The sequence below is a fragment of the Flavobacterium taihuense genome, assembly GCF_019351435.1.
In the GTDB taxonomy this organism is placed as follows: domain Bacteria; phylum Bacteroidota; class Bacteroidia; order Flavobacteriales; family Flavobacteriaceae; genus Flavobacterium; species Flavobacterium taihuense.
The window spans coordinates 1-57,671 of the sequence record NZ_JAHWYN010000010.1; the positions used below are offsets into that span (position 1 = coordinate 1).

59 protein-coding genes, 3 tRNA genes and 1 riboswitch (1 of these 63 running past the window's edge) are annotated in these 57,671 nt (G+C 33.7%); of the genes, 36 read left to right on the forward strand and 26 right to left on the reverse strand.

Features of this window, described 5'->3' with window-relative positions; translation table 11 throughout:
- Positions 1-815 (forward strand): T9SS type A sorting domain-containing protein (locus KZH69_RS12030; protein WP_219317725.1); only part of this gene is annotated, 815 nt, incomplete at its 5' end.
- A gap of 168 nt (positions 816-983) precedes the next feature.
- On the opposite strand, the gene dnaB is transcribed toward KZH69_RS12030, so the two are convergent.
- From dnaB to tgt, 5 genes are all read right to left on the reverse strand, one after another.
- Positions 984-2,528, reverse strand: coding sequence for a replicative DNA helicase (gene dnaB, locus KZH69_RS12035; RefSeq protein ID WP_219317726.1), 1,545 nt, complete (start codon positions 2,526-2,528; stop codon positions 984-986).
- A 140-nt stretch (positions 2,529-2,668) separates the two neighbouring features.
- Entirely contained in the window at positions 2,669-3,622 is a 954-nt protein-coding gene (locus KZH69_RS12040) for an acetyl-CoA carboxylase carboxyltransferase subunit alpha (RefSeq protein WP_219317727.1), read from the reverse strand.
- A 126-nt stretch (positions 3,623-3,748) separates the two neighbouring features.
- Positions 3,749-4,636 carry a DMT family transporter gene (locus KZH69_RS12045; RefSeq protein ID WP_219317728.1) on the reverse strand — a complete coding sequence of 296 codons (888 nt, stop codon included), beginning with the start codon at positions 4,634-4,636 and terminating at the stop codon, positions 3,749-3,751.
- Complete coding sequence (locus KZH69_RS12050; protein WP_219317729.1) at positions 4,623-5,711, reverse strand: LptF/LptG family permease; 1,089 nt, start codon at positions 5,709-5,711, stop codon at positions 4,623-4,625. Before KZH69_RS12050 ends, KZH69_RS12045 begins: the two co-directional genes overlap by 14 nt.
- A 121-nt stretch (positions 5,712-5,832) precedes the next feature.
- Positions 5,833-6,963, reverse strand: a complete 1,131-nt coding sequence (gene tgt / locus KZH69_RS12055; protein ID WP_219317730.1) for a tRNA guanosine(34) transglycosylase Tgt — start codon at positions 6,961-6,963, stop codon at positions 5,833-5,835.
- A gap of 764 nt (positions 6,964-7,727) precedes the next feature.
- Between tgt and KZH69_RS12060 the strand changes: the two genes are divergently transcribed.
- The 15 genes from KZH69_RS12060 to KZH69_RS12130 all read left to right on the forward strand — a co-directional run bounded on the left by KZH69_RS12060 (position 7,728) and on the right by KZH69_RS12130 (position 20,266).
- Entirely contained in the window at positions 7,728-8,468 is a 741-nt protein-coding gene (locus KZH69_RS12060) for an outer membrane lipoprotein-sorting protein (protein WP_219317731.1), read from the forward strand.
- Positions 8,465-9,679, forward strand: coding sequence for an ABC transporter permease (locus KZH69_RS12065; protein ID WP_219317732.1), 1,215 nt, complete (start codon positions 8,465-8,467; stop codon positions 9,677-9,679). The genes KZH69_RS12060 and KZH69_RS12065 overlap by 4 nt, the downstream gene beginning before the upstream one ends.
- Positions 9,680-9,692: 13 nt before the next feature.
- On the forward strand, positions 9,693-10,904 hold the full coding sequence (locus KZH69_RS12070) for an ABC transporter permease (protein WP_219317733.1): 1,212 nt from the start codon (positions 9,693-9,695) through the stop codon (positions 10,902-10,904).
- A gap of 5 nt (positions 10,905-10,909) precedes the next feature.
- The gene (locus KZH69_RS12075; RefSeq protein ID WP_219317734.1) at positions 10,910-11,629 is read left to right on the forward strand and encodes an ABC transporter ATP-binding protein; all 720 of its coding nucleotides are present in this window, start codon (positions 10,910-10,912) and stop codon (positions 11,627-11,629) included.
- An 11-nt stretch (positions 11,630-11,640) separates the two neighbouring features.
- Positions 11,641-12,810 carry a hypothetical protein gene (locus tag KZH69_RS12080; protein ID WP_219317735.1) on the forward strand — a complete coding sequence of 390 codons (1,170 nt, stop codon included), beginning with the start codon at positions 11,641-11,643 and terminating at the stop codon, positions 12,808-12,810.
- 251 nt (positions 12,811-13,061) lie between these two features.
- Positions 13,062-13,502, forward strand: a complete 441-nt coding sequence (locus KZH69_RS12085; protein ID WP_219317736.1) for an endo-arabinase — start codon at positions 13,062-13,064, stop codon at positions 13,500-13,502.
- A 356-nt stretch (positions 13,503-13,858) separates the two neighbouring features.
- A complete protein-coding gene (locus KZH69_RS12090) occupies positions 13,859-14,221 on the forward strand; it encodes a transcriptional regulator (RefSeq protein ID WP_219317737.1) in 363 nt (120 codons plus the stop codon).
- A gap of 181 nt (positions 14,222-14,402) precedes the next feature.
- Positions 14,403-14,672, forward strand: coding sequence for a hypothetical protein (locus KZH69_RS12095; protein WP_219317738.1), 270 nt, complete (start codon positions 14,403-14,405; stop codon positions 14,670-14,672).
- Positions 14,673-14,677: 5 nt separating this feature from the next.
- Positions 14,678-16,027 (forward strand): hypothetical protein, encoded by a 1,350-nt coding sequence (locus KZH69_RS12100; RefSeq protein WP_219317739.1) that lies wholly within the window; start codon positions 14,678-14,680, stop codon positions 16,025-16,027.
- A gap of 253 nt (positions 16,028-16,280) precedes the next feature.
- On the forward strand, positions 16,281-16,871 hold the full coding sequence (locus KZH69_RS12105; RefSeq protein ID WP_219317740.1) for a hypothetical protein: 591 nt from the start codon (positions 16,281-16,283) through the stop codon (positions 16,869-16,871).
- A gap of 334 nt (positions 16,872-17,205) precedes the next feature.
- On the forward strand, positions 17,206-17,484 hold the full coding sequence (locus tag KZH69_RS12110; protein ID WP_219317741.1) for a rhodanese-like domain-containing protein: 279 nt from the start codon (positions 17,206-17,208) through the stop codon (positions 17,482-17,484).
- Positions 17,485-17,497: 13 nt separating this feature from the next.
- Positions 17,498-17,812 carry a rhodanese-like domain-containing protein gene (locus KZH69_RS12115; RefSeq protein ID WP_219317742.1) on the forward strand — a complete coding sequence of 105 codons (315 nt, stop codon included), beginning with the start codon at positions 17,498-17,500 and terminating at the stop codon, positions 17,810-17,812.
- A gap of 4 nt (positions 17,813-17,816) precedes the next feature.
- Positions 17,817-18,248, forward strand: a complete 432-nt coding sequence (locus tag KZH69_RS12120; RefSeq protein WP_219317743.1) for an OsmC family protein — start codon at positions 17,817-17,819, stop codon at positions 18,246-18,248.
- Positions 18,249-18,393: 145 nt separating this feature from the next.
- Positions 18,394-19,248, forward strand: a complete 855-nt coding sequence (locus KZH69_RS12125; protein ID WP_219317744.1) for a transketolase — start codon at positions 18,394-18,396, stop codon at positions 19,246-19,248.
- Positions 19,249-19,312: 64 nt separating this feature from the next.
- Positions 19,313-20,266, forward strand: coding sequence for a transketolase family protein (locus KZH69_RS12130; protein ID WP_219317745.1), 954 nt, complete (start codon positions 19,313-19,315; stop codon positions 20,264-20,266).
- Positions 20,267-20,462: 196 nt separating this feature from the next.
- Here KZH69_RS12130 and bamM read toward each other — a convergent pair whose 3' ends face one another.
- Positions 20,463-21,470 carry a BamM family beta-barrel-assembly machinery protein gene (gene bamM / locus KZH69_RS12135; protein WP_219317746.1) on the reverse strand — a complete coding sequence of 336 codons (1,008 nt, stop codon included), beginning with the start codon at positions 21,468-21,470 and terminating at the stop codon, positions 20,463-20,465.
- 79 nt (positions 21,471-21,549) lie between these two features.
- Between bamM and KZH69_RS12140 the strand changes: the two genes are divergently transcribed.
- Positions 21,550-21,939, forward strand: coding sequence for an RNA-binding S4 domain-containing protein (locus KZH69_RS12140; protein WP_219317747.1), 390 nt, complete (start codon positions 21,550-21,552; stop codon positions 21,937-21,939).
- A gap of 88 nt (positions 21,940-22,027) precedes the next feature.
- Entirely contained in the window at positions 22,028-22,528 is a 501-nt protein-coding gene (locus tag KZH69_RS12145; RefSeq protein WP_219317748.1) for a phosphoribosyltransferase family protein, read from the forward strand.
- Here KZH69_RS12145 and KZH69_RS12150 read toward each other — a convergent pair.
- A complete protein-coding gene (locus KZH69_RS12150; RefSeq protein ID WP_219317749.1) occupies positions 22,520-23,038 on the reverse strand; it encodes a shikimate kinase in 519 nt (172 codons plus the stop codon). The two genes, KZH69_RS12145 and KZH69_RS12150, sit on opposite strands and share 9 nt — an antisense overlap.
- Before the next feature lie 127 nt (positions 23,039-23,165).
- On the opposite strand from KZH69_RS12150, the gene KZH69_RS12155 reads away from it, so the two are divergent.
- From KZH69_RS12155 to KZH69_RS12165, 3 genes are all read left to right on the forward strand, one after another.
- A tRNA-Lys gene (locus tag KZH69_RS12155) sits at positions 23,166-23,238 on the forward strand.
- A 38-nt stretch (positions 23,239-23,276) separates the two neighbouring features.
- A tRNA-Lys gene (locus KZH69_RS12160) sits at positions 23,277-23,349 on the forward strand.
- A gap of 42 nt (positions 23,350-23,391) precedes the next feature.
- Positions 23,392-23,474: transfer RNA gene (locus KZH69_RS12165), tRNA-Leu, on the forward strand.
- A 255-nt stretch (positions 23,475-23,729) separates the two neighbouring features.
- Here KZH69_RS12165 and KZH69_RS12170 read toward each other — a convergent pair.
- The gene (locus tag KZH69_RS12170; protein ID WP_219317750.1) at positions 23,730-25,700 is read right to left on the reverse strand and encodes a DUF6734 family protein; all 1,971 of its coding nucleotides are present in this window, start codon (positions 25,698-25,700) and stop codon (positions 23,730-23,732) included.
- 111 nt (positions 25,701-25,811) lie between these two features.
- Entirely contained in the window at positions 25,812-26,144 is a 333-nt protein-coding gene (locus KZH69_RS12175) for a helix-turn-helix domain-containing protein (RefSeq protein WP_219317751.1), read from the reverse strand.
- Positions 26,145-26,418: 274 nt separating this feature from the next.
- Here KZH69_RS12175 and KZH69_RS12180 point away from each other — a divergent pair, with 274 nt between their 5' ends.
- From KZH69_RS12180 to KZH69_RS12195, 4 genes are all read left to right on the forward strand, one after another.
- Positions 26,419-26,595 (forward strand): hypothetical protein, encoded by a 177-nt coding sequence (locus tag KZH69_RS12180; protein WP_219317752.1) that lies wholly within the window; start codon positions 26,419-26,421, stop codon positions 26,593-26,595.
- A 354-nt stretch (positions 26,596-26,949) separates the two neighbouring features.
- Positions 26,950-27,846, forward strand: coding sequence for a hypothetical protein (locus KZH69_RS12185; protein ID WP_219317753.1), 897 nt, complete (start codon positions 26,950-26,952; stop codon positions 27,844-27,846).
- A gap of 9 nt (positions 27,847-27,855) precedes the next feature.
- On the forward strand, positions 27,856-29,748 hold the full coding sequence (locus KZH69_RS12190; protein WP_219317754.1) for a prenyltransferase/squalene oxidase repeat-containing protein: 1,893 nt from the start codon (positions 27,856-27,858) through the stop codon (positions 29,746-29,748).
- Positions 29,714-30,895 (forward strand): zinc metalloprotease, encoded by a 1,182-nt coding sequence (locus KZH69_RS12195; protein ID WP_219317755.1) that lies wholly within the window; start codon positions 29,714-29,716, stop codon positions 30,893-30,895. The genes KZH69_RS12190 and KZH69_RS12195 overlap by 35 nt, the downstream gene beginning before the upstream one ends.
- Positions 30,896-31,269: 374 nt before the next feature.
- Here the strand turns inward: KZH69_RS12195 and KZH69_RS12200 are convergent, their stop codons facing one another.
- Entirely contained in the window at positions 31,270-31,776 is a 507-nt protein-coding gene (locus KZH69_RS12200; protein ID WP_219317756.1) for a hypothetical protein, read from the reverse strand.
- Between the two features lie 1,128 nt (positions 31,777-32,904).
- On the opposite strand from KZH69_RS12200, the gene KZH69_RS12205 reads away from it, so the two are divergent.
- The 4 genes from KZH69_RS12205 (at position 32,905) to KZH69_RS12220 (ending at position 37,058) form a co-directional block, all read left to right on the forward strand.
- Positions 32,905-33,363 carry a (2Fe-2S)-binding protein gene (locus KZH69_RS12205; protein ID WP_219317757.1) on the forward strand — a complete coding sequence of 153 codons (459 nt, stop codon included), beginning with the start codon at positions 32,905-32,907 and terminating at the stop codon, positions 33,361-33,363.
- 2 nt (positions 33,364-33,365) lie between these two features.
- The gene (locus KZH69_RS12210; protein WP_219317758.1) at positions 33,366-35,546 is read left to right on the forward strand and encodes a xanthine dehydrogenase family protein molybdopterin-binding subunit; all 2,181 of its coding nucleotides are present in this window, start codon (positions 33,366-33,368) and stop codon (positions 35,544-35,546) included.
- 134 nt (positions 35,547-35,680) lie between these two features.
- Positions 35,681-36,442, forward strand: a complete 762-nt coding sequence (gene xdhC, locus KZH69_RS12215) for a xanthine dehydrogenase accessory protein XdhC (protein ID WP_219317759.1) — start codon at positions 35,681-35,683, stop codon at positions 36,440-36,442.
- Complete coding sequence (locus KZH69_RS12220) at positions 36,432-37,058, forward strand: nucleotidyltransferase family protein (RefSeq protein ID WP_219317760.1); 627 nt, start codon at positions 36,432-36,434, stop codon at positions 37,056-37,058. The genes xdhC and KZH69_RS12220 overlap by 11 nt, the downstream gene beginning before the upstream one ends.
- A gap of 87 nt (positions 37,059-37,145) precedes the next feature.
- Here the strand turns inward: KZH69_RS12220 and KZH69_RS12225 are convergent, their stop codons facing one another.
- From KZH69_RS12225 to KZH69_RS12240, 4 genes are all read right to left on the reverse strand, one after another.
- Entirely contained in the window at positions 37,146-37,685 is a 540-nt protein-coding gene (locus KZH69_RS12225) for a GFO_1091 family lipoprotein (RefSeq protein ID WP_219317761.1), read from the reverse strand.
- A 1-nt stretch (position 37,686) separates the two neighbouring features.
- Complete coding sequence (locus tag KZH69_RS12230) at positions 37,687-38,214, reverse strand: GFO_1090 family protein (RefSeq protein ID WP_219317762.1); 528 nt, start codon at positions 38,212-38,214, stop codon at positions 37,687-37,689.
- A 192-nt stretch (positions 38,215-38,406) separates the two neighbouring features.
- On the reverse strand, positions 38,407-38,856 hold the full coding sequence (locus tag KZH69_RS12235; RefSeq protein WP_219317763.1) for a PG0215 family putative anti-sigma factor: 450 nt from the start codon (positions 38,854-38,856) through the stop codon (positions 38,407-38,409).
- Positions 38,843-39,352 (reverse strand): GFO_1088 family ECF-type sigma factor, encoded by a 510-nt coding sequence (locus KZH69_RS12240; protein ID WP_219317764.1) that lies wholly within the window; start codon positions 39,350-39,352, stop codon positions 38,843-38,845. The genes KZH69_RS12235 and KZH69_RS12240 overlap by 14 nt, the downstream gene beginning before the upstream one ends.
- Positions 39,353-39,479: 127 nt before the next feature.
- On the opposite strand from KZH69_RS12240, the gene KZH69_RS12245 reads away from it, so the two are divergent.
- Positions 39,480-40,982, forward strand: a complete 1,503-nt coding sequence (locus tag KZH69_RS12245; RefSeq protein WP_219317765.1) for a GFO_1087 family putative carboxy terminal peptidase — start codon at positions 39,480-39,482, stop codon at positions 40,980-40,982.
- 186 nt (positions 40,983-41,168) lie between these two features.
- On the opposite strand, the gene KZH69_RS12250 is transcribed toward KZH69_RS12245, so the two are convergent.
- The 8 genes from KZH69_RS12250 to KZH69_RS12285 all read right to left on the reverse strand — a co-directional run bounded on the left by KZH69_RS12250 (position 41,169) and on the right by KZH69_RS12285 (position 48,883).
- The gene (locus KZH69_RS12250) at positions 41,169-42,230 is read right to left on the reverse strand and encodes a YncE family protein (RefSeq protein ID WP_219317766.1); all 1,062 of its coding nucleotides are present in this window, start codon (positions 42,228-42,230) and stop codon (positions 41,169-41,171) included.
- 4 nt (positions 42,231-42,234) lie between these two features.
- Positions 42,235-44,088, reverse strand: coding sequence for a TonB-dependent receptor plug domain-containing protein (locus KZH69_RS12255; RefSeq protein WP_219317767.1), 1,854 nt, complete (start codon positions 44,086-44,088; stop codon positions 42,235-42,237).
- Positions 44,089-44,119: 31 nt separating this feature from the next.
- A riboswitch (cobalamin riboswitch) is annotated at positions 44,120-44,323 on the reverse strand.
- A gap of 104 nt (positions 44,324-44,427) precedes the next feature.
- Positions 44,428-44,964 carry an alpha-ribazole phosphatase gene (gene cobC, locus KZH69_RS12260; RefSeq protein ID WP_219317768.1) on the reverse strand — a complete coding sequence of 179 codons (537 nt, stop codon included), beginning with the start codon at positions 44,962-44,964 and terminating at the stop codon, positions 44,428-44,430.
- Positions 44,949-45,746, reverse strand: coding sequence for an adenosylcobinamide-GDP ribazoletransferase (locus tag KZH69_RS12265; RefSeq protein WP_219317769.1), 798 nt, complete (start codon positions 45,744-45,746; stop codon positions 44,949-44,951). The genes cobC and KZH69_RS12265 overlap by 16 nt, the downstream gene beginning before the upstream one ends.
- A 5-nt stretch (positions 45,747-45,751) precedes the next feature.
- Entirely contained in the window at positions 45,752-47,428 is a 1,677-nt protein-coding gene (gene cobT / locus KZH69_RS12270) for a nicotinate-nucleotide--dimethylbenzimidazole phosphoribosyltransferase (RefSeq protein WP_219317770.1), read from the reverse strand.
- A 136-nt stretch (positions 47,429-47,564) separates the two neighbouring features.
- Positions 47,565-48,074 carry a bifunctional adenosylcobinamide kinase/adenosylcobinamide-phosphate guanylyltransferase gene (cobU, locus tag KZH69_RS12275; RefSeq protein WP_219317771.1) on the reverse strand — a complete coding sequence of 170 codons (510 nt, stop codon included), beginning with the start codon at positions 48,072-48,074 and terminating at the stop codon, positions 47,565-47,567.
- A gap of 41 nt (positions 48,075-48,115) precedes the next feature.
- Positions 48,116-48,490 (reverse strand): four helix bundle protein, encoded by a 375-nt coding sequence (locus tag KZH69_RS12280; protein ID WP_219317863.1) that lies wholly within the window; start codon positions 48,488-48,490, stop codon positions 48,116-48,118.
- A gap of 30 nt (positions 48,491-48,520) precedes the next feature.
- Positions 48,521-48,883 carry a DUF5522 domain-containing protein gene (locus KZH69_RS12285; RefSeq protein WP_219317772.1) on the reverse strand — a complete coding sequence of 121 codons (363 nt, stop codon included), beginning with the start codon at positions 48,881-48,883 and terminating at the stop codon, positions 48,521-48,523.
- A gap of 96 nt (positions 48,884-48,979) precedes the next feature.
- Between KZH69_RS12285 and KZH69_RS12290 the strand changes: the two genes are divergently transcribed.
- The 4 genes from KZH69_RS12290 (at position 48,980) to KZH69_RS12305 (ending at position 53,097) form a co-directional block, all read left to right on the forward strand.
- Positions 48,980-50,122 (forward strand): ABC transporter substrate-binding protein, encoded by a 1,143-nt coding sequence (locus KZH69_RS12290; protein ID WP_219317773.1) that lies wholly within the window; start codon positions 48,980-48,982, stop codon positions 50,120-50,122.
- 62 nt (positions 50,123-50,184) lie between these two features.
- Positions 50,185-51,213, forward strand: coding sequence for an iron chelate uptake ABC transporter family permease subunit (locus tag KZH69_RS12295; protein ID WP_219317774.1), 1,029 nt, complete (start codon positions 50,185-50,187; stop codon positions 51,211-51,213).
- Positions 51,214-51,254: 41 nt separating this feature from the next.
- Entirely contained in the window at positions 51,255-52,034 is a 780-nt protein-coding gene (locus KZH69_RS12300) for an ABC transporter ATP-binding protein (RefSeq protein ID WP_219317775.1), read from the forward strand.
- 202 nt (positions 52,035-52,236) lie between these two features.
- Positions 52,237-53,097, forward strand: a complete 861-nt coding sequence (locus KZH69_RS12305; RefSeq protein ID WP_219317776.1) for a hypothetical protein — start codon at positions 52,237-52,239, stop codon at positions 53,095-53,097.
- A gap of 46 nt (positions 53,098-53,143) precedes the next feature.
- On the opposite strand, the gene KZH69_RS12310 is transcribed toward KZH69_RS12305, so the two are convergent.
- On the reverse strand, positions 53,144-54,751 hold the full coding sequence (locus tag KZH69_RS12310; protein ID WP_219317777.1) for a class I SAM-dependent methyltransferase: 1,608 nt from the start codon (positions 54,749-54,751) through the stop codon (positions 53,144-53,146).
- Positions 54,752-55,063: 312 nt separating this feature from the next.
- Here KZH69_RS12310 and KZH69_RS12315 point away from each other — a divergent pair, with 312 nt between their 5' ends.
- A complete protein-coding gene (locus KZH69_RS12315) occupies positions 55,064-55,561 on the forward strand; it encodes a hypothetical protein (RefSeq protein WP_219317778.1) in 498 nt (165 codons plus the stop codon).
- On the opposite strand, the gene KZH69_RS12320 is transcribed toward KZH69_RS12315, so the two are convergent.
- Both KZH69_RS12320 and KZH69_RS12325 read right to left on the reverse strand, forming a co-directional pair.
- Positions 55,548-56,000, reverse strand: a complete 453-nt coding sequence (locus KZH69_RS12320; protein WP_219317779.1) for a tRNA (cytidine(34)-2'-O)-methyltransferase — start codon at positions 55,998-56,000, stop codon at positions 55,548-55,550. The genes KZH69_RS12315 and KZH69_RS12320 overlap by 14 nt on opposite strands.
- Positions 56,001-56,012: 12 nt before the next feature.
- Positions 56,013-56,588: a pseudouridine synthase gene (locus KZH69_RS12325; protein WP_219317780.1), complete on the reverse strand. Its 576-nt coding sequence runs from the start codon at positions 56,586-56,588 to the stop codon at positions 56,013-56,015.
- 166 nt (positions 56,589-56,754) lie between these two features.
- Here KZH69_RS12325 and KZH69_RS12330 point away from each other — a divergent pair, with 166 nt between their 5' ends.
- Positions 56,755-57,123, forward strand: coding sequence for a hypothetical protein (locus tag KZH69_RS12330; protein ID WP_219317781.1), 369 nt, complete (start codon positions 56,755-56,757; stop codon positions 57,121-57,123).
- Between the two features lie 118 nt (positions 57,124-57,241).
- Here the strand turns inward: KZH69_RS12330 and KZH69_RS12335 are convergent, their stop codons facing one another.
- Positions 57,242-57,671: the 3' end of a hypothetical protein gene (locus KZH69_RS12335; RefSeq protein ID WP_219317782.1), read on the reverse strand. The gene runs 1,181 nt beyond the window's last position; the window shows 430 of its 1,611 coding nt (coding positions 1,182-1,611); its start codon lies off the right edge, out of view; the stop codon is at positions 57,242-57,244.

Consider the following 57,671-nt stretch of genomic DNA (forward strand, 5'->3'; position numbering starts at 1 on the left):
AAACTACAGCTGCTACTTATACCGTGTTGGCCACGAAAACAGCCGGTAGCTGTACCAATACCATGACCGGAAGCGCTGTGGTAAGCATTACCGCTTTGCCAATTGCCTACGCCGTAACGGGAACTGCTGCCTATTGCGCAGGAGGAACCGGTGTTGCCGTTGGTTTGGCAAATTCCGAATCGGGCGTTAACTATCAATTAAAAAATGGAGCCACCGATGTAGGAAGTCCAGTGTCCGGAACAGGCACAGCAATTTCTTTTGGCAACCAAACTACAGCTGCCACTTATACCGTGCTGGCTACGAAAACAGCCGGTAGCTGTACCAATACCATGACCGGAAGCGCTGTGGTAAGCATTACCGCTTTGCCAATTTCTAATGTAACACAAACATCCGGAGTCTTAACAGCAATTCAAACAGGTGCCTCATACCAATGGTATAATTGTTCTAACAATTCACCTGTAGGAATTGATAGCAACACTTTCATACCTACTCTTTCAGGTGATTACAAAGTAGATATTACTATTGGAGCTTGTAGTATAACATCTTCTTGTATTACGATTACTACACTAGGAACAATAGATTTTACAACAACAAAGAAAGCTATACTCTATCCAAATCCTAGCAAAGGTTATATCAATATAAATACTGACTATGAGGGTAATTTAAAAGTGGTGGATAATTTAGGCCGAATTGTAAAATCATTTAATGTTGTACCAAACATAATCAATACTGTCAATGTTGAAAACTTGGAAGACGGAATTTATTACATAAAAGGAACTACCTTTTCTCCTTTAAAATTAATTATAAGAAAATAATTCTGTCATCAATTTTAACCTTAAAGAGGGTGTGTTATGATACACCCTCTTATCGTTTCAAAGGGTTAAGAACGGGTTCTATAAAAAAAGAGATTATCCTATTTGGATAATCTCTTTTTTATCAATTAATATTTCAAAATTTAGCACAAACTAATTAGACATTATATGTCAAAAAGGAACATCTCCATCATCGTCATCATTATTAAAATTACTTCCAAAAGCTTCATTGGCAGATGGTAAATTTTTGGTAACAAATGAACTCTCATCGTGATTCATACTACTAGGTAAGTCATCATAACCACCACTGTAATCTTCTAAATTATCAAAACGTCCTAAGTGTCCAATAAACTTCAAACGAACATTTTCAATACCACCATTCCTGTGTTTTGCTATCATAATTTCCGCTTGTCCAGCAGTTGGAGACGCTTCATCATCATCCCATTCGTCAATTTTATAATATTCGGGACGGTATAAAAACGAAACGATATCTGCATCCTGCTCAATTGCTCCAGATTCACGAAGATCTGAAAGCAAAGGTCTTTTACTAGAACCACGAGTTTCAACGGCACGCGACAATTGAGAAAGTGCAATAACAGGAACATTTAATTCTTTAGCCAAAGCCTTTAAATTTCGTGAAATAGTAGATATTTCCTGCTCCCTATTTCCTCCTCCTTTACCATTTCCTCCGGCAGTCATTAGCTGCAAATAGTCGACAATAATAATTTTTATTCCGTGCTGCGAAACCAGACGTCTCGCTTTTGCTCTTAAATCAAAAATGGATAAGGAAGGTGTATCATCAATATAAAGTGGGGCTTTTTCTAAATTCTTTACTTTGGTGCTTAACTGCTCCCATTCGTGTTTTTCCAATTTTCCGGTACGTAATTTCTCTGAGGACAAACCAGTCTCTGACGAAATTAACCTTGTAATCAACTGTACCGATGCCATCTCTAGAGAAAACAAAGCTACTGGGTGTCCAAAATCTATAGCTATATTTCTGGCCATCGATAATACAAAAGCGGTTTTCCCCATCGCTGGTCTCGCCGCAATAATAATTAAATCACTCGGTTGCCAGCCTGAAGTCAATTTATCTAATTTATCAAAACCCGTTGCAACACCAGAAAGCCCCTCTTGACCTGCAATCTCTTCAATACGTTTTTTGGCTTGCAATACTAAACTTTGAGCCGTTTCGGAACTACGTTTAATATTTCCTTGGGTAACTTCATATAATTTTGATTCAGCTTTATCCAGCAAATCAAAAACATCTGCTGTTTCATCATAAGCATCTTCAATAATTTCGGAGGAGATTCGAATCAAACTTCGTTGAATAAACTTTTGAAGAATGATTCTAGAGTGAAATTCGATATGTGCGGATGAGGAAATCTTTTGTGTCAGCTGAATTAAGTAAAAATCACCTCCTGCGAGGTCTAATTTTGCGTTTTTTTTAAGTTGAGCGGAAACGGTCAATAAATCGATTGGCTGGGTATCTGTAAATAGCTGAACTATAGCTTCAAAAATATACTTATGCGCATCCTTATAAAACGCATCAGGTTGTAGGATATCAATTACCTCATCTACTCCTTTTTTATCAATCATCATAGCTCCAAGCACTGCCTCTTCTAAATCCAATGCTTGCGGCGGTAATTTCCCTTTCTCCAGGTTTATTATTGTTGATTTATCCACCTTAACGGCGCTCATATTCTTGAAATTTTCCATGTAGCGAAAGTAACTAAAATTCTAAAAAAATAACTATCGAGTTATTACTATTAATTGTTGATAAGTACTTGTTTTTTGTTTATAACCAAAAAAAAATCCGAAACGGTAAGGCTTCGGATCAAGATCTTAAAAATGGGTTTTTACTCTTTAAATTCTCCCATTTTACAGTATTTATCCATTCTCTGAGAGATTAATTCTTCTGTTGATAAATCTTTCAATTCATTGTATCCTTTTATAATATACTGTTCAACTGTAGTAAAAGTAGTCTCTCTGTCATAATGAGCTCCTCCTAGAGGTTCTGGAATAATATCGTCTACTAACTTTTGTTTTTTCATATCGGTTGAAGTCAACTTTAAGGCTTCGGCGGCTTGTTCTTTATAGTCCCAACTTTTCCATAAAATGGATGAACAAGATTCTGGTGAAATTACAGAATACCAAGTGTTTTCCAACATATAAACTCGATCTCCAACACCTATTCCCAATGCTCCTCCCGAAGCACCTTCACCAACAATGATTGTAATAATAGGCACTTTCAAACGCACCATTTCAAAAATATTTCGTGCAATGGCTTCACCTTGCCCGCGTTCTTCTGCTTCCAAACCTGGATAAGCACCTGGAGTATCAATTAAGGTGACAACAGGAATATTAAACTTCTCTGCCATTTTCATCAAACGCAATGCTTTTCTGTATCCTTCAGGATTGGCCATCCCAAAATTTCTATACTGACGAGTCTTCGTATTGAATCCTTTTTGTTGTCCGACAATCATGAAAGATTGTCCACCAATTTTTCCTAAACCACCAATCATGGCTTTATCATCTTTAAAACCTCTATCCCCATGAAGTTCAAGAAAAGTTTCTCCACAAAGCCCTTTGATATGATCCAAAGTATAAGGTCTACTTGGATGTCTTGATAACTGTACACGTTGCCAAGCTGTTAAGTTTTTATAAATCTGTTTTTTGGTTTCTTCTAGTTTTTTATTGATTTGTTTACAAGTATTTGTAACATCAACATCAGATTCTAAACCAATAACAACACATTTATCTAATTGTTCTTCAAGTTCTTTTATAGGAAGCTCAAAATCTAAATATTCCATAGGATTTGTGCGTATTTATTATTGTTTTTAATTTTCAATTTGGAACTGCAAATATAAAATTTAATATCGTTTTACACTTATTTTTTGTCCAAGAAGAAAAAAATAGGTTTAAAAAAAATAAAATTCTTACAATTCATCTTCTTTTCTATAGTGTTTTATGATCCCGTTCAAGAGTACCGTAATTACAATTACAATAGCACCAATATAAAACTCAGCACTCATTTTTTCTTTTCCGCCAATGATAAAAAAAGCCAAAACAATACCGTAAACTGGCTCCAGATTAGTGGTTAACATTACTGTATATGGCGATAATTGACGCATCACTTTTACCGAAGCCGTAAAGGCATAGGCAGTACATATAGAGGCTAGAATCACTATCAATATCCAATTTTTGGCTGATTGCAGAAAAAAATCTGCAGTGAAAGAACCCTTAAATAAAAAGTAGATTGAAATAAAAGTAAAACCGGATAAAAATTCATAAAATGAAATCACCGAAGGATCATGATTTACTATTAGCTTTCCGTTCATTAAAGTAAAGAGCACTCCCAATATTATGGAAACAAGCGCCAATAACATTCCGTTCCAATAATTAATCTCTACTTGCATGATTAACCCCAAACCTGCAATTATAATCAAGCCAAAAAACACTTCGTACCAAAGAACTTTTCGTCCATAAAACAATGGTTCCAATAATGATGCAAAAAAAGCACCTAACGAAAAAACCGATAAGGTTATGGAAACTGTTGAGACTTTAATAGCCTCAAAAAAGAAAATCCAGTGTAGGGCTATCAAAAGACCAACAACTACGAACTTTATTAATGACTTGGGAACAACTTTAAATGATTTTTTTGTGACTGCAAGAAAAACAGCAATAAAAATAGCTGCAAAAAACATTCTATACCAAACTAAAAATTCAGACTGAATCGTTATTAATGCCCCTAGAATAGCTGTAAAACCCCAAATAAAAACAATTAAATGTAGATTAAGGTAACTTCTTAAATTATCGTTTCGCATTTCGTAATAGATAAACAGCTAATATTCCAAAAACAATGTTCGGTATCCAAACCGCCAAAAAAGGTGAAAATGAAGATTTCTCTGCCAGCACACCAAATATTTTATCAAAAAAAACGAATGAAAATGCCACAGCAATTCCAATGGCCAGATTGGCTCCCATCCCTCCTCTTCGCTTCATGGAAGATACTGAAACAGCAATGATTGTCAATATAAATGCAGAAACGGGAACACTGTATTTTTTATATAAAACAACCAAATAAACATTGATATTGGACGATCCGCGCTTTCTTTCTTTATCAATAAACGAATTTAAATCCCCTAAACTTAAAGTCTCTGCAATATAAACCACAGGTGCCAAATCCTCGAGATCAAAACTAAATTTCATCTTCTTTTCGGGTGCCTTTTCAATCACGTCTCCTTCATTTCCAACGATTCTTTTGGTATAATCATATAAAGTATAATTCTTTTCCTTAGGATTCCATTTGATTCTGCTGGCAGTTATTTTGTATTCTAATTTCTCTTTTTTAAATCGCTCTAACGAAAAATTGAAAGCCATTTGGGACTCATTATTAAAACTATTTACATAGATAAACTCATTATCACTTATCTGTCTATATACATCTGTATTATCTCCCCGCATGAGTTCTTTACCACCTGTCCGCAGATAGGTGTACCTAAAATTATTGTACCCCTCACTAGAAACAGGAATAACCCAAAACCCCATAAGTAAAACGATAACAGATATAATGGAAGCCCCTATAATATATGGTCTCATGAATCGCGTAAACGAAATTCCAGAGCTCAGAATAGCAATAATCTCTGTGTCATTTGCTAATTTTGAGGTAAACCAAATAACCGATATAAACAAAAATATCGGAAAGAGGTTATTCATAAAGTAAATTGTAAAATGATAGTAATAAATGGCGATTTTTAAAACCGGCACTTTATTCTCAATCATTTTATTAATCTTCTCGGATATATCAATAATCATCCCAATTGGAGCAAATAACAAAAGCATAACCGAGAAAGTGGCTAAATATCTTTTTAAAATGTATTTGTCAATTATTGTTAACATAGTTATGGTTGAATCGGTTATTCGTTGAATCGGTTATTCGTTGAATCGGTTAACTGTGAATCGGTTATTCGTTGAATGTTTATTCTATTAAACAAATAAACGATTAACCGATTAAACACATCTACAATCTTTGGCTCATATTTTTCACCATCATTTCTTTCCATGGTCTAAAATCGCCCGCTAAGATATGTTTTCTTGCCTCACGAACCAACCACATATAGAAACCTAGATTGTGAATCGTAGCAATTTGTTTCCCCAAATATTCATTGGCCGCAAACAAGTGACGCAAATATGACTTAGAATATTCCGTATCAACAAAAGTATAGGCCATTTCATCTATTGGCGAAAAATCGGCTTCCCATTTTTTATTCTTGATATTGATAGTTCCATTAGCCGTAAACAACATTCCATTTCTGGCGTTACGTGTTGGCATCACACAATCAAACATATCAATTCCAAGTGCTATATTTTCCAAAATATTAATTGGCGTTCCCACACCCATCAAATAACGGGGTTTGTCTTCAGGTAGAATTTCACAAACCACTTCGGTCATGGCATACATTTCTTCAGCAGGCTCTCCTACTGAAAGTCCGCCTATTGCATTTCCTTGTTGATTAGAATTCGCAATGTATTCGGCTGATTGTCGTCGCAAATCCTTATAGGTACTCCCTTGTATAATCGGGAAAAAAGTTTGTTCGTAACCATATTTCACAGGCACTTTCTCTAAATGATTGATACAACGATCCAACCAACGGTGTGTCATGTGCATTGAGCGTTGTGCATACCGATAATCACATGGATAAGGCGTACATTCATCAAAAGCCATGATAATATCGGCTCCAATGGTACGTTGAATTTCCATTACATTCTCTGGAGTAAAAAAATGGTATGAACCATCAATATGTGATTTAAACTTTACTCCTTCTTCTTTAATTTTACGGTTTGCCGAAAGAGAATATACTTGATATCCTCCAGAATCCGTCAAAATATTACGATCCCAATTCATGAATTTATGCAACCCTCCCGCTTTTTCAAGAATTTCGGTTTGTGGACGCAAATACAAGTGATAGGTATTTCCAAGAATAATATCTGGGTTTATTTCTTCTTTCAATTCTCGCTGGTGTACTCCTTTTACAGAGGCAGCTGTTCCAACAGGCATAAAAATAGGCGTTTCAATAACACCATGATCTGTAGTAATACTTCCCGCACGAGCTTTTGATTGCGGGTCTGTTTTTAGTAAGTCAAACTTCATATAGTCTTTTTATCAGTGGGCAAAGATAGGTTAATTTAAAAATTAGATAATTACTTCACTTGAAAAATTAAAAATGTTTTATGAATTCCTGTTTAGTATGCTTTAGAGATTGCACTATTCGCTATTGCTTTACTTCCATTACAAGGCTTAAAAGAGTACTAAAACTAACTCTTCCAAATTAAAACTTCAAGCAGAAAAAAACTAAACATTACAAAAAAAACTAAAGCATTAAACACCAATAAACCAAAATAGACAAAGTCATTCTATTTTTAAATAAAATACTACTAACCAAATACTTAATTCAAAATAAATCCTTCATTTACACTTCCCATAAAAAGATATTTTGCTACCTTTGAGATACATCTATTCAGTCCCGTTTTGGTTCAATCATCACAAATCTCACGAATAAAAAACCAATAAACAGTTTACTGAATATAGAACATAAATCAGGATGCTTTTTTAACAATTAAGCTCTTTGTCTTTTCGCAAAACCTACTTTTTCATTAAACAAAACTCGTTGGGTGAAATTATTTTAAGCACATAGAAACATAATTTTTGTATGCTAAAAAGTAGGCTTTTCACTTATTTAAAGCACTCATAGCTCTCTATGTGTTAAATTATATTTTACGAATTATACCCAAAGGGTTAAACAAAGTAAAACCGATTTACGTTTAAAATTGACATATACAACCATCCTATTTCCAAAATCTGAAAATAGAAATGATGAATAACAATATCTTATTCGCCAAAAAATTACTTTTAACATGAAAAAGATACTACTCCTATTATTTTTTCATTTATCAATCATTGCTTTGTCGCAAGATGCAAAAGATATTGTAAAAAAAGCAGACGAAAAAGCCAAAGGTAAGACCTCTGTCGCCAATATTACCATTCAAACAATCCGACCAAGCTGGACACGAGAAATGACCGTAAAAGCCTGGACAAAAGGCAATGATTTGAGTTTTATATTGGTTTTGGCTCCTGCCAAAGAAAAAGGAGTCGTATTCCTGAAACGAAAAAAGGAAGTATGGAATTGGATTCCCTCTATAGAACGAAACATCAAAATGCCCCCTTCGATGATGAGTCAGAGTTGGATGGGAACCGATTTCACCAATGATGATTTGGTCAAAGAAGCTTCTATTCTGGAAGATTACAACCATTCTTTTTTAGAAGATGTCACCATAGACGGAAGAATATGTTATAAAATTCAACTCCTGCCCAAACCAAAATCGGCTGTAGTTTGGGGAAAAGTAATCATGGCTATTGACAAAAAAGACTTTATGATGCTCCATGTCGAATATTATGATGAAGACGGCGCTCTGATCAACACTATGCATTGCTCAGATATAAAACTATTAGGCGACCGATTATTGCCCGGAAAAATGGAAATGATTCCTGCTAACAAAAAAGGAAACAAAACCGTGTTGATTTACAATTCTTTGATTTTTGACACTCCTTTGGACGATTCCTTTTTTAACACCCAAAACATAACCAAGGCAAAATGATACTCAAATTAATTTGGAGGAACCTTTGGCGCAACAGCCGACGAACACTAATTACAATGGCATCTATTGCATTTGCGGTCTTGTTTGCGGTTTTAATGAAATCATTTCAAAATGGTGTTTTTAATAATTTAATAAAAAACGTGGTTGGTTATTACTCTGGGTATATTCAAATTCACCAAAAGGGTTATTGGGACGAACAGGTTTTGGACAACAGCTTTGAATTAAAAAATGCCTTAACCTTCCAACTCCAGCAAAATAATCAAATAAAGAAAATTGCTCCTCGCCTAGAAACTTTTGTTTTGGTTTCTAAAGGAAACAGTACCAAAGGATGCCTTCTTGTAGGAACCGATGCTGTGAAAGAAAACAGTCTAACCCAATTAAAAAAGAAAATAACCAAGGGTAGTTATTTCAAAAACGAGGAAGGCAACATACTCCTTGCAGAAGGTTTAGCCAAACGATTGGGCGCCAATATCAATGATACTGTTGTGCTTTTTGGCCAAGGATTTCATGGCGCAATGGCCGCTGGAAAATACAAAATAAAAGGCATCGTACATCTTGCATCACCGGCGATGAATGACTCTTTTGTGTATGCACCATTGACAGCCACCCAATATTTTTTGAGCGCCGAAAACAGACTTACTTCAATCTCATTCGGAATTGACAACCCTGAGAATACTGATGCTATTGTGCAAAATTTAAAAATTCAAATAGGAAATAAATACGAAATAATGCCTTGGCAGCAAATGATGCCAGAAATAGCCAATCACATTAAAGCTGACGGATTTTCATTTTACATTTTTTCGGGAATACTATACATCATCATCGGTTTCGGACTGTTTGGAACAGTTTTAATGATGACCGCCGAACGCAAATACGAGTTCGGTATGCTCATTGCCATTGGTATGAAAAAATCTGAATTAGAATTGATTTTATTCGGAGAAACCATCCTCATCACTTTGTTTGGAGTGCTTTTGGGCTTTGTGTTGAGTTTACCGTTAGTCATTTATTTAAAAGAAAAGCCTATCCGTTTTGGCGGGGAAATAGCCAAAGTCTATGAGCAATTTGGTTTTGAAGCCCTCTTCCCTACTGCTGTTGACAAAAACATCTTCATCAACCAATCCCTAATTGTTTTGGCAATGGCGGTGATTATTGGCTTGTATCCGCTATGGCACGTAAACAGTTTGAATCCAGTAGAAGCGATGAAAAAATAAAAAAAAAACCATTATGTTGACAAAAATCGCCAGCAGAAACATTTGGAGAAGCAAAAAAAGAAGCCTCATTATTATCACAGCAGTAAGCATTGGTTTATGGGCAGGTATTTTTATGATGGCTTTTTACAATGGCATGATTGAACAACGGGTAAATAGTGCCATCACAAGCGAATTATCACACATACAATTGCACAATCGCGAATTCAGAAAAGAGTACGAAATAAAATATCATTTGCCGAAGGGTAAAAAGATGCTTGAAGTTATACGCAAAGACAATAAAGTAAAAGCCGCTTCAGCCCGCATAATCATCAAAGGAATGATTGCTTCCCCTTCTGGCAGTAGTGGTATCACAATTAATGGTGTAATCCCGGAACTCGAACAACAACTTACGAATCTCAAGGGAAAAATCATTAAAGGAAGTTATTTTGATCCCAAAAAAAATAATGAAATTATAGTAAGTGAAAAGCTTCGAAAAAAACTCAACCTCAACCTCAACAAAAAAACCATTCTAACTTTTCAGGATAAAAATGGCAATTTGGCATCGGCTGCTTTTAGAATCAAAGCAATTTATAAAACCATCAACACACCGTATGATGACAGTAATGTTTTTGTCAAAATCAGTGACATTGACTCACTTGCAGGAATTCCCAATGAGGTGAATGAAATTGCCGTACTGCTTCAATCCAGTAAATCTCTAAATGAAACCCAAAACGAATGGAAACAAGAATTTCCCGGTACCGAAATTATGAGCTGGATGGAAATCGCGCCTGAACTAAGATTAACGGTTTCTGTGGGTGACCAAATGGTGTTCATCTTTATGGGAATTATACTGTTGGCATTGGCTTTTGGAATTGTCAACACCATGATGATGGCGGTATTGGAAAGAACTCGAGAAATTGGAATGCTACTTGCCTTAGGCATGAATAAATTCAAAATATTCATGATGATTCTTCTGGAAACTTTTTTCCTGATATTGGCTGGTTGCCCAATAGGAATGCTACTTGGTTTTCTCTCTATTGCCATAAGCCAGCGGACGGGAATCGATTTCAGTAATTTTTCGGAGGTGTATTCCAGTTTTGGGTACAGTTCCATCATTTATCCCAGCTTAACAGTAAGGCAGTTTGAAATCATTATGCTTTTGGTTGTGATAACAGCAATATTCTCGGCTTTATTACCCGCAAGAAGAGCATTACAATTGAATCCGGCGGAATCTTTAAAAAAATAATCGCTATGCAAAAAACAGTTATCGATGCGCACAACTTATCGAAGATATATGACGAAAAAACCATTCCGGTATATGCTTTAAACAAAGTGCATCTCCACATTTCGCGAGGAGAATTTACCGCTATAAAAGGACCTTCGGGTTCCGGAAAAACGACTTTACTGAACATGATTGGAGGATTGGACATTCCTTCGGAGGGTTTTGTTGAAATCAACGGAACCAATATCACAAAACTCAAAGGCAATGAATTAATTGACTTTCGATTGAACAATATTGGTTTTGTTTTTCAATCCTACAATTTAATTCCGGTGCTTACCACCAAAGAGAATATTGAATTTATTATGCTTTTGCAAAAGCGTTCCAAAAAAGAAACGGATCAACGTGTTTCAGAATTACTCAAACAAATAGGACTCGAAGATAAAATCAATAAAAGACCAAGAGAATTATCGGGCGGGCAACAACAGCGCGTTGCCGTGGCAAGGGCTTTGGCTCCAAAACCTCAATTTATTTTAGCCGATGAACCCACGGCAAATCTCGATTCTGTTTCGGCAGAAAATTTACTGGACATGATGCTCAAACTCAATCAGGAAGAAAACATGACTTTTGTATTCTCTACACATGACCAAAGAGTCATCAATAGAGCCCGAAGGGTCATCACTCTTGAGGACGGAAAAATTGTTGCAGATACTGCTCCCACAACCATACTACACGAACAACTGTTGGAATAAAATACGCTATTGTGAAATTTCACATCTACATCTTACTCGGCATTCTATATTTCCCCTATATGACAGTCACGGCTCAAACTGAGGGTACAAAAACACCGTTGATAGAACTCAAAGGGTATATAAAAGACATGCAAAGCACTTATTTTATCCAAAAAATCGATTCGAATGCATCGGCAAATTTAATTCACAATCGATTGAACTTTAAAGTCAACATGACTCCAAAATTTACCGGTCGATTGGAAATTCGGACTCGGATTTTTTATGGGGAATTAATCAAACAGACGCCTGAATTTGGCAAATCAATTGATCAGGAAAACGGTTTATTTGATCTTTCTTTTTTATGGATTGATGAAAAATCGATTGTGGCTCAATCCGTAATCGACAGAATGCTACTTGAGTATTCCAACGAAAAATGGGACGTCATAATTGGTCGACAACGCATTAATTGGGGCATCACAAATGTTTGGAATGCCAATGATATTTTCAATGCTTATAACTTCCTGGAGTTTGATTATGAAGAACGTCCCGGTAGTGATGCCGTAAGCATTCAACGCAACTTAAGCAACAATGCTTCTATCGAATTCGCCTATAAATTCGAAAAAAACAAAGACACTCCCACCACTGCTTTTTTATACAAATACAACAAATGGAATTATGATTTTCAATTCTTGGGAGGATTATACCAGACGGATTATGTTGTAGGTGGTGGTTGGGCTGGCAACATCAAAAAAGCGGGTTTCAAGGGAGAGATGAGTTATTTTCATCCCAAAAAAAATGCTGTAGACTCTGCAAACACTTTCAATTTATCGTTAATGTCTGACCTCACTTTTTCGAACAATTGGTATGTTTCTGTGGCGACCTTATACAATAGCAATCCTTCGAATGTTCTCTTGACCAATGGGTCGCTTTATAGCCCGAACATTTCGGCAAAATCCCTTTTCCCTTTTCGCTATAATTTTTATTTCACTATTGTAAAAACAATTTCCCCCATTAGCACTTTTAATTTTTCTTTTATTTATTCCCCCGAAAAGAATACGTTAGTACTTCTTCCTACCTATTCATGGAATGTCGCCAACAATTTTGATATCGATTTCATCTTGCAATCCTTTTTCCAAGATCAGTCCAATTCATACAGTAACTTAGTAAATGCTTTTTATATAAGAGGTCGCTGGAGTTTTTAAAAATGAAACCAGAGTAAAAATGGTTCGTGTAACAAAAGTACTGTACACCGCTTTTTTAAGAATACTATCTGGGTTTATTTCCTCTTTCAATTCTCACCGATGTATTCCTTTTAGAGAGACAGTTATTCCAACAGGCATTAGAATAGGTGTTTCAATAACACTGTTTATTTATTTTGTTTCATTTGTATTTAAAAAAATATTCCCAAAAAACGTATCTTTCAAATTCTTTTAAACCAAAAAACCATACTATCATGAAATTAAAATTAGCCCTGTTCTTTATTCCAAGCTTACTTTTATTGAGTTGCAATTCTAAAGTAAATGAATCGCAAGCCATAAAAAATCTTCTCGAAAAAGAATCTTCCAGTTGGAGATCGGGCGATAGTAAAGCACATGCTGCCTGCTGGCACATACAGCCTTACAGCAAAATTTTAATTTCAACTGTTGATGGTAAAACTTTTGAGGTACCTCCGGCAGCTATGATAAAACCAATTATGAATGCCAGTGGCGGTAGTTCTATGAACTCCAATTACAAAATGAGCATTCACGACGATAATGCCTGGGTTAGTCATGATGAAGTATCGATTGCCAAAGACGGTAAAAAAACCTTTTCGCATGAGATTCGGTTATTAGAAAAAGTAAATGGCGATTGGAAGCTTGTAGGACAGTCTATTCACGCTTATAAAACCGAGTAAAAAGTTTGTCAATGATAGACATTTAGCATCTTAGCAGGTAAAAGTCTATGTAACATAAGGTATTATCCAGCCATAATCTCCGATTATCTTTATAAATTAGGCATTAACACCAATAATACTGGCAATAAAAACCAACAATACTGGTACTTACAATCAATAATACAGGTAAAAAAAACCAATAATACTGGCTTTCAATACCAATAGTACTGGCACTTAAAACCAACAATACTGGTATTAAAAACCAATACTACTGGTACTTTAAACCAATAACAGAGGTAATTAAAACCAACATTATTAGTTATTAACACCATTTTATTGATAAAAATAATTATTTTTATAGAATAAAACATACAAAAATGATAAACAGCAGTAAGAAATACAAGAAAGATCTTGGCGAACGGTACCCTTTGATTGGTAATTTTATTCATTACCACATTGTTCATAACAAAATTAAGAAAGCAGACGTGGCGAGGGACTTGGGCATCATCCCCACGGGATTGAACGATTATTTTAAGAGAGATTCCCTGCAATTTGCTATTTTATGGAAACTTAGCATGGTATTGAAACACAATTTTATTGCCCAGTTGGGGGAATATTTACCCTACCGTTTTGAGACCATTAGAGAAAAGGCGCTACTGGAACAACTGGCCGAGAAAGAAGCGATCATACAAAAAATGGAAATCCAATTGGAGACAATGAAGGAAATGATCCGGAAGTAATAAACGGTATTGAAATTGATTTAAAGAAAAATAAACGCTACGTTTGTTAAGAATTTAACTACCTAGATTCGGGTGGGTATGTGATTTTATCAGGCATATAAATATAAGTTAACGGACAGCTAGTGTGAAAATGCAGAATTCAAGAATCTAACACAACTTTAATCAACACTAAATAAATTAAATGAAAAACACAATCCAAACAATAATTCAATCAGTAATTCCAAATGAATGTGTTTTTGATGCACATACAATTATTAATTATTTGATACAAAATCACAATAATATTTATTTATCGTCCAATAAAAACAATTGGACAACAGAATTTTATCATAGCGAGATTAGTAAAACAATAGCAACCTTTGAAGACAGTATTCTTAAACGATTAGGGGAAAGTTGGTCTATCAATATTAATAAACAATTTTCTCAAAACAAATGTCGGATAAAACTATAATTATTATGAAACGTCAAATAAATCTATCGATAGTATTATCTCAGAAAAAAATAAAGTTTGTTTTATTAATCGCTTTATCATTTGGATTTATAACCTTTTCACACTCACAAACTACTTCAGAAAAAAAAGGTAGTCTTAAAACAATTTCTTATGGAGAGTATGATGGAGATTATGGTAAAGAGTATGATTATGTTGCTATTGGATATGTTAATAATAACCAATTTGTAGAAAATCAAATTTTAACATTTCTAACAAATCGTAATAAAAAAGTAGCAGATACAATTGTAAGTGGGAGATGTTTCTATGCAGAAGATGGAAATTCATACATTGATGGAATTTGGAAAAAATATGAATATGAAGGTAGAAACACAATTAAAAAAATAATTAGACTTAAAGGTGTATTTAAGGTATCTAACAATAAAAATATTATAGGAATTACTACAAATAAGAAAATTGGTGAAGAACCAATTATTAAAACGATGACTAATACTAATTACAACCTTGAAATTATATATAAAGAGTTGAAATTAGAAACATCTATCAATGATTTAGTTGAACAGGAAATAAATTCTAGCATTTTTAATGACTATATAAAAAAATCCAAAAAAGTGAAATTGACTTTTAATAACGGAGATTCATTTACTGGAACAGTTAAAGAACCTATGTCTTCTGTTGATTATTCTGCTGATTTAATTCCTGATGATGGAGAATATAAATATTCCAAAGGTGAGATTGCAAATGGCGAAATTTATTATAGCCCTTTTTATCATAAATTTCTACTTGATAAAGGCACAATAGTATTTCAAGATGGTTCTGTTGAAGATGAAAATGATGTTGAAGAAAATTCTTGGTTAAAACAGTACAAACTATCTAATGATGAAATTGAAGTAATGTATAGAGATAGCGAATCTCTAACTGATATGCGAAATAAAGCCAAAAGTATTGGTGAAGAAAGAGGAAAAGAAACAAAAGAAAAGAAAATTTTACAAGACCAATTAATAGAGAAAATACGTCAAAATAAGCAAAGACTCAAAGACAAACTCGTAGTTAAATATGGAGAAAACATTGGAAATAAAATCTTACAAGGGAAATTAGAAGCGGGAATGAGTAAATCAATGGTAAGTGATGTGTGGAAAGAAGAATATTTTACCGTAAGTAACATCGTTCGTAATAGTCAAAACTTTGAAGTTTGGGAATTTGATAGTGGAAAAATGGCGACAGATTTGATTAAAGAATATGGTAAAGACGCGTATAATGCATTCTTGGGAATTTCTCTAGCGGAACAATTTGGAAAAATAACTATTCCCAAAACGCTGATTTTTAAAAACGACAAATTAACGGATATTTATAGATAGTTGATTTTACCTAAAGGAATAAACACCAGTACCTAACAGTCATTTTGCAAGATTTGGGACAATTCAAGAGCCTAACATAACATCGACATAAAACTATAATACTAACGATAACCTATTTAAGATGAGTAAATATAAATTCATATTAACATTAGCATTTTTTATTTCACTTTTATTTCATAGTTGCAAATATAACTCGGTAGAACAAGGTAATGACAAAAAGAAAGAAGTCCAAACACATGTTGATCAAAGTAACATGGATGAAATTGACGTGGACGATATTATTAATAAATACGCAAAACAATTAAGTAATTCGGATATTAAGATTGTCGATTCTATCACGTGTGCTCAAATGGAAATTAATCGCGAGAATTTTGATAATGGAATTAGTACTTATGGTTACTATTCGATTAAATCAAACTTATTAAATGGAAAAATAGAAGGTGATTTAAATGGTGATAAGCAGACAGATTATATTGCAAATTATTCTTGTGAAAATTGTTACGGAGGCAATGGATCTGGAAACTATTTGTCGAATTGTTTCTTCTTGACTTCTAAAGACAATGAACTTATTGTAAATGAAGAAATGACTAATGATTTTAAGAAAAAATTAATTGATACAATTAAAAAAGATTTTGGTGACATATATGTAGTAAAACCAGAAAAAGAAATAATGGTTAATGGAATTGAATTTACGGAAATTAAAAATCAAATTGCGTATGGAACGTTCAATATAAATACAGATGCTTGCCAAGGCTCACCATTTCCTTGCGTTGAGGGAACATTTGAATATGACGCAAATAACAGAACTCTTAAAATGTTAGGAAAAATTACTGTTGAACAATAAAACTGGATTAACGGGATAACAGTATTAAAAAAGGAAAATTCTATTTCAAATATAACCGATCCCCCGCTGCTCAAAGTCTCACGACTTTGAGCTTTCTTTTTAATAAAAGCAATAAACATGACAAAAGTCTCCCGCCTTTTTCCGAGAATGTCTCAAGAAGTTCAATACGTTTGTTTTGTTAATTCGGCTTTATCTTCACTTACCATTGATTACAACTTTAACAGTGGTACACACTCAAAATCTTAGCAAAAAAAAGCTATGTAACAAAAGTTACTGTACGGGCTTAATTCCTGTTGTACTTTTGCTTTATCAAAAATCATTAGCATTATAAACTATGACACTAGAAAATATAATTAAAGAAAAAAAAGGCACTATCGTAGATGTACGAACTCATGAAGAATTTATGGGAGGTCATGTTGCGGATTCCATCAACATTCCTTTGGGTGAAATCCAAAACCGATTTGAAGAAATTCAAAACTTAAAAGCGCCTCTTGTACTTTGTTGCGCTTCTGGAAACCGAAGCGGACAAGCACAACATTATCTATCCCAAAAAGGAATCGATTGCTACAATGGCGGTTCATGGTTAGACGTAAACTATTATCAATCCAAATAAAATAAAGCGCAAAATGATTAAGACACTTCAAAAATTATTCGGTTTCGGAACAACTGTAGACTATGCGGATCTTGTTAAAAAAGGGGCCATTATCCTTGACGTAAGAAGCAAAGGCGAATATGCTGGCGGACACATCAAAGGTTCCATAAACATTCCTGTAGATGTTTTAAAAAACAGTTTGACTCAATTGAAAGACAAAAATAAAACCATCATTACCTGCTGCGCATCAGGTATGCGAAGCGCATCGGCCAAAAGCATCCTGAAAACGCATGGATATACTGATGTCCATAATGGTGGAGGATGGAGCAGCCTTAAAAATAAAATCTAAAAAAATGGACGCACACTATTATAAAGTAGACTTAAATTGGACTTCAGACAGAAAAGGTGAAATTTCTTCACCCGAACTCACACAAACTATCGAAGTGGCTACGCCTCCACAGTTTCCAAAAGGAATAGAAGGAATTTGGTCACCCGAACATTTATTGACTGCAGCCGTAAACAGTTGCTTTATGACTACTTTTTTGGCAATTGCCGAAAACTCAAAACTAGAATTCACCCGTTTTGATTGTTCAGCAAAAGGTAAACTAGAGCAAATAGATGGTAAATTTTTAATGACCGAAGTTATCCTTGAACCAACATTAGTAATTACCAAAGAATCAGACAAAGATCGAGCCGAACGAGTTTTACAAAAATCGGAAGGTGCTTGTTTGGTTTCCAATTCCATAAAATCAAAAATCACTTTGATTCCAACCATACAATTTTAAATATCACTTGAAATCAGATTTACCGTAAAGCCTCTATTGAGGCTTTACTCATTTCTGTCTTTTTCTTTGTCAAGTAATCCAAAAATCATTTGACTTACAGCAAAATAAAAATTACTTTTGCAGCAGTTTAACTTTTACACACAAAATGAAGCCTAACACACAACAATTAAACGATTTAACTATCCAAGTAAGAAGAGATATTCTTCGAATGGTTCATGCTGTCAATTCAGGTCACCCAGGAGGTTCTCTAGGATGTGCAGAATTTCTTGTAACGCTATACCAAAACCTTATGGATCGCAAAGAAGGATTTGACATGGACGGAATGGGAGAAGATTTATTTTTTCTTTCAAACGGACACATTTCGCCGGTCTTTTACAGCGTTTTGGCAAGAAGCGGCTATTTTCCAGTTTCTGAATTAGCCACTTTCCGTTTAATCAACACTAGATTGCAAGGACATCCAACTACTCATGACAGTTTACCTGGAGTACGTATTGCTTCTGGATCATTGGGACAAGGATTATCAGTAGGAATTGGAGCTGCACAGGCCAAAAAGCTAAACGGTGACAACCATATCATTTACACACTTCACGGTGATGGTGAACTACAAGAAGGTCAAAACTGGGAAGCTATCATGTATGCTTCTGCTAAAAAAGTAGACAACATTATTGCTACTATTGACCTTAACGGAAAACAAATTGACGGTACTACTGACGAAGTTTTAAACATGGGAAGTATCCGTGCTAAATTTGAAGCTTTTGACTGGGATGTTCTTGAAATAAAAGAAGGAAACAACATTGAGGCTATCATTGCCGGAATGACAGATGCTAAATCAAGAACCGGAAAAGGAAAACCAGTTTGTGTATTATTGCACACTGAAATGGGTAATGGAGTAGATTTCATGATGTACAGTCATGCTTGGCATGGTAAAGCACCTAATGATGCTCAGCTAGAAAATGCTTTAGCTCAAAACTATAACAGAGGTGGCGAACTAGACTATTAATTAGTTTGCAGTATTCAGATTTCAGTATTCAGTAATGAATGCATTCAACTTTTTAAATTAAGAAATGAAAAAATATACAAATACAGGAAGTAAAGATACTCGTTCGGGTTTTGGAGCGGGAATGACTGAATTGGGTCAAAAGAATGAAAACGTTGTGGCACTTTGCGCGGATTTAATTGGATCATTAAAATTTGATGATTTCAAAAAAAATCATCCAGAGCGTTTTTTCCAAATTGGAATTGCCGAAGCCAACATGATCGGAATTGCAGCAGGATTAACTATTGGAGGAAAAATTCCTTTCACAGGAACTTTTGCTAACTTTTCTACTGGGAGAGTTTACGATCAGATTCGTCAATCGGTTGCTTACTCAGATAAAAATGTAAAAATTTGTGCTTCTCACGCGGGATTGACTCTTGGAGAAGATGGAGCAACACACCAAATCCTTGAAGATATTGGATTAATGAAAATGTTACCTGGAATGACTGTAATCAATACTTGTGATTACAATCAAACAAAAGCAGCTACATTAGCACTTGCTGATCATCATGGTCCAGCGTATTTGCGTTTTGGCCGTCCGGTTGTACCTAACTTTATGCCAGCTGACGAACCATTCGTAATTGGAAAAGCAATTCTTTTAAACGAAGGAACTGATGTAACTATTGTTGCTACAGGACATTTAGTTTGGGAAGCTCTTATTGCTGCTGAAGCTTTGGAAGCAAAAGGAATTTCTGCCGAAGTAATCAACATTCACACCATTAAACCACTAGACGAAGAAGCGATTCTAAAATCATTGGCCAAAACTAAATGTGTCGTTACTGCCGAAGAGCATAACGTACTTGGTGGTCTTGGAGAAAGTGTTTCTAGAGTATTAGCGTTAAACAATCCAGCTCCACAAGAATTTGTAGCGGTTAATGATAGCTTTGGAGAATCTGGAACACCAGAGCAATTAATGGAGAAATACAAATTGAACAATCAAGCGATTGTTGAAGCTGTAGAAAGAGTGATCAAAAGAAAGTAATCTTTCATTTCACGATATAAAAAATCCCATTCGCCTTGACGAATGGGATTTTTTTATGCATGTTATTTTTAACATGATTCCTTTATTCCTAAAATAATTATCAAAACAAAATCATAACTTCTTTTTCACTTCCGCTGAGTAAATATTTCAAACTATATCAAAAAAAACCCATTCGTTATGGAATGGGATTAATGCATTATTGATTCATTTTGATACAATTTTTATCCAAATGTCTTTTTAATCTAGCTGGATTAGTCTGATCACCTGAACAATCTGGGATTTTGTCAAATGCATAGTAATTGCCATCTTTATCTTTGATTTCTCCTCTTGTGGCGTAATTATCCCCATCATCATCAAAATCCAAAAAATTTGGAGTTCCATCTCCATCTGTATCATCGGTTAAAACTCCATTTACTGTAGTATTCACATACATGTCCCCACCTAAATCTTCTTGAAAAGAAGGAATACCATCACCATCGTGATCATATCTTTTTAAAGCATACAATTTTATACCATATACCAAAGGAGAATAAGCAGGTATATCATCTGTACCTTGATTATAATACCCCAATCCAGAAGGAATAAACAACACACCCGCACCAAAACCATTATTCTTTATCGTCCCATCAGAATCGGAAGAAAGCCAACCTGTTTTAAATTGCGGGAACCCTTCTGACCATCCTCTTACATAAACTGCTCCGCCTCCGTCATGCGCTGTACCGTCCAAATTAAACAATATTTGAGTATTATTAGAAGTCTGTACCGTAGTTCCGTCTAATAAAGATAATTTGTAACCTGCAAAAACACCATCTACATTACAAGGATACTCACCCCCCGAGGAGATAGTCCCCCCTTTTACACCTTCTCTAACTACTAAATAATACAACTTATAAGTAATACCGTGCAGACTAACATCTCTGCTGGTTAACCTTGGTAGTGTTGGACTATCTAAATAAGAATATATGGAAGCCTGCCCCGCATCAATTTTTGATATTGTTACATCCTGATCATCAGGAAAACCAGGATTATTTAATACTGTAAAATAATTTGTTTTTAAATAATCTTCTATTGCTGCAATATCTTTCGGATATTGTTCCGCAAAAGGTATAGGGGGAGTCACTTCTACATTATTATCATCTTTATTACAAGAACTTACTGTAATAGCTGCAATCAATAAAATAAAATAAAACTTAATTTTGCTCATTATTCGGTATTGTTTAAGTCGCAAATATACATTAATGATTTACTTTTGTAAAGTATTTAACTTCGATTTTAGAAAATTCATGAGAATAGATAAGTATTTATGGTGTATTCGGTATTACAAAACCAGAAACATGGTAACCGAAGCGTGCAAAAAAAATCACATTACCGTAAATGGTATGGTCGCCAAACCCTCGAAGGAAGTTTTTCCTACCGATAAAATCACTTTCAGAAAAGACCAAATCACACAAATCATTACCGTGCTTGACATTCCCGAAAATCGCGTGGGTGCCAAACTCGTTGATATCTATCGAAAAAACGAAACTCCAGCAGAAGCCTATGCGCACTTAGAATTATTAAAACTATCCAAAGAGCATTATCGAAAAAACGGAACCGGAAGACCCACCAAAAAAGATCGAAGAGATATTGATGAATTTGGAAACGAAATAAAAGAGGAAGATGAAATAGAGTAAGCCATTTATTTCAGATTTGGAACTCGATTTAATAATACAAAATTCGTCTAACTTTTTTATCTTTGAAAAAATAAAACAATAATACACCATGACCAAAAATATCATCCTTACCAATCAACAAATCGAACACACCACCAAAAGAATAGCTTACCAAATCTATGAAACTTTTGTGGAGGAAGAGGAAATTGTGATTGCAGGAATTACTACAAATGGTTTTATTTTTGCCCAAAAGATTGCTCAAGTATTGTCTACTATCTCACCAACCAAAATTTCACTTTGTGAGGTTAACATCAACAAGCAAAATCCAGAACTACCTATAACTACTTCCTTAACCAAAGAACAATACAGTAATAAAGGCCTAATTCTAGTTGATGACGTTTTGAGTTCTGGAACTACATTAATATATGCAGTAAGACATTTTCTTGATGTTCCTTTAAAAAAGTTTAAAACCGTTGTTCTTGTTGACAGAAATCACAAAAAATTCCCCATTAAAGCCGATTTTAAAGGAATATCACTTTCTACTTCTTTATTAGAGCATGTAGATGTTGTTTTTGACAACAATGGCGATAGTTATGCTAGTTTAAGCTAATAGATTTAAAATATCATTTACAGTTTCCTCGATTGATTTATCATCAACACTTACTTTGTATTTTGCATGATTATAATAAAAGCTTCTATCAAAAAGATGCTTGGCTATAAATTCTCTCATTTCCTCTTCGCTTTTATCTGCTATAAGCGGTCTTTTGCTCTTATTAGACACTAATCTATTAAATAAAGTATCAATGGATGCTTTTAAATAAATAGACGTCACACTATCTCCTTTTAACAATTCATGATTATTGGCATAACAAGGTGTTCCTCCACCCAAACCAATAATTATCTGTTCAGGAAGATTCAACAATTCGACAAAAAAGGTATGTTCTAATTTTCGAAAATAAATCTCCCCATGATTCTCAAAAATTTGATTTATGGTCAAATTTGTTTTTTTTTCGATGTATTCATCCAAATCAATATACGGAATTTGAATCATTCCCGAAAGCTTATTGGCAATTGTAGACTTCCCACAACCCATATATCCTAATAATATAATTTTTTTCATTTGAATAAGCCCTTACAAATTAAGGCGTTAAGATTATTTGTTTAAAAAAGACAAATTTATAATAAAATAGCTTGGAAACTTCAAAAAAAAGTCCTTATATTTGCACCCGCATTCAAGGAAAGAATATGACTCGATAGCTCAGTTGGTAGAGCACATCACTTTTAATGATGGGGTCCTGGGTTCGAGCCCCAGTCGGGTCACAATTTTAGTGATCAACACATAATTTCCTTGAATCAATGACTCGATAGCTCAGTTGGTAGAGCACATCACTTTTAATGATGGGGTCCTGGGTTCGAGCCCCAGTCGGGTCACAAAAGGTCGAGTAATTTATTACTTGACCTTTATTTTTTTAAGGCCACGTGGAGAAACGGTAGACTTGCCAGCTTGAGGGGCTGGTGCTCGCAAGGGCGTGTGGGTTCAAATCCCACCGTGGTCACAAAACAAGCCTATTTATAAGGCTTTACAATGTTTTTAGTCGACAATTAGACGACTATATTCCAATTTATTGATTTAAACCAAATTTTAGTGATTTAAAAGTGTTAATTTTATTTTTTCCCAAAACACAAATAAAATTATAAAAATCATTACAAAGGCATACAAATTCCTTTGCAATGATTTTTTCAACACCTTCTACAATTTTTTGGAAACCAAAAATTCACAAAACGACTACTTTAGACATATCAGTATTAAACTAAGCTAAAACTTCTTTTGGAGATAGTAAAATTAAAATGCCATCCCAAATATCTGAAAAATGATTTTTATGATACTCTTCTAACTCCTTTAATTCGGTATTGTAAATTGTAACATGTGTTTCTGTAATTTCAGTAATGATTACATGTAAATTAAGATAACCTCTTAGTTTTACTATGGCAATTGCTGGAACAGTTACGTTGTTCAAATTATCTAAATTACCACGAACTCCAAGAGCCTCGAAATTGTGACTTTTTAAAACTGTTATAATTTCTTGCAGAGTAATAGCCTTATTTGGTTTTTCAAATTGAAAAATAATTTCAGGGTCTTTTTTTTGTGTCTTATAACAATCAAAAATATATTCAAAACAACTAGAAATTTGTGTGTTTATATTAAATTGATTTTCTATGTATGCCTTTGAAGGTTCTTGAGTAATAAAGTCTGATTTGGAAAGATAAATAATGCCATAAGCATGCCATTGTTTTAAAATTAATAAAACGTTCTCTTGACTATTATTCTGTAGATTGTCAAGTTGTAAAAGTTCTTTGATTTTAGTCGGTTTAGATTTTATTTTTTCTAATAAATGTACTAGAGAATCATCTAGCCAGACATAATTGTTTGAAAAATAATGCATATCTAAATAGAACAGAACGCTAGTTTTATAAGGACTGATATTCTCAATTTCTTCTTTTTTTGTGGCGATTAGATTTTTACTCCAATTAAATTTCGTAGTTGCAATTTCATGGTATGGGCTTACGAAAATATAATTATCTTCAAAACCTTCTTGATCAAAAAGATTAATTCCTTTATTGTATGAATTAAATGGAGTCACTTCTATCTCGCTTTTTAAAAACGATTTCATATTAAAATTAGCTAATTGTCTTTCTAAATTCGCAATATCTTGCAATTTACAATTAGCTAAAAATTCATCGCTGTCCATTTCTATGTTATATAATTTACAAAGGAATTTCGTATACTTATACTCATCAGCCGTGTTTACTATTTGAGGCAAAACTGTCTTTTGAGATTTTTTTTGCATTTGTATTTGGCGCTTCATGTAATCACTCAGAATCCCTTTTTCTTTATAAATTGAAATGATCTTTTCCCAGTACTCAGGATATTCCTTTTTTAGAATAAAACCAACAAAATCATTGTGTTGTTTACTTCTTTTGTAATTTCCTAAAACATGCATATATTTTTTTTCATTAGGAATTTTTTCAATTTCAACAAATTGACTAAATGAACCAATTTCAGAGTCTACTTTCTTTTCATCTTGTAACATAACTTGAATATTCATCTTATTACTCAACTTATAAAATAAATATTGCTCTGGAATTATATGAATGTGCTTGTTAGTTTCTAAATTAGTTTCTATTAATGAAGCTAATTGTTTTTTGTTTCTTTCATAGAACTCAAATGCTAAACTAGTATATTTTTTAAAGAAAGAAATGTCATTACCGCCAATAATACCTGCATTATATGCTCTAATTTGTAAGTCATCAAACTCTAACCAATTTGGCATAAAGGGCAGTTTTTTTTTAATAATTTTTAAACAATGTTTATATACACTTAAGTTTTCCTCTATGTTCTGAGCAATTAATGGCGATTGCACCAATTTATCATTAAATGGTTCCCAGATAAAAATATCCCCGTCTACATGTAAGAAAGGTTCTTTTTGTATACTGTAAGTGTGAATTTTGCTATAAGCCCACATTGAAGGCAAAAGGTTATCAATAAATTCGGTTTCTAAAGAAAGATGCACTTTGGTGTAGGGAAGACCTAATAAATCGATTAAAATTTCTTTTCCAGCTTGGTTGGTATGTAATTCTACTTCTGGATAGAATTTACAAAGCTGTAAGCATGAAAAAGCCCAACTCATAAGGTTAATTTCTGGACAAACAAATCCCCCTGTATTTAGTAATGAATTATCTAGTTTGTTTGGTAACCAAAAAGTTTGTATTATTTTTTCCATTATTTTTTTATTAGAATATTGTGTTTTTATATATTGTTTAAAGAAGTTGCTAAAAATAAAACCGTCATAGCATAATTTTTTTTCAATAAATTTTAGATATATTATTTGTGCTTATAAGCACGACTTTTTTTTTTGTTTTTTTAATTTTTGAATATCCTCCTCTAATTTAGAAGTGTATTTAAGCATAATGTTGAATAAATTTAAGGGCAAGGTTATCTGTGGTTCATTATGTGTGGTTTGAAAAGTATTTACTTCATTAAGTACAGTAGTGAGTTTAATATCATCTTTTATTTTTTCAATACTTGTATTTAAGGCTTTGGCAAATCTCTCCCACTCTTCATTTGTAATTGGTGAGATTCCTCTCTCTTTCCTTGAATAAGTAGTTTGTTCCATTGCAATTTTAGCAGACATTTCACTTTGTGTGAAATTTCTATACTTTCTCATTTCTATTAATTTTTGCATTTTCATAAGTAAAAATCTTATATTAAAAAATAAATATAGTAAATAATCTTGTGTGTTTGTATTTAAGCAACCATAAATCTAAGATAAATCCTAAAATTAGCCTAAAAACATTATCGATTAATAAATTCTTTATATAGTTTTGTTAATGAATTATTTTGCATAATTGTTTTTATAACTAGCGTACGAGGAAGTATGAAAACTTAATTGTAATTTTTTTTCAAAAATTAATTAAATAAAACTTAAAAATTAAATTATTATGAAGTTAACTGAAGGATTTCAATTATTGGAGGAAGACCAATTATTACAAGAGTTTCATGTAGAAGAATTAGAAAAAAGGTATGAATTTGGATGGGGGACTGTTTCAGGGGGTGCCACTTATAACTCACAAACTGGCGCTACTACAATATCTATAGGATATTCTATCTCTTTTTAACAGAAGTTTTTGTCGGAGCTATAATTATTTTATAATAGTAGCTCCGATTTTTTGCAGTGTTGTTTCTAATAAATAAATATTATGTATACTATTTCGCTAACTATTTTATTTAGTCTTGTTTTTAGTTTTGCTAGTAGTTCTCAGTCTTTAAAAGTAGCTAAAATAATTGTTGACAAATCAAACAAGCAACCTTTGGAGTACGTAAATATCTACAATGAAAAAGATAATTCAGTGTCGAATACTGACGGCTTGTTTATATTCGTTTCAGACAAAAAAGAAATCAATTTCAATTTACTAGGGTACATTCCTATAGAAACCACTTTTGAAAGAATCGAAAAGCAGGACACTATTTTTATGCAACCAAAAATTTTTGAGTTAAAAGATGTTGTTGTGACTAATGTAGACCCCTTTATAAAAAAAGCACTTGATAAATGGGCTGGTAATTTAATTTCAAATTATACATCAAATTTCTTTTTAAGAAATGTGCTCAGAAGCGATAGTACTATTGTTAAGTTACAGGATATTTATGGTAAAAAAAATAAAAATTACGCTCAAAAAGAGAATACGAAAATCGAAATTTTAAACATGAGAAAAATCAGTCTTTTTGAAAAAAAGAATCGTGTTGATTTCTCCTTCCCAGATTTTAACGAGTTTTTTAGTCCCCCATTTTTTATCATTGATAAATGCACTTTTAAGGATGAAGATTATAAAGATGCAGATTATAGAAAAATTTTATTTGAGTCTAAAGAGAAAGATAGTTGGGGACAAATTGTTAAAGGTTACTTTATTATTAATCGCAATGATTATGCAATAATTGAATACTACATTACGATGTGTGATAATCCAGAGGCCGTACCTTATAAAAAAATATTGCTTTCAGGAACATTACACAGAACAATAAAATATAATAGACTTATCCATTTTACAAAAAGTGTCGCTTTAAACAAGTATTATTTGAGTAATTCGAAACTTGATCTTGAAGTGGAAGTGCTGGCCGATAAAAGAATAGAAAAGACATTTTATTACAACCTTGCGATGTATTATTTTGTTACAAACGAACCAACAAACGAAATTATAAAGTCAAATTTCGCTGTTGACAAAGATATATTTAAAGTCAAATTTCCCTTCTCAGAAAAATTTTGGAACAATCAAAATCAACTACCTCTAACCAATGAATTGCAAGATTTTTTGAAGAAAGTTTCTGAAAATAGGGACAAGAAAAAAGAATATGAAATAATTGGAAATTTCTAAAAAAATGAAATGAAACAAAAAATTATTGATTATATCCAGAATCTACCAATTCCTGATAATTTTAAATTAGATATTTTAGACGAATATTTTTCGAACAACAACCCTATTTATTACCAAAATTATCCCTGTCTTTTTGCAAGTGTTTATTTTACCGAATCAAAAACACTTGAACTATTAAATATTGCAGGTTATCTGTATTATCATGCTACCTTAATTATGGATGCCATGATAGATGAAAAAGACACTTCTAAATTTCCAATTTTAGCCATTTGTCAGGAAGAAAGCGTCAAGATATTAACAAGTGTTTTTGGTTTAGAAAGTGATTTTTGGCTACTTTGGAATTCTCGTAGAAACGAATATTTGGAAGCTATATATTTAGAAAAAAACTTATTTAAAAAAGACTTTGTTTCTATTGAAGAATATGAAACATTAGCAGATAAGAAGGCTGCTTTTGGTAAGGTAGCAATAGATTGCTTGTATAGTTTGGACAGTAAAGACAAGAATTTATATAAACAGTTGTTACTCTCCCATAAGTATTTTTCCGTTGCTTTTCAACTAAATGATGATATACAGGATTTCAAAGAAGATTTAAAGAGTAGACAATTTAATTGGGCTGTTTATTTACTAGAGAGACAAGATATAAAAACTGGGGAACCAGAAATTTTAGAAAAATATCTATATATAAAAGGCGTTTCCAAAGAAATTTATTTGTTAGGAATATCTTATTGTGATAAAGCTTTACATGTTGTTGGTACTATAAATACTGCTGACTGGAAAAAAGTTATCCAAGACACAAAAAAAAGATTTATCATTGCAATTAGTGAATTAGATAATTATTTAGAAGTTTTAATAACTGAGATTAGTTTGTCAAAACTAAAAGAGACAAATAATAATATTCAAAGTAGTATTTCTAAAGCAATACTATTTTTAAAAAATACGCAAAATGAAGATGGAAGCTGGCGTGAGTACATTAATCAAGGAGGAATAAGTAGTACTTGGGCAACGGCATTTATAACGTCTAAAATTTCTGAAAATGATTTACTAAAGAATTTGTTAGAAAATGAAATCGCAAAAGCAATAGATTTTTTAGAAACCAATCCGATTACTAATATCTGGAGTTATAACACCACTTGGATTGAAGATGCAGATTCTACAAATTTTGTAATGCTTTCTTTCTGCTTAAACCAGAAATTAATAAACTCGCAAGTTGTTAAAGAGTGGTTAAAATTTCAAGGGTTTCAAAAAGGGTTTTCTACCTATAACAATGGAGATAAACTACTAAAAGCATTAGACGATAAAAACATTAATGATGTTAGTGGATGGTTAGGCACTCATCATTGTGTAAGTGCTGTAAGTTTTTATTTTTTAGTGACATATTATAAAAATGAGGCTGATTATATAAAGATTAAAGATTATTTCGAAACTGATTTTGGAAATAAATTAAATTCATATTGGTGGACAAGTGAGATTTACACGTTATATTATTTAGCCAAAACATATAATGCACTTGCAGATGAAAAAAAGATGAATTTTCTAATCAATCAAATTAAAGAAAAACAAAATAAAAATGGGAGTTTTAGTGATAAATATGGAGAAAATCTTTTTTATACTGGACTGGCATTAGAAATTTTACTTTTGAAAGCCGAATTGTTTACTTTAGAAATAGAAAACTCAGTTGAATACATATTGAAAAATCAATATGAAGATGGTTCGTGGGATAACTCCCATGCTTTGCAGGTTCCTAACTCCAGTATTTTAGAACCTGAAGGGAGTCATTATGAAGTTGCATCTTTTGGAATGGATGTGCGAGCAAAAGAATTTAGCAGATTATTCACTACATCTACAATTTTACAAGCATTGTCAAGTTATGAGCACAAATATAGTACCCCAACTTTCGGATAAAATTAGTTTCCATTCAATCAATAAGGAAGAATATTTTATTCATCAAATTGAATTTGATCATCGAGTAAAAATTTCAAAAAAATTACATGATTTTTTGCAGTTAATAGACGGCAAAAAAAAACTCGACACTCTTGTAGGAATTTACAATGATAAACACAACGAGCAATTAACAATTTCTTTTGCCAATGATTTTTTATATAATAAATTGGCTAAATATGGCATTGTTCAATGTGTTGATGTCCAGATAAGACCAAACGAAAAACCAAATTATTTGAAATTTAGCTTTGTTGTTATTAATGAAAAGATAGTATCTAAATTTACGAAATATTTGAAATTTCTATTTTTACCTAAAGTAATGAAAAGTATTTTGGTAATAGCAATAGTCATTTTAACGATTTGTTTTTATATATTTTACAGTCAGATTTTTTATGCTAATATCGCAAAAACACAATGGTTATTGTTCTTTTTTTTGGGCTTTATTGGTGTAACTTTTCATGAATTTGGACACGCTTCAGCAGCACATTACTTTGGAGCAAAACACGGAGGAATTGGTGGAGGCTTTTACCTCTTTAGACCTGTTTATTATGCAGATGTAACAGATATATGGAAACTTCGAAAAGGAGAAAGAATAATTGTAAACCTGGCAGGAATGTATTTTGAATTGGTTTATACCATATTCCTTGTTTCTATAGGAATATTGTTTAATTGTCAGTTGTTAATTGTTTTGCCGTGTATTTATTCTATTGGGATTTTATTTAATTTGAATCCATTAGTAAGAAGTGATGGCTATTGGGTTTTATCAGATGCATTGGAAAAACCTAACCTAATGGATCATGGAGCTAAGCGAATAAAACAAATTTTTAAATCAAAAAAGAATTGGAAAATAATTGACTATTTTCTTTTGCTTTATGGTTCCGTTAGTTATGTTTTTATGATTTTATTTATATATTATATAGTTATCAAAAATCCTGATTCGGTTATCTACTTTCCTCAAAATGTTCTTCATTTTGTTGAAAATATTTTCATTAATAATTCTAATTATTCACTAGCTGAATTCGGCAAGTTATTAATGCCTTTTTTCTTTTATTATATGGTATTTGGATGGCTAAAAGCTCTTGTGAAGAAAACTTTATTCCCAAAAAAATAATTTGTTTTTTGCAAAGCCTTTGCAAAGCCTTTGCGAAATCATCCCCATCATTCAATATTATTTACTTTCAATCTATAAATTATCATTTAATAGTTTCAGTAAGAACCGTTGCAACTGCATTGCAATAATCATTGCAATGCAGTTGCAAAAGTTTTGCAAAACGCCTGTAATTGTCTCGTCCTGAAAAAAGTTTACACTTGTTAATACTAATCCTGTAATGAGTTTACAGGTCTTTTACTTCTCGCAATTTCCGTTGCAACGGTGTTGCAACGGCGTTGCAACGAAACCCTAAATTTGTACTTTTTCTGTGTCAAACATATTTAAAACCATGTTTCGCATCGTTGCAACGGTGGTGCTTGACATCATTTAAACTTTCAGGTATCAAAATCAAACTCGGGTAGGTTTAAAAATTGTTTTGGTTTTTTAGATAAAATCAACTCTTTTTTAGTTTCATTAACATTGTGAAATCTTAGATATTCATCAAAAAACACGTTTCCTTTATTGTGCGCTTGCTCAATGGATATTTGATTGAAAATACTATTGCTCAAATCCGTGTCGAAAACATCTGTATTTCCGAGGTAATTCAATTCTATTTTTTTGACTTGTGTAATAAATCGGGAATCAAATTCGGTTGCTCCCTCTTGGTAATGCGAAACATTCTTTTTTTCTATCATTGCCAATAACTCGATTTTTAATTTGTTTTGAATTTCAATGTTTGTATCTATACCTAAATCGTGATTTTGTCCCGCTACATTGCAAAGAATCAAAAATAATTGTTGTGCAATTGGTCGGTTGTTTATAAGTTGGTTGTATGCTTTTAATTCCCGTTCGTATTTTATAATTGTACGTTGTATAACTGCATTTTGAATTTTAATATCCAACGTAAACAAGTTAAGAGTGAACCTCTTTATAATAGTAGTATAAAGAGGTTCACTCTTAACTTGTTTACGTGGTTTTCGTTCTAATCCTGTACACAACAAATTAAATGTTCTTACTATCGCAAATACCAATAAATTATTTCGTTTATGTCCTCTTGTTGGTCACAAAAACTAAAAAAGAGTATTAGATAAGTAAGGTTAGCACCTTTTTTTCTAATGCTCTTTTTTATTTTAGAAGCAAAAAAATATCAAATTCGTAATATCATTGCTGTTTTTTTTACTATCTTTCTTACTCTAAGACAATATTTTACGAATACAATCGATAACATACTTAATTTAAGTGTTTTAACAATCCATTTCTACCATAAATAACATAGCCTATGAAAAAAACTTTAAACTCTTTAAAGAATAATTTGCCTCTGTTTTTTAGTCTTGCATTCATATTTTCATCTATAATAAATACCTATTCTCAAACTGTTCAATATGACTCCATAAACAAGCAAAAATTCGTACTCATTGACGTCCACAAGACCTACGAACGTATTGCCAACAAAGGCTATGAATCGCTTGAAATTTATGAATTTCTAGGAAATTATTATTACGAAAATAATAATCTTAAGAAGTCAAAACTATATTTTGACAAGCTATTTGGAAAATATAGTATATCTCAAATTTCATCTAAAAGCATAGAGCGTTATAAATTGATTAGAAAGTAGCATCTATTGTAAGCACTAGATGCATTAGACCCAAACAAGATATGACAACTATATTCAAACTATACAGTTAGCCTGCTTGGTGAAATTCGGTGTAAATGTTTTTAACCACATAAAAACATAGATTTTACAAACATTAAAAAGACGTTTGCCTATGTTCGATAAAACCACAGCTATATAAACCCGAAAAAATGGGCTAAATAGTTGTTTTTTCCTATTGTTTCTATGTGGTTATTTTTTTGTTTTGTTAAACTTAAATTACAATTAATTGTACTCAACGGGTTATAGTTACGATTCTTATTTACCTTAGTAAAATACAAAAATAAACACTTCCTCGAATTTCTTTCAAAAAAAATTAAATGTAAATTTTAAAAAAAGTCATAACTTTCAACTTCTTAATTTCAAAATTGAAATACAAATGACGACACTACTCATAAACAAGAAGAAATACAGCATCGATGTTGATCCAGAAATGCCTCTGCTTTGGGCTATCAGGGACAGTATTGGCCTTACGGGCACCAAATTTGGATGTGGTATAGGGGCGTGTGGTGCATGCAAAGTTTTGGTTGACAATGTCGCTACTTATTCGTGTTTGACTCCTGTCTCGACGGTTATTGGCAAAAACATTACAACTATTGAAGGAACTTCAGAAAATTTACAATTATTGCAAAAATCATGGGAAGAATTCAATGTTCCTCAATGTGGTTATTGTCAGCCAGGCCAATTAATAACGGCTACTTCCCTACTCAATTCCAATAAAAATCCTTCAGACACCGATATTGACGATGCCATGAGTGGAAATATTTGCCGTTGTGGCACGTACCAACGCATCAAAAGCGCCATTCAACATACTGTAGAACTTAAAAAACATCGCTAATCATGAGTGAGATTCAAAACATAAGCCGCAGGTCTTTCATCAAGAACATAGGATTAGCGTCTGGCGGATTGATCCTAGCCTGTAATTACACTTTATTTTCCAAAGATATCGCCTCGGGAATTGCAACCGAATTCAATCCCAACCTGTTTGTACAATTAAATCCCGATGGAAGTCTTATTATAATTTGTTCCCGATCTGAAATGGGTAACGGGGTAAGAACATCCCTAACCTCTATCGTTGCCGATGAAATGGAAGCCAACTGGAATAGAGTCTCAGTTAAACAAGCCACAGGAGATGCCAAATACGGAGATCAAAACACCGACGGCTCCAGAAGTGTAACCGATTTTTATGAAACCATGCGAACAATGGGTGCCATGGCTCGAATGATGTTGATCACCGCTGCCGCAAAAAAATGGCAAGTTCCTGAAAATGAATGTACCGCTCAAAACCACTTTATCATTCATTCCAGTGGCAAAAAAATAGGCTATGGAGAATTAGTTGATGTTGTAACAACACTGCCTGTTCCAACAAATATCACTTATAAAAACCCAAAAGATTTCAAATACATAGGTAAATATCTAAAAAGCATCGACGTAAAAGATTTCGCAAACGGAAGTGCCGTTTTTGGAATTGACAAACGCTTACCCAACATGAAAGTTGTTGCTATTGCCCGATGTCCGGTTACTTTTGGCACTGTTAAATCGTTCGACAAAACGGCAGCTCTGAAAATTAAAGGTGTTGAAGATGTAATTGAAATTCCAAGAATCGAAAAACCATTTGGCCCTTTAGGAGGTGTTGCCGTGATTGCTTCCAATACTTGGGCAGCTTTTAAAGGAAGAGAAGCTCTGGAAATCAAATGGAATTGTGGCAAAAATGAAGGCTATGATTCGGAAAAATACATGATCGAATTAACAGAAAGAGTTCATAAAGCAGGGAAAGTTGAAAAAGAAACTGGCGATGTCAATAAAGCTTTTGGCGAAGCTGCAAAAGTTATCGAAAGCACCTTTCAATTACCGCATTTAGCACATGCTCCAATGGAAGTTCCTAATGCTGTTGCTTGGGTTCAAGGTGACCGCTGTGAAGTCTGGGCTCCAACACAATCACCGCAAAGTGCACAAGAAGAAGTTGTCGCCTACCTAGGCACTACCCCTGATAAAGTTACTATAAATGTTACTTTTTTAGGAGGAGGTTTTGGCCGAAAATCAAAACCCGATTATATTGTAGAGGCTGCGATGGTTTCAAAAGCCATTAAAGCTCCTGTGCAGGTAGTCTGGTCACGCGAAGATGATATCAAACATGGCTATTATCATACTGTTAGCGCACAATACATGAAAGCATCTCTGGATGCTCAAGGTAATGTTACGGGCTGGCTTCACCGCTCTGCTTTTCCTTCTATCATGTCGACTTTTAAACCCGGAACCGATTACCCGGCTGGATGGGAAGCCTCTAGCGCCGCTGTACCTTTTGATATAAAAAATTTCAAAATCGAATCCGGACAGGCTCCTGCCATGGTACGAATTGGCTGGATGCGGTCAGTAATTAATATTCTTCACGGTTTTTCTACGAATGTATTTGCCGATGAATTGGCTCATGCTGCTAAACAAGATCCATTGGAATTCCGACTCAAATTAATCGGAAGTGACCGCATAGAAGACACCAAAGATCCCATAAAATACAACACTGCGCGTCTAAAAAACGTTTTAAAACTGGCAGCAAAAAACGCAAATTATAATAAGCCATTGCCAAAAGGACACGCTTACGGTCTGGCTGTTCATTATAGCTTTTATTCCTACGTAGCTTCAGTTGTTGAAGTATCGATGATTGATGACAAAGTAAAAGTTCACAATGTATATACCGTTATTGATTGCGGTACGGCTGTCAATAAAAACACGATAACAGCACAGCTGGAAGGCGCTGCAGTCTTTGGAATGTCATTAGCTTATTATGGAAAAATAACCGCTAAGGATGGCGCCATTGAACAAAACAGTTATAGTGACTATCGAATGATCCGCATGAATGAAACTCCAAAGGTACACGTAGAAATTGTTGAAAGCACTGAAAAACCAACAGGCGTTGGAGAACCCGGCGTTCCTGTAATTGCTCCTGCCATCATCAATGCGGTATTTAAACTGACAGGAAAACGATATTACAATTTACCTCTAAGCGATTATGATCTTGTATAAATCATTTTTTGGGCGTTACCACAAGGGTCGGGCTTTTCGTTACAATCTTTTTTGAGGCAAAAAAAGCCTCAAAAAAGGATTTTCTCTTCAATCCCTAACGCAAAAAACAAAAAATTAAAACGAATATTATTTTAATGAACAACTGGATTGAACTATTACAGGAATTTAAAAGTAAAAAAAAGCCTGTAGCACTAGTTACCATTACTAAAATTCTAGGCTCTGCTCCATGCAAAGTAGGATCTAAAATGATTGTTACGCCGCAAAAAGAAATATTTGGAACTATTGGCGGAGGCAAATTAGAATTTCAGGTAATCGATGAAGCCGTTCGGTCAATTCAGGAAAATAAAATTTTAGAATGCACTTATACTTTAGGTCCCGAATTTGAACAATGCTGTGGCGGAAAAGTAGAATTAATTATTGAATCCATGAATCAATCCCCTGAATTATACATCTTTGGAGCTGGGCATATCGGCGTTGCTATTTGTCAAGTTCTGAAAGATACCCCTTTTGCAATTACGCTTTTAGATACCAGAGAAAACTGGAAAGAAGCTATTGAAATTGACCCAATAGTTAATTACAGTTCCGTTCCGTTTGATCTTTATAAACAGACTGTAAACTGGGGAGCAAATTGTTATGTTGTTATTTTGACTCACGATCACAAACTCGATTTTGAAATTACAGCTCTAGCATTGCATCAGCAGACTAAATATATTGGACTGATAGGCAGTAAAACCAAAAAGAACAAATTCAACAACTTACTGATAAACGAATTAGACTTTAAAGCGGGAATCTCGCCAGTGCATTGCCCGATGGGACTGGATTTAGGCGGTAATTCGCCCAAAGAAATTGCCATAAGCATCGCCTCTGAATTACTGAAAGCTTATTATGAAAAATGATACTGTATTTGTGTTATTGGCTGGAGGTAAATCCGAAAGAATGGGAATTGCAAAAGGTTTATTAGAATATCAAAACACCTATTGGATTTTGGAACAAATAAATCGCATCTCAACTACAACTGTAACCGAAGTTTATATTGGATTAGGGCATCATTTTCAAGAATACTTAAACAAAATACCTTTGTTAAAGCAAGCAGAATCAGAGTTTGTCATTTACAAAAAAATCATGATTCGAGTAATTATCAATAAAAATCCGGAACTTGGATCCTTCACAACACTTCAAACCGTTTTACAGCAAATCCAAAAAAACAAATCAGTATTGATAACCCCCATTGACATTCCGATATTAAATACTACCGAATTACAAACTATTATAGAAACTAAAAACCAAGTTGTACTTCCGAATTTTGAAGGTAAAAATGGTCATCCAATAAAACTGCATGCTGACTTTTGGAATCCATTACTTTTGCTAAGTCCAGCAGACGAAAACAGCAGATTGGATTTAGAAATCAAAAAAATGAATCCTTCAAAAATCACTCAAATTGCAGTAACTGATTCTGCTATCGTAAAAAACTTAAATACCCCAAACGATTGGATTGAGTTTTCAAAATCATAAAAAAAAAGCGTCTCGAAAAAACTTTCGAAACGCTTTTATAACTTAAATTCGTTTATGATTGATGATGATTGCAAATAAGCAAAAAACTTATTTCTTGATTAATTCCTGAAGTGGTTTCAATTGTTCTAAATCAATTTTTGACTCTTTTAAAACAGAAATCATATTCATAATATGGGTAGGATTCATGTCTTTCCCCAAGACTCTTACTACGGCAAAACCAGCATCATTTTTATTGGCAAAAAAAACAAATTCATTGATATGATCATCGGTACCTACGTAGGTTACAGAAGCGCCTTGCTTACCTGAATTAAACTTCATCAGCTGCTGATACTTTGGATCTTTTAGGATCAAATTCACTTTAGCTCTTTCTGCCTCAAACTGCGACTTGTTCTTATCATTCAATTTGAAAGCCAAAACATTTATTTTCTCAAAAGACTGTAAAGCTTCTTTCTGAACTACGGTTAATTTGGTTTTATCAACATCTAAAATGTTTGATGAAATATCCAACGCAATAAAGTCTTTGTTTTCGGTATTTTCAACAAAATATTTTTGCAGAGTAGGCTCTGAACTACAGCTTCCAAAAACTAGGCTGAAAAGCAGTGTGATTATAAATAGAATGATTTTCATCTTACTTTTTACCTTTAGTTGCTTTTTTCAAATCATCTCCTCCTGGTATTCTCATTTTATCTGTCAAAACCGAAATTTCATTCAGATCAAAATCGCCTGTCAATGACATCAAAACGGTATCTTCTCCTTTGCTTCCTTCAACAAACATCAGCAGTTCTCTTATCTGAGTATCTTTTACTCCAGATTTCACCATGATTTTTACATTTCTGCCTTTATCATTTATACGCATCAATTCTTCCAAACCGGCAGTTTTAATATATTTATCGGCCGCTGCTTTCATTTCCCCTTCTACCTTTGAGTTTTGAGTGGTAAACACCTTTAAATTGTCTAGTTTCTTGATCAGGTTCATGTATTGCTGCGCTTCTTTATCAGAAATATCAACTTTTACTTTACTCATCAATTCGAACATCTTTTTGTTTACGACTATTGATGTTACCTCTTCCTGACCGTCGAATTTATCGAATGCCGACTGGGCAAAAAACGGACTTGATACCAAAACTGCTACTAATGTGATTATTAACTTCTTCATTTTATTTTGATTTAATGATTATTTTTAAAATTTAAACTTGCAATTGGGCTTGAATGCTCTAGAATCACTCTCGCTTTATTTTTAATACTTTTATTTTTTAATCTACATTTCTAAAAATCTTTTGGGTTTGTCCCACAGATTGCTTCGTCGTTCCTCCTCGCAACTCTGGGTCGGGCTGTACATTCCCGCTTTTTATTCAACAAATACCTTATTCTTAGTTACTTCATACACTTGAATGTACTGCATCCCCTCGACACCGGCATTTACATTACTGGACAGCATAGCCAATGCTTTTTGCGTCGCTTCCAACGCTTCTTTGGGGTTTTCATAAGTACCCAATTCATTATTTTCTTTTACTTCATTAGCATTAAAATAAACATAAGTTCCTGCACCTATCAAAACTGCTATTGATGCCGCTATCGACAGCCATGCAGTTTTTTTCTTTTTAGAAATCAACGGTGCATCTTTGCCAAAACTTTCTTTTTTTGCTTCAGCAAAATACCCGAATAAAGGTTTGTATTGTTCTAAATGCGGTGCAACATCTGGCGAGGAAAAATAGTTTTTTAACTCATTTTCTTCTACAATACTCGTCTCTCCTTCAAAGTATTTTTCTAAAAGTGCTTCCATTTTATTGAACTCCATAACTGTGTGTTTTTAACATATATTCTCTAATTGTTTTCCTTGCTCTTGAAAGTGCTACTCGTACAGCAGTTTCATTCATCTCTGTAATTTTGGCGATTTCCGAAAACTCGCATTGTTCGATATCCCTTAATTGAATAATTAACCGCTGCTGTTCTGGCAATTGGTCGATAATTTTTTCAACCCATCTTAAACTGTCACAATCTTCTATTTTTTTATATAAGCTGGGTTCTTTATCTGTAAAATTACTGTGCTCTATTTTCAGATTACTCGCTCTTTTTGATTTCAGCTGATCCAGACAATAATTTTTAGTCATTGTCATCGCCATTGCTTCAACACTATTATACGCATCTAAATTTTCATTTTTACTCCACAATTTTACCAAAATTTCCTGAGTCGCATCTTCTGCTTCCTCTGTGCTTACGAGCAATCGCTTAGCCAATCGAAAGAGCTTGTCTTTGAATGGATTAATTAAAAGCACAAATTCATTTTGGTTCATAAATGCGGTTTTATTTGGTTGGTTATATAATCAAGACGAGTCACTATAATAATTGTTACAAAAAATAAAATTAAATCAAACTAAAGTTAGTATTTTTGCGTTCTAGTCTTACAAATAAATTAATAATATGAAGACATCTTTCAAAATTACACTTTTACTATTCATAGCTCTTTTTACTTTTCAGAGCTGCGAAGATAATGATGATGTCGCTCCGCCGGCAAATATTGAAGTTAATGACTTTATATGGAAAGGGCTTAATTTGTATTATTTATGGCAGGCCGATGTCCCTAATTTATCTGATAATCGTTTTGCAAATCAGGCTGATTTAAACACTTTTCTACACCAATATGAAAAGCCTGAAGAATTATTTGATGCTCTGAGAGTAAACGAATCGACCGATCGATTTAGCTGGATAGTCAGTGATTATCTTGAGTTAGAAGGTTCGCTTCAAGGAACTACAAAAAATGACGGTGTGGACTTTGGCCTTTATTATAAATCTTCTACCTCAAATGAAATATTTGGTTATGTTCGCTATATTATAAACAATTCTGATGCTTCTTCCAAAGATATCAAGCGTGGCGATATTTTTTATGGAGTAAATGGAACACAACTCACCGATAAAAATTACCAAGATTTATTAATAAACTCTGAAAATTACACGCTCAATTTAGCCAATTACAACAATGGTGCTATTACTCCAAACGGAAAATCAGTAAACCTGACAAAAACTGTTCTTAATGAAAATCCAATTTTAATCAATAAAGTTATTGAAAGTGGCGGACATAAAATAGGTTACTTAATGTACAATGGTTTTTATTCTACCTATGATACACAGCTAAATGATGCTTTTGCCACGTTAAAATCTGAAGGTGTTACTGATCTAGTTTTAGATTTAAGATACAACTCAGGTGGTTCTGTTCTGTCTTCTGCCCGTTTGGCCAGTATGATTACAGGACAGTTCACAGACAAAGTATTTGCTAAACAAAGATGGAATGACAAAATCAATTCCTATTTTGAATCCGAAAATCCAGAATCCCTGAAAAATTTATTCACAAATACAGTAGGAACTGCACCCTTGAATAGTTTAAACCTTACCAAAGTTTATATTTTGACGACTACCAGTACAGCTTCAGCAAGCGAATTGGTTATCAACGGATTAAAACCTTATATTGATGTAGTTCAAATTGGCGATGTTACTACTGGAAAAAATGTAGGATCAATCACAATCTACGACTCACCTACTTTTGGAAAAGAAAACAGAAACCCAAGTCACCGTTACGCCATGCAGCCTATTGTTTTTAAAACTGTTAATGCTGCTGATTTTGGTGATTATTTTAATGGTTTAACACCAGCAAAAGGTAATTTATTGCCAGAAGACATAAACAATTTGGGTGTACTTGGAAACTCCGAGACCAAAATGATTGATAACAAAGAAACTCTAATATCGAACGATCCTTTATTAGATTTGGCTTTTGCTAAAATCACTGGAAGACCTACAGGAATTACTACAAAAAAGAAAAAAAGTGTTCCTCAAATTCAATTTAATTATTTGGGCGATTCAAAATCAATTACTAATCAAAACCAAATGTATATTGACAAAGTTCCAGCTGGGCTTTTGAAATCATTATAGCAAATATAATTCAGGATAACAATTATATTTAAGAAGACACCTGAACTTAATAGAACTCAATCAAAAAAGGCTTTCATCACTGAAAGCCTTTCTTTTTTCAAAAAACAATACCTAATACGTTAATTAATCCAATAGAAATACCACAAACTATTAAACCTACAACCGTATTATACTATATTAAAAAAATTAATTATTAAAGTAAAACCCGTTTGGACCAACACCAACTGTTAATTCTTTTTGCAAGGTTCCAGTTAAGTTATAAATATAAGCTTTACTGTCAGCCTTATAATCTCCACTATCAGCCACGTAAATACGATCATTATTAACGGCAAATCCATATAAATTAGCAACTGTTGAAGCTGTTACAATTGGTGTAGTCGAAGCAGCTGTCGCATTCGTGTTTATGCTGTAAACTGAATTTGATACAGTATAGTAAATTTTATCATTATAAATATCCATGTATCCTGCCCCATCTAAAGCTTCTGGAAATGTGATTTTAGAAATTGTTTTGTCTGATAATTTTACTTTCACTATCTCGCTTCTGTCGGTATAAGGACTTCTTAAAATATATAGAATTCCATCTTTTTCTTCCATTGTATCTGCACTTAGTCCAATTGTTATCGGCGCTTCTAATGATTTTGCGGCAATATTTACAACCAATAATTTAGAGCTAGTGTAGGATTCAGTAATATATAATTTACCATTCTTTTCAACAATTCTGTTAGCTGTTGCATTCAAATCAATTTTAGATTCAAATTTATTAGTTGCCAAATCAATAACAGCAACATAATCATCTGTATTACCAGGAGCAGTAGCTGAAGCCCCCCAATCTGCATAAGTATTAGCATTAGTCACATAAGCTTTACCATCTTTTACCACGCCGTATCTAGGATTCAAAAGCCCTGTGTCAATTTTAGCTACTAATTTAAATGTATATCTATTAACCACATTTATAACTTTTGATCCTCCTGCAATAATATAGGCTTTATCACCATCAAAAAAAATACTTTGAGCATACTTACCAAGCAGGTCACTTCCATTTGCTGCAGTATATGCATCTTTTGTAAAAACACTGAAATCATCACTAGAAAATGATACTGTTCCCTGACCTGCACTTCCTTCATTCAGAATAAAAAACCCATTGTCATAATCTCCTTTTGGAGTGTTGTCGTTGTTATCATCGTCATTCGAACAAGAAACAAATAACGAAATACTAAACGCCATTAAAAGTAATTTACCAATCTTCATAATATTAAAATTTTAGAGTTATATACATATTGAAATTTCGACCCGGCATAGGTCTGTTTTCCAGGCTTTCATAATTTTCATTGAAAATATTTAAAACCTGAAAACCCAGTTTAAAAGAATTTAAGAATTTAAAAGCATAATCTATTCCCAGATTTGAAACGGTATAATCGTTTATGATTTCATCCGGATTATTATCCGCTCTGGTATAAACAAAACCATTATACAAAAACTGATAATAAGCAGTTATCCTATTTCTGGAATACGAAACTGAGGAAGTTACTTTATTGTAAGGAACAAAGAAAAGCTGGTTTCCAGTTGCATCATCTTCAGACACTGTGCAAGCATAAGAAGCATTGGCATTGAAATTATTTTTGCCAAACTGTTTTTTCCAGCTCAACAACGTTTCTGAACCATAACTGTTTACTCTATCATTATTGTGAGGAGACCAAACTCCATTTTTACCTGGAACCCACTGCAATAAATCTTTTATTTTGATATAATAGAAAGTCTGTGTAAGCGAAATGTCTTTGAAAGTAAACACATTCCCTATTTCTGCCTGATAGGAACTCTCTGGTTTTAAATCAGGATTTCCACCTGTCTCCCAATACAAATCATTAAAAGTGGGTATCCTGAAATTTCGTGATACATTCAATTTCAAATTGTACAGTTTATTAAATTGATAGGAAGAACCTAAAGAGAATAAAACAGGCGATTCGTAATTGTTTGTAAACTCTTTTCGAATACCAAACTCATTTTTCCAATAAGCCGAAAAGTCTTGTTTTACCAGTAATGAGGCTGAACTAATTTCGCGGACATGATTACCAAAACCAGTTCCATAACCATTTGTTCTATTGTAATCTAAAATTCCGTTTACCTGAGTCGATTTAAATAATTGGTATCCAAGGTCTGCTTTCGTTATCAAATTTTCTGTTTTTCCGTAAGTATATTGATTAGTTGAATTATCAGCAAAATATTGGTAGTTTTCAAAAATATAGGCTGTTTTTAAATTCGTAGTAAACCTGCCAAAATTTCCTTCATATTCTAATAAATTACGGTTAAAACCATTAACGTATTTACTTTTCATTTCAGATTCAGTCACTAAAGAAGTATTCCTATCTGTGTTTGATGTTTGACTGTAAAATTTAAAAACGTTTGTATCATTAAGTTTATAACCCAAATTAGCGCTCATTGTAATCACATCGTATTGACCATTTTGATTCCAGCGCTGTTCACCCTTCCAAGTATATTTATTCAGGTATTTGTAATCATTTGTAGAACTGTTTTTTGAAAAGCCAATTTGCGCACTCCATTTTTCAGTTGCGATATTGCTTTTATAATTAATTCCGATAGTATTAAAACTGCCATAATCCAGTTTTAAATTATTCTCAAACCGATTATAAAAACCCAAATCGTTATTCAAATGGACTGTACCTCCTATTGCTCCACTACCATAAAGTATGCTTCCGCCACCGGCTTTTACTGAGATTGAATTATAATCAGACCCTGAAATTGTATTAAAATCAGTACTGCCATTCATTTGCGAATTAATATTGATTCCGTTCCAGATTACGGCAGTCTGCGAAGAAGTTGTTCCTCTAAAGGAAACTGTCGAAAGCATGCCACGCCCGTATTCCTTAAAATAAAGCGTTGAATTAAAGTTTAATAAATCAGTCAGTAAACCTTCATTTTTATTGATAATGGAATCATTAAGTTTTAAAACCGATTGTGAATTGGAGTATTTTTTGAGATTTGCATCAGAAACAATAACTTCTTTTAAATTATTTATAGAATCATTTTGCGCCGAAATCAATTGGCACATTAAAACAAAAAAGGATACTATTAGTTTTCTTAAAGTCATAATTTCTGAACCTTTTTTCCCGAAAGTTCGATATTCGTTAAGAAAAAAGGCAGGTCTCCTGGCTTGCGTCTTGTTGTTCACCTTCCCATCTCGTTTTTAGAACGAGACAGTGGCATTGTAGATAACAACAAGCTTGATAGCTTACAGTTGCGGGAACAGCTTAGGTTTTGAACCTAATTCCCTTTTAATGTGTTTTCATAAAAAGTAAAACACAACCTTAATTCGGGTGCAAATATAAAGTTAAAAATATCGAAAACTAAAATTAATACATCATTTTAATTTCAATACAAATATAATAAATTGCTTTTCAATGTTTTAAAATTAAAAAACAACTCAGTTTTACATTTCAATTTTAATCACAGTTCCATAATCCAATTGTGTTTTAAAAGCATCTTTCAAAGGAATATTATTTATTCTACACAAAATACTTCGGATAACTCCAGAATGTGCTACAATGATAAGTGGTTTAGCATGTGTTTTAGAAATTTCAATATCTAAAAATTCTCGAACTCTATTGTCCAAATCTACAAACGATTCTCCGCGAGGAACAGCAATAGAAACAAAATTTTCCATCCAAGGGTCTAAAACTTCACGAGGAATGTCATTCCAACTTTTCAATTCCCAATCCCCAAAATTCATTTCCATCAATCTTGGATCTTCAATAATGGAATCAATTTGAGTACTTTCTTTGATGTGATTTGCCAAAATAATACAGCGTTGCAACGGACTAGAATACAAAATAGCCTCTTGAGGCAATTGGTTCAGAATGGATTCAAAAACAGCATCGTAAGGCTCGCGAATTCCGACATCACTCTGCCCATAGCAGATCCCCTTTTCACAAACCGTTTCGGTATGACGCACTAAATAAACTTCCATATCGCAATAATTGACAGATAAAAAATAACTTCACATACTTGTTGTGTTGCTCCTAAGCAATCTCCCGTATAACCGTCAATCCATTTTTGAAAATAACGGGCAAGAAAAAACCGAGCAATAAAAACTGGCACTAATGCCAATAATAACTGCCATTGAAAAAACGACAAAATAGCCAAAGGCAGCAATCCAAAAAATAAAGAACCAACTACTTCTTTCCAAGTGAAATTTTGAGCAATTGGTTTGCTTTTGCTCGACGCATCTGCTCTTGAATAGTGATGGGTGAATACTATAGAAATAGCAGATAAACGACTGATGGAATTTGCTGAGACAAAAAGAAGAAGATTGCATATTATAGATTGCATATTAATTATTTCAGATTTAGAGACCAAATTAAAAAGAGCGCTAAATTTCAGCAAAAACAACAAAACCAAACCAATAGCACCATAAGCGCCAATAGCGCTGTCTTTCATTATCAAAAGAATTTTTTCTTTTGTCCAACCGCCTCCAAAACCATCACAAACATCGGCAAAACCATCTTCGTGAAAAGCGCCTGTGGTTAGAATTCCAGCTATCATCGATAGTATCAATGCAATTTCAACAGAAAACACAATCGATGTCAGATAATAAACTCCAAAACAAATTCCGCCAACTATCCAGCCAATTAAAGGAAAATAGCGCGATGCTTTGTTTAAATAATCGGGATTGTGGTCGATGTTTTTGGGACACGGAATTCGGGTATAAAACATTAGAGCCGTGAAAAATATATGCAATTGTTTTTTCATTTTATTTATTTTTTGCTGATACCAGCAGATTCAAAACTGGCCATTTCATTCAAGAAACAAACAGCCGATTGAATAATTGGGAATGCAACAGCACATCCTGTCCCCTCTCCTAAACGTAAATCGAGCTGCAACAACGGTTGAACATTTAGATAATCCAATATTTTTTGATGACCTTGTTCTGCCGATGAATGACAGAATATCGCATTTTCTTTTACTGATGGATTCATTTTATAGGCTATTAAAAAAGCAATTGAACAAATAAAACCGTCCACCAAAATGAGCATATTGTTTTCTTTGGCTTGTAGCATTCCGCCTGTCATTTGCATAATCTCAAATCCTCCAAAGTAGGCTAACTTGCTTTGTAAATCATCTGACCCATTATAATTTTCAAGTGCTGTTTTCAGAATGTTTTGCTTTTGAATTAACTTATCGCCAATAACTCCGGTTCCTTTACCAACACAATCTTCGATAGGCAATTCCATAAGCACACTCATCAACACCGAAGCTGTAGAAGTATTTCCGATTCCCATTTCACCAAAACCAATGCAATTACAACCTCTTTCAAAAATGGTGTTTATTATTGCTGCCCCTTTAGCAAAGCACAAATCCAATTCGGTTTGACTCATTGCTGGACTTTGTAAAAATGACTGGGTTCCCTTTCCTATTTTAGCCGAAACCAAATTGGCATTTGTCGGGAAATCATAATTTACACCCGCATCTACAATGGTTAACCCGATATTATTTTGTTTGCAAAAGACATTGATTGCTGCTCCGCCTTCCAAAAAATTATTCACCATTTGTCGGGTCACATCCTGGGGATAGGCACTCACACCATGACTGGCAATTCCGTGATCGCCGGCAAAAACGACTATATTGGGATTTGTTATTTTGGGTTCTAATGTATGGAAAACGGTTCCTATTTGTTTGGCTAAACTTTCTAAAAGACCAAGTGAACCTGTAGGCTTGGTTTTATTGCCTATTTTTTGTTGAAGCGCCTCGCTTAGTTCGGAGTCACTCGAGTGAGATGGTGCCGTTCTTCGCAAAGACTCAGGAACCAAAACAGGAAATGAAAACAAAATTTCTTCAACACATGGAGTTTCCTGTTTTTGTTTCCAATTCAGTTGTTGCAACATGGGTTGGTTGTCATAATTCGTTGCCGGTTTACCTACGCAAAAATACCCCAAAGGTTCTATGTTTTCGGGCAATCCTAAAAGCTTTTTGAACTGATAATAATTTAGAATCGAAACCCACCCCATCGAATAGCCTTGTTCTGTCAATGAAAGCCAAATGTTTTGAGCGGCACAAACGGCACTAAACTTTATCGCTTCATTACTGCCGACAGTTCCAATAGTGAAATTATTCAAAACCGAACGGTCGTAACAAATCACCAATCCGAGTGGTGCTTCTTCAATCGCTTCGAGTTTTAAAGATTTGTATTGTGATTTTTGCCCTTCATCATCGGTTAGGTTTGATGCCTTTTGGTCGTAATCTAAAAACAGTTCTTTTACCGCTTTTTTAATTTCAGCCGATTTAATCAGGTAATATTTGGTAGCATCGGTCAGACCTACAGAAGGCGAATAATGTCCTGCTTGTAGTGCTTTTTGAATCACTTGATCTGGCACTTCGTCTTGAGTAAAATGTCGGGTGTCGCGACGTGATTTTATAATTTCATCTAATGTCATTATGTGCAGTTTTTGCGTTAGGGATTGTAGTGGTATCTCCCGATTTAGAAAAACAAGGCTTTTTAGCCGTAGTTTTTTGTTAATCGGGAATATAACGAAAAGCCCGACCCTCAGGGAACGCCCAAATTTATAAAATCTAACCTTTTATTTTTACTGGAATTCCGGACACCATTAACACAACCGTTTCGGCTTTCTGAGCGATGTATTGATTCATCCAGCCTTGAAGTTCTGTGAATTTTCTACCAATGTGTGTTTCGGCGTGAACTCCCATTCCAATTTCGTTGGTCACAATAATAATCGTAGCATTTTCTTGTTGGGAGATGGCATCCAATTCGGCTTTGGCTTGTTCCAAACTTAAGGCAACGTCGTTCTTGGTATCCACAAAAAAGTTGGTCAACCAAAGTGTCACGCAATCCACAATAGCCACTTTTCCGAAGAAATCAATTTCACTCAAATACTTTTCCTTTTCTATGTTGACCCAACGCTCATCTCGGTCTTTTTGATGACGGTCGATGCGTTTCTGGAAATCTTCATCCCACTTTCTGGCAGTTGCCACATACAATGGTTTTTCGGATAATTCTTTGGCTAAATTTTCGGCATAACTGCTTTTTCCGGAGCGTTCTCCACCTGTAACTAAATATATCATTTTAATGGTTAATTATTAATTGTGAATTGTTAATGATTGATTTACAACGAAATTGATTTTGGAACTAATTGATTTTTGGAAGTTTTAAGAATGCTTGTTATTAATTTTAAAATTGCAATTGCATCGTTGTAAATGTTTTCAAATTCTTTTTCATTTAAATAATCAGCTGCTTTTCGCAATTCCAACCAATAAACAACTTCGTTGGCTTCTTTCTGACCAATTGCAAATTTATGAATGAAATCATTTTTGCTTTCAGCGTGTTCAGCTTCTCTAATCATCGCACCAATACTTGTTCCTGATCTCAAAAGTTGCTTAGATAATACAAATTCCTTTTTATTACTATTTAAATATTGATAAAGTCTGACGATTCTAATAGCAAAATCAAAACTTTTATTTTTAACGATATTGTTCTTGATAATTAACAACTAACAATTTATAATTAACAATTAGTACGGACAATGTGTGCAATCGCTTTTACAACAATATCCGCGTTTGAGATGAAACCAAGGTTTAAAAACATAATTTCCATCCTCAAAATAATAATCAATTCCTTCGATAATATTTGCGGTTTCGGGTAATAACGAAGCTTTATTACCTATCGCGGTTTCGGGAGTTATTGTAACCACAAATTCGTCTATTTTGGTAGAACAAGCCTTGGTAAAACAACTTGGACAAAGACAATCTGTAATATCCAAAGGGTTGAAAATAGGAGGAAAATTGTTGCACCAACATTTCTCTCCTTCCAATGTATCACCACAATTAAAAGGCATTTTACAACTAGAACAATATTTCTCTTTTATAATATTCATTTGGTAAAGATAACGTTTGTCTCATTTTTTACTGCAAAAATTAAACAAGAAATTTATAAATTAATATACCTTTGCCGTTATTGTAAAAAATATATTATGCGATTTTCATTCTACAAAGTTATTTTAGTCACCATTCTCTTTTCTTTTTTTGGATGCCAAAAAAACGAAAAAAAAGGCACTATAAATGATTCTAACTCATCAAATAGCATTCAATTTGCTAAAAATTTAGCCGTTTATAAACATCAAGGCTATACTGTGGTGAGTGTAAATAATCCTTGGCCGGATGCCGTTAAAAATTTCACTTACATTCTAAAAGAGAAAAACGGAATCGTTCCAGACAGCTTAAAAAAATACACTCAAATTCCTGTTCCATTACAATCCATTGTAGTGACTTCGACCACTAATATTCCTTTTTTGGAAATGTTGGACGTAGAAAAATCACTGATTGGATTTCCTCATACCGACTACGTTTCATCCGAAAAAACGAGAGCCTTAATCGATGCCGGTTCCGTTAAAAATGTAGGTCAAAACGAAAAACTCAACATCGAACAGCTTATTGAACTAGCACCGGAACTTATTGTTACTTTTGGAATTGACAACAACAATCCCACTCTTGAAAATTTACAAAAAAGCGGATTAAATGTGCTCATTCAAGCTGATTGGATGGAGCAATCCCCACTTGGAAAAGCGGAGTGGTTAAAGCTTTATGGTGCTTTATTTGGTAAAGAAAAAGAGGCCGATATTTTATTCGAGAATATCGTAAAAGAATACAACAACGCTCTAGCATTGGTTGCCACCAAAAAACCAACATCGACTGTTTTGTATGGTTCGATGTATCAAGATCAATGGTTTGTGGCCAAAGGCAGTAGCTGGGTTGCCCAATTTATGAAAGATGCCAAAGCAGATTATCTTTGGAAAGACCTCGAAGGCACCGGAAGTCTTGGATTGTCTTTTGAAAATATATTGGACAAAGCCAAAACCGCTAATTTTTGGATTGCAACAGGTTCCTTCAAATCATTATCGGAACTAGAAAAAGCAAACCCACATTACAGTCAGTTTGATGCTTTTTCAAATAAAAACATCTATACTTTTGAAGGAAAATTGGGAGCTACCGGTGGTACTATTTTTTATGAATTATCTCCTTCCAGACCTGATTTAGTGCTGAAAGATTACATCAAAATTTTCCATCCTGAATTGCTTCCCAACTATACATTTACCTTTGCTCAAAAACTGAATTAAAAACAAATTACGAGACCTAACAGGTTTTGAAAACCTGTTAGGTCTTTGCTAAAAAAAGTGAATTGAACAATCCAAAACGAAATACAATCTTATTCTCATTGCTTTTTTTAGGGCTCATTGTGCTGTTTTTTGTGAACATCAGTCTGGGGTCGATTACAATCCCTTTCAAGGAAGTTTACACCAGTCTGACAGGTGGACAATCCAGTAAATCGACTTGGGAATATATCATTATCAATTACCGTTTACCCAAAGCGATTACTGCTGTTTTGGTTGGAATGGGATTATCAATAAGCGGATTATTAATGCAAACTTTATTTCGAAATCCACTTGCTGGACCTTACGTTTTGGGGCTCAGTTCTGGTGCCAGTTTGGGAGTTGCTTTTGTAATATTGGGAGCGAGTGTATTGCCATCCATTTTGAGTGGTATTTTATTGTCTCCTTACGGAATCGTTTTGGCATCTACGCTCGGCAGCACCACCGTTTTATTATTGGTTTTATTAGTCTCGCAACGACTACGTGACACTATGGCTATTTTGATTGTTGGGCTGATGTTTGGCAGTTTCACCAGTGCAGTTGTTGGTGTTTTAACCTATTTCAGTTCGGCAGAACAATTGCAAAAATTCACTTTTTGGTCGATGGGAAATTTGGGTAATTTGTCCTGGTCATCCATTCTTATTTTATCAATTTGCGTGTTATTGGGATTATTCCTTAGCTTACTTAGTATTAAGCCTTTGAATGCACTCCTCCTTGGCGAAAATTACGCCAAAAGTATGGGGTTGAATTTCAATAAAGCCCGACTTATTATCATCTTGGCAACGAGTATTTTGGCGGGAAGTATAACAGCTTATGCGGGACCTATTGCTTTTATAGGATTGGCCGTTCCCCATATTGCCAAATTAGTTTTTCAAACGAGTAATCATACTGTTTTATTCTGGAGCACTTTGCTTTTTGGAGCCGCAATTATGTTGATTTGCGATGTAGTTTCACAAATGCCTGGAATGGAAATTACGTTACCAATCAACGCTATTACTTCGATATTGGGTGCTCCTGTAGTGATTTGGTTATTGGTTCGAAAGAGAAGTTTTAAATAATAATAAATATTTAAAAAGTTAAAGATATAGAAACAAAAAATATGACAACCAACATCCTCACCACTTCCAGTTTAAGTATTGGCTACACTTCCAAAAAAGAAACTGTGACCATTGCCGAAAACCTCAACTTGAACTTAAAAGCAGGGAAACTGATTGCTTTGATTGGAGCCAATGGAATTGGAAAATCTACTTTGTTGCGAACCATTACAGGAATTCAAAAGCCTTTGCGCGGAACTGTTTTATTGAAAGATAAAAAAATATCTAACTACGAACCTTTGGCATTGGCTCAAAATTTAAGCATGGTTTTGACCGAAAAATTACCTCCCAGCAATTTAACTGTTTTTGAATTAGTAGCGCTGGGGCGCCAACCGTACACCAATTGGATTGGCACTTTATCTGACAAAGACATTCAAATCATTCATGAAGCAATCGAACTAACGCAAATTGGTCATTTATCCCAAAAAAAACATTACGAAATAAGCGATGGACAACTTCAAAAGGTTTTGATTGGAAGAGCTTTGGCACAAGACACCCCTTTGATTATCCTTGATGAGCCCACTACTCATTTGGATTTATTACACAAAGTTTCGTTGCTCAAACTCCTGAAAAAATTGACTCATGAAACCGGAAAATGCATTTTATTTTCGACTCACGATATTGATATGGCGATACAATTAAGTGACGAAATGATTATCATGACTCCGGAAACGGTGATACAAGACGAACCTTGCAACTTAATTAGTAAAGGGAGTTTTACTACTTTATTCAAAGATGAACATATTGTTTTTGACAGCGAAAAAGGAAAGTTTATGATTGTTTGATTCTTTTCAATATCAAAACTCCATTATCCCACATTAATTCTAAAGTTTTCAATAACTGAATACCAAAAATTATATTTTTTACACAAATAAAAAACCACTGAATATCAATCATTTACAATAAATATTGTAAATTAGCATTCTTTTTTACTTCCCGAATCTTTACTGATCTACATTATTAAAAACAATTTTAAACTTTTTAATTATGGAAAATTTGTTTAGAGTACCCAAAAAAATTATTGCTTTAGGTTTATTCCTTTTCCTTTCTTCTTGTAGTCAGAATGAAATGGTGAATGGTGATGTACAAAACAGCGCTTCGCAATCTCTTACTGCGAAAATTAATTCAGGAAAACTCAATGTATTTAAAGGCCCTGAGGTCACTCTTGGATACGGAAAAGTTCGTTCATGGATTAGTATCGACAAGAATGGCTATCCTAATGAAATAGGAATTGAAATTACACCAGACGCCCTTAAAAACCTAATAACAGACAATGCCAAAACTCTTCCCACTGACGGCCGAACAATTGTTGTTCCCCTACATCTCAAAGCGAAACAATACATTCCTTTTGACCACATAGGACTCAATTGGAATCCTCACGGACACCAACCTGAACATGTTTTTGATGTACCTCATTTTGATTTTCATTTTTATATGATATCGGTTGAAGAGCAAATGGCAATACCAGAATGGTCTCCTGAAACTGATGCCACTTTCAATCTATATCCTCCCTCTGGTTATATGCCCGCAGATTATGCAACTCCTCCTGGTCCGGCAACCGCGGAACCTCAAATGGGAAAACACTGGGCTCCAATTAATTTAGGAGATTACCTTCCTTTCTCCAAAATTCTGATTTATGGCTCTTATAACGGTAAAGTAATTTTTGTTGAACCCATGATCACTTTAGATTATTTACTTTCTAATTCTGAATTTCATGTAGATTATTCCCAGCCTGAATTTTTTCAAAAAGCAGGAAATTATCCAACAAAATATAATATTTATCATGATGCAACCACTGGAAACACCTACGTAACGCTGAGTGAATTTGTATCTAGAACTAAAATATAAATAACAAATGAGGAAGATAAAAAGGCTTCCTCATTTCATTTCTTCCTCATTTTCCTTTCAACAAATTAATACTCACCGTTGCAAGTTCCGAATCTGGGAATTTTTTAAAATAGTTAAGATCTGGCAATAATCCAGCTTCGGCAGCAATTTTGTGAAGCACTTCAACCTCAACTATAAATTGGTCTGAAAAACCATGTGTAGCATCATAAGCAGTGGCTGCCGTTTTGCCTAAGTTCATTGCGCTTAAATGAGGAGCTATCGTATGCAATTCAATAATAAGCAAACCGAATTTATGAACATACGGCGACCATTTTTTGAAGTGTTCCAATAAATTATCTTCCACCAAATTATTACTTACTCGAACACCTCTGTGTGCAAATGCTCCTGTTGAACTGCTTATTCTTCCTTTTGTGATTTGTTTTGGCATTTCCCAAATTCGATTGTGATCCAGAAAAGTTCTCACATTCAACAAATCTTTTAAATCGATATTATAATTTTCTTTTAAATCTTCGGCTAACAAATCAGGGCGACCAATATCTCCCCAAATCACTTTGGCCCAAATATCAGCTTTAATCAAATTGGCTCTTGTTACTTTTAGAGCAGCCTGATTATAATCGGCTCCCACAAGAAATAAAGGATAAGTATTGAGTATTTTTCCTCTCAACGTTTGACGTTCAATCACATTAAAAATATGTTCCAAGAAAGCGCCGTTTCCGCAGCCCATATCCAGAATTCCTTTGGGTTGTTCCTCAATGGGTAAATTAAACAACTTGATGATAATTTCATCCACTACTTTAAAATAAGCATCATGAGCTCCACCACTTCCCCAAACATTCATCTCGCGATCTACATGAATTTCTTCTTCTCCATCTCCTACAATTCTTAAAATAGAAGGGTTACCAAAAATTAATTCATCGATTTTACTAAAGGTAGGCAAATACGAAACCGTTACCCCATAAGCAGAAGCCCTTTTTGCAAAAAACAAACCTGTTTCAGTAAATTGATAATTGCCGTTCTTTTTGGTAAACCAACCTAAATAAACCAGAAAATCAAGTATGATTTTGAAATGTTCGGGAGACTTATGGAACTCCTCTGGGCGAAAGGAAATCTCCATAAAATATTTATGAAACATGCCGCTCATTCCGAGACGAACCACTGTTGGACCAACCAAAAAACCTTCAATATGCTTTAAAATTTGATGTTGAATGGTATTGGTCAAAGAATCTGTTGAGAATGAGATTCCAAAATTGTTTTTGTATTTTTCGAAAATAAATTTTAGACGTTCAAAAGGAGCTTCTTCAAATAATCTGGGGTGAAAAGCCATAGAAAACTGCAACAAATCTACTACATCTTCATACAATGGAAACAGAGAAAAAGCGATTTCACTTTTTTCATTAATACTGATGGTAATTAGGTCTGTACTAGAATCAACCTCATAATTGAGGAAACCTTGAGAGGCCAAAACCCGTAAACCCACATTGAGGTAGCCTTCATTGGCTTTAAATGTATCGGTGAGTTCGGAAAGCCTTATTTCTTTTTTGTCTAAAATATAAGTTAACACCCCTTTTTTATACAAACAAAAAGCTACCGGAGCGGTTACTAAACCGTCGAGATGTCTAAAAATAGTACTTCGCAAGGAAACGTTATCAATCATAAAAAGAGATTTAAGACCTACTATTGTCTATCTCAAATATATGAAATTTCCTTTAAAAAAAACAGATTTTCATTCGAACCAATTAATTTTAAACTCCTCATCCTAAATACGTAATCCAATCTATCACTTTGTCTCTCACAACTAAATTAGCAAGATTGAAACTTGTGATTAATAATAACATTAGGAATGGTCAAATAGTTCTAGATATCCTATTAAGGGATAAAAATCATTCTTGAAAAGAAAAAAAGGAAAACTTACTTTCAAAAACCTACCATAGTTGTTTATCTTTGTAAGAGTCGTAAAAACCTAGAGATGAAACACTTTCTCAAAATAATCTTGTTTTTTTGGATTGTCGTAAGTTCGGCACAGACAAAGTTAGAAATGACTCCTAAAGGATTTGCTCCTCTGGAAATAGATATGCCCAATCAACCCGTTCTTAACTTAATAGAACAATCTAAAGAATGGGCACGGTATTACAATGAAAAAGGCTATGATGTTTTTGATGTTACTAAAAATTCCTTAACCATCGAAGCTCGATATGAAAATGCTTATTACTACTGGAATTTAGCCGTAAAATATAATTTTGACATCAAATACAGTCTTAAAATTGTGTTTGGAGAAAATCAAAAATATACCCTTACATTTACTGTAAAAGAAATATATACTGATAGGGTTCTGATGAAGACTATGGTAGCCGATTTTTTTACTTCTGAAGGCAAAGTCAAGGAAGATTTCAAAGATGTAAAACCTTCATTGGAAAACACCGCAAATAGAATTATCAAATCTTATATTAATTTCATAGCCCGATAATCTGTCTTTTGGCTTCTCCAACCACAAAAGCAACTGAATTGGCAATGTTAAAACTTCTGATTAACGGAGACATTGGGATCGTCAGGTGGTTTTCGAATAATGCCAAAACTTCGGCGCTCAAACCAACACTTTCTTTGCCAAAAACCAACCAATCCCCGTCTTGGAATTGATTTTCCAAATAGGATTTTTTGGCATGGGAACTCATCAAGAAAACTCTTGATTGGTCTGGAATTTGTGACATCCATTCGGCTACATTTTTATATTCGGTTACATCAAGATGCACCCAATAATCAAGCCCGGAACGCTTCAGATTTTTATCATTTATCACAAAACCAAAAGGATGTACTAAGTGCAAACGGCTTTCGGTGCCAACGCACAAACGGCCAATATTTCCTGTATTATTAGGTATTTCGGGTTCTACGAGAACGATATTTAGCATTTTTTTACTTGTTTATTCATTTGTTTGAAAATCTTCCACTTCTATAACTTCTCCCGCCTGTAAGTCCTTCAAATGTACGTTTCCTATTCGGACTCTTACTAATCTCAAGGTAGGAAATCCAACAGCTGCCGTCATTTTGCGCACTTGGCGAAATTTTCCTTCATTGACAGTAATAGAAACCCACGAGGTTGGACCGTGACGTTCATCCCGAATCTTTTTGCCTCTTGCTCCAAAATTAGGGATTTCATTTACGATAAAAGCTTCGCAGGGTTTGGTAATGTATTTTGTGCCATTAAATCCAATCTCAACACCATTTTTCAACAGTTCAATAGCTTCTGGTGTGATTATACCATCAACTTGGACATAATATTCTTTATCTACTTTTTTACTCCGAATGATTTCACTCATTTTTCCATCGGTTGTCAATAACAATAAACCTTCAGAATCTTCATCAAGCCGACCAATTGCCATAGTTCCAGCAGGAAAATCGTGTAATTCTCCCAAGAGTTTTTTCTTGCGTTTCAATTCGTAAATAAATTGACTCAAATAACCATAAGGCTTGTGAAGGACGAAATGGTGGTGCGACATTGTCTATTTGTTTTGTGAATGCAAAGATAGATTTGTTTTTTCAGTATAAAAAAGAGAGCTACAGATTTCATTTCATAAACTAAACGCTATGTTAATTAATTGAATTACTGCAGATAAAAAGCGTATCATTATAGTAATTATAGTAGTAACACTAAAACTTAACGATATGGAAAGCACTAATTTAGGCTCAAAAAAAACCAATAACAAGCAAAATTCTGAAACCGAATCCATTGGCGGAAACTTGAATACAGAAACATCAAAACTTAAAGAAGAAATTGAAATAGATGCGCACGGACATGAAAAAGTAGTACAAAGGGTTCAGGATATCGATAAAACTACACCATTAGCAATATTAGATGAAAACGAAAAAAAATGGTTAGAAAATGAGACTCTAACTCGCGGTGTTGCAACAGAAGCTGATATAAAAAAAACAGTTGAAAACAGAGACCGAAATTCAGACATAACACCCAATAGGTATCCAAACTCGAATCCGGATAATCACGTAGATCGAGGGAATCAGAAATTGGATGAGTAAAATTTATTATTCGTTTTTAAAATAATTTAAAATGCTAGATTCTACCCAAAGAGAATCTAGCATTTTTTTAGTTACCCCAACAAAAAATCAAATACCATCGTAACCTTAATTTTTAAAACTAAAATGAAACATTCAAACCTACATTAAACATCCATTGAAATTGATTGAATGATTGATTCTCTAATGGGTTGATGTAATAATTCATTCCAGGTTCTACAAAAAATTTGGTTTTTTTATAGAATTCATATTGCAAAGTACTGCTCAATAAAGTTCCGTATACATATTTATTTACATTGTTATTTTCTCCAATAGAATTTCCATTCAAAGCAATATCATTAGAGATTAGCTTACCTACAAAACCTCCTGTATTCATTGTAATATTCGTTTTCTTTTTACTCAAAAGCGCATACGAAACTTCTAATGGCATTTCAAAATACTTCAAATTTTGTGTAACATTTCCTTTTTCAAAACCATTATCAGCATCGGAACTTGATGCAAACATATAATCTTCATTATTGGAAATAAAAACAACTTCATAATTACTTTTA

Coding starts and splice junctions, on each gene's coding strand:
- dnaB (WP_219317726.1), bottom strand. CDS start 2,528: ATGGAAAATTTCAAGAATATGAGCGCCGTTAAGGTGGATAAATCAACA.
- KZH69_RS12040 (WP_219317727.1), bottom strand. CDS start 3,622: ATGGAATATTTAGATTTTGAGCTTCCTATAAAAGAACTTGAAGAACAA.
- KZH69_RS12045 (WP_219317728.1), bottom strand. CDS start 4,636: ATGCGAAACGATAATTTAAGAAGTTACCTTAATCTACATTTAATTGTT.
- KZH69_RS12050 (WP_219317729.1), bottom strand. CDS start 5,711: ATGTTAACAATAATTGACAAATACATTTTAAAAAGATATTTAGCCACT.
- tgt (WP_219317730.1), bottom strand. CDS start 6,963: ATGAAGTTTGACTTACTAAAAACAGACCCGCAATCAAAAGCTCGTGCG.
- KZH69_RS12060 (WP_219317731.1), top strand. CDS start 7,728: ATGAAAAAGATACTACTCCTATTATTTTTTCATTTATCAATCATTGCT.
- KZH69_RS12065 (WP_219317732.1), top strand. CDS start 8,465: ATGATACTCAAATTAATTTGGAGGAACCTTTGGCGCAACAGCCGACGA.
- KZH69_RS12070 (WP_219317733.1), top strand. CDS start 9,693: ATGTTGACAAAAATCGCCAGCAGAAACATTTGGAGAAGCAAAAAAAGA.
- KZH69_RS12075 (WP_219317734.1), top strand. CDS start 10,910: ATGCAAAAAACAGTTATCGATGCGCACAACTTATCGAAGATATATGAC.
- KZH69_RS12085 (WP_219317736.1), top strand. CDS start 13,062: ATGAAATTAAAATTAGCCCTGTTCTTTATTCCAAGCTTACTTTTATTG.
- KZH69_RS12090 (WP_219317737.1), top strand. CDS start 13,859: ATGATAAACAGCAGTAAGAAATACAAGAAAGATCTTGGCGAACGGTAC.
- KZH69_RS12095 (WP_219317738.1), top strand. CDS start 14,403: ATGAAAAACACAATCCAAACAATAATTCAATCAGTAATTCCAAATGAA.
- KZH69_RS12100 (WP_219317739.1), top strand. CDS start 14,678: ATGAAACGTCAAATAAATCTATCGATAGTATTATCTCAGAAAAAAATA.
- KZH69_RS12105 (WP_219317740.1), top strand. CDS start 16,281: ATGGATGAAATTGACGTGGACGATATTATTAATAAATACGCAAAACAA.
- KZH69_RS12110 (WP_219317741.1), top strand. CDS start 17,206: ATGACACTAGAAAATATAATTAAAGAAAAAAAAGGCACTATCGTAGAT.
- KZH69_RS12115 (WP_219317742.1), top strand. CDS start 17,498: ATGATTAAGACACTTCAAAAATTATTCGGTTTCGGAACAACTGTAGAC.
- KZH69_RS12120 (WP_219317743.1), top strand. CDS start 17,817: ATGGACGCACACTATTATAAAGTAGACTTAAATTGGACTTCAGACAGA.
- KZH69_RS12125 (WP_219317744.1), top strand. CDS start 18,394: ATGAAGCCTAACACACAACAATTAAACGATTTAACTATCCAAGTAAGA.
- KZH69_RS12130 (WP_219317745.1), top strand. CDS start 19,313: ATGAAAAAATATACAAATACAGGAAGTAAAGATACTCGTTCGGGTTTT.
- bamM (WP_219317746.1), bottom strand. CDS start 21,470: ATGAGCAAAATTAAGTTTTATTTTATTTTATTGATTGCAGCTATTACA.
- KZH69_RS12140 (WP_219317747.1), top strand. CDS start 21,550: ATGAGAATAGATAAGTATTTATGGTGTATTCGGTATTACAAAACCAGA.
- KZH69_RS12145 (WP_219317748.1), top strand. CDS start 22,028: ATGACCAAAAATATCATCCTTACCAATCAACAAATCGAACACACCACC.
- KZH69_RS12150 (WP_219317749.1), bottom strand. CDS start 23,038: ATGAAAAAAATTATATTATTAGGATATATGGGTTGTGGGAAGTCTACA.
- KZH69_RS12170 (WP_219317750.1), bottom strand. CDS start 25,700: ATGGAAAAAATAATACAAACTTTTTGGTTACCAAACAAACTAGATAAT.
- KZH69_RS12175 (WP_219317751.1), bottom strand. CDS start 26,144: ATGAGAAAGTATAGAAATTTCACACAAAGTGAAATGTCTGCTAAAATT.
- KZH69_RS12180 (WP_219317752.1), top strand. CDS start 26,419: ATGAAGTTAACTGAAGGATTTCAATTATTGGAGGAAGACCAATTATTA.
- KZH69_RS12185 (WP_219317753.1), top strand. CDS start 26,950: ATGCAACCAAAAATTTTTGAGTTAAAAGATGTTGTTGTGACTAATGTA.
- KZH69_RS12190 (WP_219317754.1), top strand. CDS start 27,856: ATGAAACAAAAAATTATTGATTATATCCAGAATCTACCAATTCCTGAT.
- KZH69_RS12195 (WP_219317755.1), top strand. CDS start 29,714: ATGAGCACAAATATAGTACCCCAACTTTCGGATAAAATTAGTTTCCAT.
- KZH69_RS12205 (WP_219317757.1), top strand. CDS start 32,905: ATGACGACACTACTCATAAACAAGAAGAAATACAGCATCGATGTTGAT.
- KZH69_RS12210 (WP_219317758.1), top strand. CDS start 33,366: ATGAGTGAGATTCAAAACATAAGCCGCAGGTCTTTCATCAAGAACATA.
- xdhC (WP_219317759.1), top strand. CDS start 35,681: ATGAACAACTGGATTGAACTATTACAGGAATTTAAAAGTAAAAAAAAG.
- KZH69_RS12220 (WP_219317760.1), top strand. CDS start 36,432: ATGAAAAATGATACTGTATTTGTGTTATTGGCTGGAGGTAAATCCGAA.
- KZH69_RS12225 (WP_219317761.1), bottom strand. CDS start 37,685: ATGAAAATCATTCTATTTATAATCACACTGCTTTTCAGCCTAGTTTTT.
- KZH69_RS12230 (WP_219317762.1), bottom strand. CDS start 38,214: ATGAAGAAGTTAATAATCACATTAGTAGCAGTTTTGGTATCAAGTCCG.
- KZH69_RS12235 (WP_219317763.1), bottom strand. CDS start 38,856: ATGGAGTTCAATAAAATGGAAGCACTTTTAGAAAAATACTTTGAAGGA.
- KZH69_RS12240 (WP_219317764.1), bottom strand. CDS start 39,352: ATGAACCAAAATGAATTTGTGCTTTTAATTAATCCATTCAAAGACAAG.
- KZH69_RS12245 (WP_219317765.1), top strand. CDS start 39,480: ATGAAGACATCTTTCAAAATTACACTTTTACTATTCATAGCTCTTTTT.
- KZH69_RS12250 (WP_219317766.1), bottom strand. CDS start 42,230: ATGAAGATTGGTAAATTACTTTTAATGGCGTTTAGTATTTCGTTATTT.
- KZH69_RS12255 (WP_219317767.1), bottom strand. CDS start 44,088: ATGACTTTAAGAAAACTAATAGTATCCTTTTTTGTTTTAATGTGCCAA.
- cobC (WP_219317768.1), bottom strand. CDS start 44,964: ATGGAAGTTTATTTAGTGCGTCATACCGAAACGGTTTGTGAAAAGGGG.
- KZH69_RS12265 (WP_219317769.1), bottom strand. CDS start 45,746: ATGAAAAAACAATTGCATATATTTTTCACGGCTCTAATGTTTTATACC.
- cobT (WP_219317770.1), bottom strand. CDS start 47,428: ATGACATTAGATGAAATTATAAAATCACGTCGCGACACCCGACATTTT.
- cobU (WP_219317771.1), bottom strand. CDS start 48,074: ATGATATATTTAGTTACAGGTGGAGAACGCTCCGGAAAAAGCAGTTAT.
- KZH69_RS12285 (WP_219317772.1), bottom strand. CDS start 48,883: ATGAATATTATAAAAGAGAAATATTGTTCTAGTTGTAAAATGCCTTTT.
- KZH69_RS12290 (WP_219317773.1), top strand. CDS start 48,980: ATGCGATTTTCATTCTACAAAGTTATTTTAGTCACCATTCTCTTTTCT.
- KZH69_RS12300 (WP_219317775.1), top strand. CDS start 51,255: ATGACAACCAACATCCTCACCACTTCCAGTTTAAGTATTGGCTACACT.
- KZH69_RS12305 (WP_219317776.1), top strand. CDS start 52,237: ATGGAAAATTTGTTTAGAGTACCCAAAAAAATTATTGCTTTAGGTTTA.
- KZH69_RS12310 (WP_219317777.1), bottom strand. CDS start 54,751: ATGATTGATAACGTTTCCTTGCGAAGTACTATTTTTAGACATCTCGAC.
- KZH69_RS12315 (WP_219317778.1), top strand. CDS start 55,064: ATGAAACACTTTCTCAAAATAATCTTGTTTTTTTGGATTGTCGTAAGT.
- KZH69_RS12320 (WP_219317779.1), bottom strand. CDS start 56,000: ATGCTAAATATCGTTCTCGTAGAACCCGAAATACCTAATAATACAGGA.
- KZH69_RS12325 (WP_219317780.1), bottom strand. CDS start 56,588: ATGTCGCACCACCATTTCGTCCTTCACAAGCCTTATGGTTATTTGAGT.
- KZH69_RS12330 (WP_219317781.1), top strand. CDS start 56,755: ATGGAAAGCACTAATTTAGGCTCAAAAAAAACCAATAACAAGCAAAAT.